At 64.5% G+C, this 57671-nt stretch carries 47 protein-coding genes, 2 tRNA genes and 1 pseudogene (1 of these 50 only partly in view); 44 read left to right on the forward strand and 6 right to left on the reverse strand.

The genetic code is table 11. The features are described from left to right. The first annotated feature begins 99 nt into the window (after positions 1–99). The 25 genes from BN3789_RS05860 to nth all read left to right on the forward strand — a co-directional run bounded on the left by BN3789_RS05860 (position 100) and on the right by nth (position 25896). Positions 100–1548, forward strand: coding sequence for an APC family permease (locus BN3789_RS05860; protein WP_066831645.1), 1449 nt, complete (start codon positions 100–102; stop codon positions 1546–1548). An 83-nt stretch (positions 1549–1631) separates the two neighbouring features. Then, positions 1632–2906: a metal-dependent hydrolase family protein gene (locus BN3789_RS05865; RefSeq protein ID WP_066831648.1), complete on the forward strand. Its 1275-nt coding sequence runs from the start codon at positions 1632–1634 to the stop codon at positions 2904–2906. Between the two features lie 259 nt (positions 2907–3165). Next, positions 3166–4500 carry a GAF domain-containing sensor histidine kinase gene (locus tag BN3789_RS05870; protein ID WP_066831655.1) on the forward strand — a complete coding sequence of 445 codons (1335 nt, stop codon included), beginning with the start codon at positions 3166–3168 and terminating at the stop codon, positions 4498–4500. 13 nt (positions 4501–4513) lie between these two features. Then, positions 4514–5251, forward strand: coding sequence for a LytR/AlgR family response regulator transcription factor (locus BN3789_RS05875; protein WP_066831657.1), 738 nt, complete (start codon positions 4514–4516; stop codon positions 5249–5251). A gap of 111 nt (positions 5252–5362) precedes the next feature. Continuing rightward, the gene (locus tag BN3789_RS05880) at positions 5363–6307 is read left to right on the forward strand and encodes a zinc dependent phospholipase C family protein (protein WP_066831661.1); all 945 of its coding nucleotides are present in this window, start codon (positions 5363–5365) and stop codon (positions 6305–6307) included. Positions 6308–6445: 138 nt separating this feature from the next. After that, positions 6446–7696, forward strand: a complete 1251-nt coding sequence (locus BN3789_RS05885) for an MFS transporter (protein ID WP_066831662.1) — start codon at positions 6446–6448, stop codon at positions 7694–7696. 93 nt (positions 7697–7789) lie between these two features. Continuing rightward, positions 7790–8368, forward strand: a complete 579-nt coding sequence (locus BN3789_RS05890) for a QueT transporter family protein (RefSeq protein WP_187119122.1) — start codon at positions 7790–7792, stop codon at positions 8366–8368. 72 nt (positions 8369–8440) lie between these two features. Next, positions 8441–9649, forward strand: a complete 1209-nt coding sequence (locus BN3789_RS05895) for a glycosyltransferase (RefSeq protein WP_066831670.1) — start codon at positions 8441–8443, stop codon at positions 9647–9649. Then, entirely contained in the window at positions 9625–10995 is a 1371-nt protein-coding gene (locus BN3789_RS05900) for a histidine kinase (protein ID WP_229254228.1), read from the forward strand. The genes BN3789_RS05895 and BN3789_RS05900 overlap by 25 nt, the downstream gene beginning before the upstream one ends. A gap of 70 nt (positions 10996–11065) precedes the next feature. Beyond that, positions 11066–11782, forward strand: coding sequence for a LytR/AlgR family response regulator transcription factor (locus BN3789_RS05905; protein ID WP_066831677.1), 717 nt, complete (start codon positions 11066–11068; stop codon positions 11780–11782). Between the two features lie 42 nt (positions 11783–11824). Further along, complete coding sequence (locus tag BN3789_RS05910) at positions 11825–12283, forward strand: metallophosphoesterase family protein (RefSeq protein ID WP_066831805.1); 459 nt, start codon at positions 11825–11827, stop codon at positions 12281–12283. Between the two features lie 151 nt (positions 12284–12434). Further along, positions 12435–12512, forward strand: a tRNA-Asp gene (locus BN3789_RS05915). 159 nt (positions 12513–12671) lie between these two features. Continuing rightward, a tRNA-Asp gene (locus tag BN3789_RS05920) sits at positions 12672–12749 on the forward strand. A gap of 264 nt (positions 12750–13013) precedes the next feature. After that, complete coding sequence (locus BN3789_RS05925) at positions 13014–13508, forward strand: RrF2 family transcriptional regulator (RefSeq protein ID WP_066831680.1); 495 nt, start codon at positions 13014–13016, stop codon at positions 13506–13508. A 36-nt stretch (positions 13509–13544) separates the two neighbouring features. Next, complete coding sequence (locus tag BN3789_RS05930; protein ID WP_066831683.1) at positions 13545–14447, forward strand: HhH-GPD family protein; 903 nt, start codon at positions 13545–13547, stop codon at positions 14445–14447. Between the two features lie 265 nt (positions 14448–14712). After that, positions 14713–15252 carry a rubrerythrin gene (rbr, locus tag BN3789_RS05935; protein WP_066831685.1) on the forward strand — a complete coding sequence of 180 codons (540 nt, stop codon included), beginning with the start codon at positions 14713–14715 and terminating at the stop codon, positions 15250–15252. An 89-nt stretch (positions 15253–15341) separates the two neighbouring features. Then, a complete protein-coding gene (locus BN3789_RS05940; protein WP_147569580.1) occupies positions 15342–15911 on the forward strand; it encodes an ethanolamine ammonia-lyase reactivating factor EutA in 570 nt (189 codons plus the stop codon). A 262-nt stretch (positions 15912–16173) separates the two neighbouring features. Next, positions 16174–17331 (forward strand): ABC transporter substrate-binding protein, encoded by a 1158-nt coding sequence (locus tag BN3789_RS05945; RefSeq protein ID WP_229254230.1) that lies wholly within the window; start codon positions 16174–16176, stop codon positions 17329–17331. 72 nt (positions 17332–17403) lie between these two features. Next, the gene (locus BN3789_RS05950) at positions 17404–18318 is read left to right on the forward strand and encodes an ABC transporter permease (RefSeq protein WP_079989125.1); all 915 of its coding nucleotides are present in this window, start codon (positions 17404–17406) and stop codon (positions 18316–18318) included. Continuing rightward, on the forward strand, positions 18315–19133 hold the full coding sequence (locus BN3789_RS05955) for an ABC transporter permease (protein WP_066831689.1): 819 nt from the start codon (positions 18315–18317) through the stop codon (positions 19131–19133). Before BN3789_RS05950 ends, BN3789_RS05955 begins: the two co-directional genes overlap by 4 nt. Positions 19134–19148: 15 nt before the next feature. Further along, on the forward strand, positions 19149–20171 hold the full coding sequence (locus BN3789_RS05960; protein WP_066831692.1) for an ABC transporter ATP-binding protein: 1023 nt from the start codon (positions 19149–19151) through the stop codon (positions 20169–20171). Between the two features lie 208 nt (positions 20172–20379). Further along, positions 20380–21363: a CehA/McbA family metallohydrolase domain-containing protein gene (locus BN3789_RS05965; protein WP_066831694.1), complete on the forward strand. Its 984-nt coding sequence runs from the start codon at positions 20380–20382 to the stop codon at positions 21361–21363. Between the two features lie 361 nt (positions 21364–21724). After that, a complete protein-coding gene (locus BN3789_RS05970; RefSeq protein WP_066831696.1) occupies positions 21725–22564 on the forward strand; it encodes a PHP domain-containing protein in 840 nt (279 codons plus the stop codon). A gap of 1224 nt (positions 22565–23788) precedes the next feature. After that, positions 23789–25228 (forward strand): DNA recombination protein RmuC, encoded by a 1440-nt coding sequence (locus BN3789_RS05980; protein WP_079989126.1) that lies wholly within the window; start codon positions 23789–23791, stop codon positions 25226–25228. Next, positions 25228–25896 carry an endonuclease III gene (gene nth, locus BN3789_RS05985; protein WP_066831701.1) on the forward strand — a complete coding sequence of 223 codons (669 nt, stop codon included), beginning with the start codon at positions 25228–25230 and terminating at the stop codon, positions 25894–25896. Before BN3789_RS05980 ends, nth begins: the two co-directional genes overlap by 1 nt. Positions 25897–26145: 249 nt before the next feature. On the opposite strand, the gene BN3789_RS05990 is transcribed toward nth, so the two are convergent. Then, the gene (locus BN3789_RS05990; protein WP_066831704.1) at positions 26146–26871 is read right to left on the reverse strand and encodes a UTRA domain-containing protein; all 726 of its coding nucleotides are present in this window, start codon (positions 26869–26871) and stop codon (positions 26146–26148) included. Between the two features lie 344 nt (positions 26872–27215). Between BN3789_RS05990 and BN3789_RS05995 the strand changes: the two genes are divergently transcribed. From BN3789_RS05995 to BN3789_RS06025, 9 genes and pseudogenes are all read left to right on the forward strand, one after another. Further along, the gene (locus tag BN3789_RS05995) at positions 27216–28805 is read left to right on the forward strand and encodes an alpha-glucoside-specific PTS transporter subunit IIBC (RefSeq protein ID WP_066831707.1); all 1590 of its coding nucleotides are present in this window, start codon (positions 27216–27218) and stop codon (positions 28803–28805) included. A gap of 182 nt (positions 28806–28987) precedes the next feature. Beyond that, entirely contained in the window at positions 28988–30331 is a 1344-nt protein-coding gene (locus BN3789_RS06000) for a 6-phospho-alpha-glucosidase (RefSeq protein WP_066831710.1), read from the forward strand. A gap of 223 nt (positions 30332–30554) precedes the next feature. Further along, positions 30555–31148 carry a hypothetical protein gene (locus BN3789_RS06005; protein ID WP_066831720.1) on the forward strand — a complete coding sequence of 198 codons (594 nt, stop codon included), beginning with the start codon at positions 30555–30557 and terminating at the stop codon, positions 31146–31148. A 249-nt stretch (positions 31149–31397) separates the two neighbouring features. After that, complete coding sequence (locus BN3789_RS06010) at positions 31398–32573, forward strand: MFS transporter (RefSeq protein WP_066831722.1); 1176 nt, start codon at positions 31398–31400, stop codon at positions 32571–32573. Positions 32574–32630: 57 nt separating this feature from the next. Further along, the gene (locus tag BN3789_RS12345; RefSeq protein ID WP_324608429.1) at positions 32631–32816 is read left to right on the forward strand and encodes an HAD family hydrolase; all 186 of its coding nucleotides are present in this window, start codon (positions 32631–32633) and stop codon (positions 32814–32816) included. Positions 32817–33356: 540 nt separating this feature from the next. Then, positions 33357–36941, forward strand: a complete 3585-nt coding sequence (gene mfd, locus BN3789_RS06015; RefSeq protein ID WP_066831725.1) for a transcription-repair coupling factor — start codon at positions 33357–33359, stop codon at positions 36939–36941. Between the two features lie 54 nt (positions 36942–36995). Then, complete coding sequence (locus BN3789_RS06020) at positions 36996–38984, forward strand: RecQ family ATP-dependent DNA helicase (RefSeq protein ID WP_066831728.1); 1989 nt, start codon at positions 36996–36998, stop codon at positions 38982–38984. A 118-nt stretch (positions 38985–39102) separates the two neighbouring features. After that, positions 39103–39165 (forward strand): annotated as a pseudogene (locus tag BN3789_RS13485) (zinc-ribbon domain-containing protein); the annotation flags it as partial. An 81-nt stretch (positions 39166–39246) separates the two neighbouring features. Further along, the gene (locus BN3789_RS06025; RefSeq protein WP_229254231.1) at positions 39247–40257 is read left to right on the forward strand and encodes a hypothetical protein; all 1011 of its coding nucleotides are present in this window, start codon (positions 39247–39249) and stop codon (positions 40255–40257) included. A gap of 51 nt (positions 40258–40308) precedes the next feature. On the opposite strand, the gene BN3789_RS06030 is transcribed toward BN3789_RS06025, so the two are convergent. Further along, positions 40309–41265 (reverse strand): lactate/malate family dehydrogenase, encoded by a 957-nt coding sequence (locus BN3789_RS06030; RefSeq protein ID WP_066831736.1) that lies wholly within the window; start codon positions 41263–41265, stop codon positions 40309–40311. Positions 41266–41382: 117 nt separating this feature from the next. On the opposite strand from BN3789_RS06030, the gene metA reads away from it, so the two are divergent. Then, positions 41383–42306, forward strand: coding sequence for a homoserine O-acetyltransferase MetA (gene metA / locus BN3789_RS06035; RefSeq protein WP_066831738.1), 924 nt, complete (start codon positions 41383–41385; stop codon positions 42304–42306). Between the two features lie 457 nt (positions 42307–42763). Here metA and BN3789_RS12350 read toward each other — a convergent pair whose 3' ends face one another. Next, a complete protein-coding gene (locus BN3789_RS12350; protein ID WP_079989129.1) occupies positions 42764–43867 on the reverse strand; it encodes a 5-formyltetrahydrofolate cyclo-ligase in 1104 nt (367 codons plus the stop codon). 111 nt (positions 43868–43978) lie between these two features. Beyond that, positions 43979–47008 (reverse strand): insulinase family protein, encoded by a 3030-nt coding sequence (locus tag BN3789_RS06045; protein WP_324608428.1) that lies wholly within the window; start codon positions 47006–47008, stop codon positions 43979–43981. A gap of 389 nt (positions 47009–47397) precedes the next feature. On the opposite strand from BN3789_RS06045, the gene BN3789_RS06050 reads away from it, so the two are divergent. Next, a complete protein-coding gene (locus tag BN3789_RS06050) occupies positions 47398–48381 on the forward strand; it encodes a DMT family transporter (RefSeq protein WP_066831739.1) in 984 nt (327 codons plus the stop codon). Positions 48382–49066: 685 nt separating this feature from the next. Here the strand turns inward: BN3789_RS06050 and BN3789_RS06055 are convergent. Then, positions 49067–49576 carry a type II TA system antitoxin MqsA family protein gene (locus tag BN3789_RS06055; RefSeq protein ID WP_066831741.1) on the reverse strand — a complete coding sequence of 170 codons (510 nt, stop codon included), beginning with the start codon at positions 49574–49576 and terminating at the stop codon, positions 49067–49069. Beyond that, positions 49557–49922: a hypothetical protein gene (locus BN3789_RS06060; protein ID WP_066831743.1), complete on the reverse strand. Its 366-nt coding sequence runs from the start codon at positions 49920–49922 to the stop codon at positions 49557–49559. The genes BN3789_RS06055 and BN3789_RS06060 overlap by 20 nt, the downstream gene beginning before the upstream one ends. A gap of 818 nt (positions 49923–50740) precedes the next feature. Between BN3789_RS06060 and loaP the strand changes: the two genes are divergently transcribed. The 8 genes from loaP to BN3789_RS12355 all read left to right on the forward strand — a co-directional run. Then, positions 50741–51253, forward strand: coding sequence for an antiterminator LoaP (gene loaP, locus BN3789_RS06065; RefSeq protein WP_229254234.1), 513 nt, complete (start codon positions 50741–50743; stop codon positions 51251–51253). Between the two features lie 117 nt (positions 51254–51370). Beyond that, positions 51371–52372: an IS1/IS1595 family N-terminal zinc-binding domain-containing protein gene (locus BN3789_RS06070; RefSeq protein WP_066828416.1), complete on the forward strand. Its 1002-nt coding sequence runs from the start codon at positions 51371–51373 to the stop codon at positions 52370–52372. Positions 52373–52538: 166 nt separating this feature from the next. Continuing rightward, a complete protein-coding gene (locus BN3789_RS06075) occupies positions 52539–53354 on the forward strand; it encodes a sugar transferase (RefSeq protein ID WP_229254232.1) in 816 nt (271 codons plus the stop codon). Then, positions 53355–54176, forward strand: coding sequence for a sugar transferase (locus BN3789_RS06080; RefSeq protein WP_079989131.1), 822 nt, complete (start codon positions 53355–53357; stop codon positions 54174–54176). It abuts the gene before it with no gap. A 12-nt stretch (positions 54177–54188) separates the two neighbouring features. Next, on the forward strand, positions 54189–55442 hold the full coding sequence (locus BN3789_RS06085) for a nucleotide sugar dehydrogenase (protein ID WP_066831746.1): 1254 nt from the start codon (positions 54189–54191) through the stop codon (positions 55440–55442). Positions 55443–55444: 2 nt separating this feature from the next. After that, positions 55445–56494, forward strand: coding sequence for an NAD-dependent epimerase/dehydratase family protein (locus BN3789_RS06090; RefSeq protein WP_066831747.1), 1050 nt, complete (start codon positions 55445–55447; stop codon positions 56492–56494). Next, positions 56494–57612, forward strand: a complete 1119-nt coding sequence (locus tag BN3789_RS06095; protein ID WP_066831750.1) for a glycosyltransferase family 4 protein — start codon at positions 56494–56496, stop codon at positions 57610–57612. The genes BN3789_RS06090 and BN3789_RS06095 overlap by 1 nt, the downstream gene beginning before the upstream one ends. Beyond that, positions 57612–57671, forward strand: partial view of a glycosyltransferase family 4 protein gene (locus tag BN3789_RS12355; RefSeq protein WP_079989132.1) — the beginning only. 1203 nt of this gene lie beyond the right edge of the window; the window shows 60 of its 1263 coding nt (coding positions 1–60); the start codon lies at positions 57612–57614; the stop codon falls past the right edge of the window. The genes BN3789_RS06095 and BN3789_RS12355 overlap by 1 nt, the downstream gene beginning before the upstream one ends.

The following is a 57671-nucleotide window of genomic DNA, read 5'->3' on the forward strand; positions in this document are numbered from 1 at the left end:
TGTGAGGCATGGAAGGCGCCGCCTCGCGCGCAGGGCTGGTGTCTTGAGGGAAGCATCGGAGTTGCCGATGCGTGTTCTATACAAGAAAGGAGGGACGATATGGCGGATACGAAAGCTGTCGCGGCTGCCGACCAGGGCGGTATGAAGAAAACCCTTTCGCTGTGGAACTTCTTTACCATCGGATTCGGCGCCATCATCGGCACCGGCTGGGTGCTGCAGGTGGGCGACTGGATGGTCGTCGGCGGCGGTCCCGTTCCCGCGATGATCGCGTTCCTTCTGGGTGCCATATTCCTGGTTCCCATCGGAGCGGTGTTTGGCGAGCTTACGGCTGCCATCCCCATCTCGGGCGGCATCGTCGAGTACGTGGACCGCAGTTTCGGGCGCATACCGTCCTACATCACCGGTTGGTTCTTGGCGCTTGGCAACGGCATCCTGTGCCCGTGGGAGGCCATCGCCATCTCTACGCTGGTGTCCGACATGTTCGGCAGCCTGCCCGGCCTCGAGTGGCTGCGCGCGGTCAAGCTCTACACCATCCTGGGCGCCGACGTGTACCTCATCCCGACCGTCATCGCGCTCGGTTTCGCCGCGTACGTGATCTACCTCAACTTCCGCGGCGCCCAGTCTGCGGCCAAGCTGCAGGCGTTTCTCACCAAGGCGCTGCTGTGCGGCATGTTGCTCGCCATGGGCATCTCGATCTTCACCGGTTCGCCCGATAACGCCATGCCCGTGTTCTCGCAGGTCACGAATGCCGGCGGCAGCGAGTCCGCGACCTCTGCCGGCAACCTGTTCGCCGGCATCGTCTCCGTGCTCGTGCTGACCCCGTTCTTCTACGCGGGCTTCGACACGATCCCCCAGCAGGCCGAGGAGGCCGCCGAGGGTCTCAACTGGAACAAGTTCGGCAAGATCATCTCCCTTGCCCTGCTTGCCGCCGGCGGCTTCTACATCGTGTGCATCTACTCCTTCGGAACGATCCTCCCGTGGCATGAGTTCGTCGAGAGCCCCGTGCCCGCGCTGGCGTGCCTGAAGAACATCAACATGATCCTGTACGTCATCATGCTGTGCATCGCGACGCTCGGCCCCATGGGTCCCATGAACTCCTTCTACGGCGCCACGAGCCGCATCATGCTCGCCATGGGTCGCAAGGGTCAGCTGCCCGACAAGTTCGCCGAGGTCGATCCGCAGTCCGGCGCTCCCCGTCTTGCCTGCGTCGTGCTTGCGATCATCACCGTGGTCGGTCCGTTCCTGGGCAAGAACATGCTCATCCCGCTGACCAACGTGAGCGCCCTCGCCTTCATCTTCTCGTGCACCATGGTCGCCTTCGCATGCCTGCGCATGCGCTACACCGAGCCCGACCTGCCGCGCCCCTACAAGGTGCCTGGCGGCAAGTTCGGCATCGTGCTCGCCTGCCTGGCCGGCTGCATCATCATCGGCCTGCTCGTGCTGCCCTTCAGCCCCGCGTCGCTCAACCTCGTCGAGTGGTCGATCGTGCTGGGCTGGCTCGTGGTCGGCATCGTCCTCATGGTCGTCACCAGGGCCAAGAAGGCATAGGGAGCGAGACGGCTCCGGCATCATGCGCGGCCGCCCGACCTCCCATCGCATTCGTCCGTAACTTCCTATACAAGGAGGAACCAATGAGCAAGAACTACGCAATCGTACACGGCAAGCTCGTCGACGGCCTGGGCGGCGCCCCGGTCGAGGATTCGCTCGTGCTCGTCGAGGACGGCAAGATCACCTATGCCGGCTCCTACCAGGACGCGCCCGAGGGCTTTGAGGTCATCGACGCCGCCGGCAAGACCGTCATGCCCGGCCTGATCGACACCCACCTGCACTTCTCCGGCAACCTGACCGACGACGATACCGATTGGGTCATGCAGCCGCTTCTGGAGAAGCAGGCCGTGGCCGTCAAGCAGGCATATGACTGCCTGACCCACGGTCTGACCACCGTCTGCGAGATCGGCCGCTTTGGCATCCACGTGCGCGACTGCATCAACAACGGCGTCTTCAAGGGCCCGCGCGTCTATGCGACCGGCCTGGGCTTCTGCCGCACCGCCGGCCATGGCGACTCGCATCACTGCAGCCAGCTCGAGAACAAAGAGTCCCACCCCTGGGGCGACCAGGTCGACGGCCCCTGGGATCTGCGCAAGGCGGTGCGCCGTCGTCTGCGCGAGAATCCCGATGCCATCAAGATCTGGGCGACCGGCGGCGGCATCTGGCGCTGGGATTCCGGCCGCGACCAGCATTACTGCGCCGAGGAGATCAAGGCCGTGGTCGATGAGGCCAAGATGGTGGGGATCCCCGTGTGGAGCCACTGCTACAATTCTCACTCCGCCGCCTACGATTCAGTCCGCTTCGGTTGCGAGCAGCTGATCCACGGCTTCGACATCGACGAGCGCACCATGGACCTCATGGCCGAGCAGGGCACGTTCTTCACGCCCACCATCGGCTTTCTGCCCACCTGGTACTCCACCTATCCGCCGGTCTACGTGCCCGCGATTCACGACAAGTACGAGGGCACGCTCGTCGAGAAGGAGCTCCAGCGCAACTATGACTGCCTGCGCGAGGCCAAGAAGCGCGGCGTCATCTTCACCATCGGTTCGGACTCCTTCAGCTTCGTGACGCCTTACGGCTACGTCACCATCGACGAGATGTACGACTTCGTCGACAAGGTCGGCATCTCCCCGCTCGAGACCATCACCTGCGCCACCATCAACGGCGCCAAGATGGCCCATTGCGACGATGAGACCGGTTCGCTCGAGGTGGGCAAGTGCGCCGACCTGCTGATCGTGAACGGCGATCCGGCCAAGAACATCCATGACCTCACGCCCGAGAACATGGACGTCATCATGAAGGACGGCTGGATCGTCGATTCCGGCACCTTCGGCGAGCGCAACAAGTATTCCGCCTAGACGATACAACCTCTCCTTTCAGTGACCCGGCCTGCGCGTCCGTGCGGGGGACGCGCGGCCGGGCCCGCGCTTTGCGCAGGTAGCGGGGTATGCAGCTGCTCAGCCTATTAGTGAACCCCTGGTAGGGGAGGGCGCCACAAGGTAGTATGGACGACGTTTGGGGCGATGCCCCTTTTTCGCGTTGAGAGCAGAGGGGGCGATTATGGTCAGGGTTCCACATCCTATTCGATGGTCTCGCCGGTTGAATCCCACGAAGGTGATGCGGTCGAGCCAGGTGATCATGACCGTCCTGCTGGGCCTTTGCGTGCCGCTGCTGCTGATCCTGCTCGTGTGGGACCTGATGGACAATCCGCATCCCGTTCCCGCCGTGGTGTCCATCGCCGGTCTCGTGCTTCTGTGCTTCTTCTTCTCGTACGTGTTCGTGGTCCCCGATGACCTGACGTCGAGCGCGACCGACCGCACCTTGAGCATCGCCTCCAAGATCTTCACGTACACGCGCCACGGCATGACGCCGGCCGCGGCGCTCGGCGCCTGCCGGATCATCCTGCCCGAGACGCTGGCCTCGGCGATCTGCATCACCGACGGCAAGCAGGTGATCGCCTGCTGGGGCGAGGGGTCCGACCGCTGCCCTCCGGGCACGCCGGTGTCGCTCGCCACCACCAAGCAGGTGATCGAGTCGGGCGCCATGAGCGTGTTCTCGCGCGACGTTTCGGCCTCCGAGGAGCGCCGCTACTTTCCGCGCCTGCGCGCCGGCGTGGCGGCGCCGCTGGCCGTGCGCGGACGGTGCGTGGGCACGTTCGAGCTGTACTACCCGCGCTTCAGCAACATCGACATGCGCCAGACGGCGCTTGCGACCGGTTTTGCCGACCTCATCTCCACCCAACTGGCGAGCTTCGAGCTCGAGCGCCAGGATGAGGTGACGGCCCGCGTGGAGCTGCGCGCGCTGCAGTCCCAGGTCGACCCGCATTTTCTGTTCAACACCATCGGCACGATCGTGTCGCTCGTGCGCACCGAGCCCGAGAAGGCCCGCTCGCTGCTCATCGACTTCTCGAACTACTATCGCCGGACGCTGTCGGATTCGGACACGCTCACCACGCTTGAGCACGAGGTCGAGCAGGGCATTCGCTACATCAACCTCATGCAGGCCCGCTACGGGGCGGAGCGGCTGCATGTGCGCGTGGATATCGACCGGCAGACGCTCGGGTGCCGCGTGCCGCCGTTCATCTTGCAGCCGCTGCTCGAGAACTGCATCAAGCACGCCATGCGCGAGGCGGCACCGCTGTCGATTGTGGTGTCGTCGCGCGCGACGGCCCGCGGGCTTAAGGTCATGGTCGCCGACGACGGCATCGGCATGGGCGAAGAGATCCTCGCGCATCTGTTCGAGCCGCGCGAGGTGGCGGTCGACGAGCCCCGGACGCTGACGGCCGACGGATCGGTCAAGCGCGGATGCGGCCTCGCGCTGTCGAACGTGCTCATGCGCATCCGGTTCTTCTTCGGCGACGACTCGGGTATCCGAGTGGAGTCGCAGCAGGACGTGGGCACCAAGGTGACGGTCGAGCTTGTGGGCGAGCCGCGCGAGCCGAGCCATGCATAAGAGGGGAGAGGCAATGGAGCGTTGTGGATGGAGCGCGCTAGTGGTGGACGACGAGCCGCCGATTCGCGCCGAGCTGCGCTATCTATTGGAGCGCGATAGCCGCATCGGCGCGATCGACGAGGCGGCAAACGGCAGCGAGGCGGTGGAGAAGCTGCTTGCCGGCCGTCCCGACGTGCTGTTCTTGGACATCCAGATGCCCGGGACGAGTGGCATCAAGCTCGCCGAGACGCTGAGGAACCTCAAGACGCCGCCGGCAGTGGTGTTCGTGACGGCATTTTCCGAGTACGCCGCCGAGGCCTTCGAGCTCGACGCGGTCGACTACGTGCTCAAACCCGTCGAGGAGGCGCGCCTGGCGCGCGCTCTCGACAAGGTTGCGGCGCTGCTGGGCGCCCGCTGCGCGCCCGTTCCCGCCGAGCGGGTCCACCGGCTCGCTGTCGAGCGCGGAGGGCACCATGCGTTCATTCCGGTGAGCGACATCTGCTACATCGAGGCCAAGGCGGACTACTCGAGCGTGATCTGTCCGACGGGGACCTATCTTGCCAACGAATCCATCTCCTCGCTCGAGCGTCGTCTGGCCGATGACGGCTTTTTGCGCGTGCACCGCAGCTATCTGGTGAACGTGGACGAGGTGCACGACATCGAGGTGACGCGCAGCGGCCTGATGGAGTTGCGCTGCAGCCGCATCGATGCCGTGGTTCCCGTGTCGAGGCGCCGTGCGGCGGAGGCCAAATCCCGTCTCGGCCTCACCTAAGGCGTTGTGCTCCCGGTGAAATGAAGGCGGTCCCATTCCGTCAAAGTGTCCCGACATCGCCAAAGTGGGAATAATGGGCAAGAGCTTTTACGCGTTTGGAAGGAAGTCGCTATGCCCGCGCTGATCACCCACCATCTGTTTGGCGAAGAAAGCATCGATCGTTTGCCCGTAGGCGTCATCACGGCCGAAGAGGAGCGCATCGCGTTTTTGATCGGCAACCAGGGCCCCGATCCGTTCTTCTTCCATGCGAGGTCGACGAGGGCGTCCGCGTGCATGCAGCTCGGCAGCCGTATGCATGCTGCGCGCATATCGCGGCAGTTTGCCGCTCTGCGCGACGGTGTCGGCCATCTGCCCGATCGCGACGCCAGCCTGGGCAGGGCGTTCGTGCTCGGCCTGCTGTCCCACTACGTGCTCGACCGCAACGCGCATCCCTTCGTGTACGACCAGCAGTGGGGCATCCAGCGCATGGACGAAGACCTCGCCCGTTCGGGCGGAAAGGTCCATGCGGTGATCGAGGCGGACCTGGACGTCTTGATGGTGCAGATCAAGCGCAACGGGGCAACCTGCGCCGATTATCCGCCGGTCGACGAGCTGGTGACGACTGAGCGCGTCAACAAGGTCGCCGGCGCCTTGATGAGCTTTGTCGCCAAGAGCGTGTACGGGCTCGAGGTCGGCGCTGCCGACTACGGCGGAGCGGTGGCCGACATGCAGCTGGTCTATCGTCTGGTTGAGCCCGCGGGCTCGCTCGCATCGGGCATCATCGGCAGGCTCGAGGGACTCATGACCGATTACTCGCTGCTCGCCTCGCTTGCCCATCGCGTGACGGACGAGCCGCCCGCGGGCGCGGGGAACCTCGCTCACCGGGCCTGGAGCAACCCCTTCACCCATGCCGGCTCGAACGAGAGTTTCCCCGAGGTCTTCGATCGCGCGCTCGACGACTACCGCCTCGCGGTGGAGCGGTTCCTCCAGACGGGCAACATGGAGGCGGTGACCGGCCACATGAACTATTCGGGCCGCATCCTCGATGCCGACGAGGAGTACGACGGCGAGGAGTGACTCCCCGCCCCCTGCTGCTGCAGGGGTGCTCCATGGAAGGCGCCGATCGGCCGCTCCCCGAAGGGCTTAACATAATCCTGACGCAGTTCGGGCGCTTCGTGCCGTACCATAGGTCAGATGCCTATTGGAGGGGACGAAATGAAATACACAAAGCTCGAGCGCAACTGGGTCATGTACGACGTGGGCAATTCCGCCCTCGTGCTGCTCAACACCTCGGTCGTGCCCATTTATTTCGACGCCATCAACACCGGAGCCTCGTCGGCGGAGCTCGTGACCGCGTGGGCGAACGCCCAGACCATCGCGTCGCTCGTGGTCGCGCTGCTCATGCCCATCCTGGGCTCGCTTGCGGACTTTACCGGCAACAAGATCAAATTCTTCCTGGGATTTTTCCTCACCGGCCTGGTGCTGTGCCTGGCGCAGGCCATCCCCATGGGCGCCATGCCGTTTCTGATCATCTACGTGCTGTGTACCATCGGCCTCAACTCGTCCATGACGTTCTACGACGCCATGCTGCCCGATGTCACGACCGACGAGCGCATGGACAGCGTGTCGAGCTCGGGGTACGCATGGGGCTACATCGGCTCCTGCGTCCCGTTCATCGTGTGCATCGCCCTCATCATGCTGGGGCCGAGCGTGCTGGGCCTCGATATGATGGTGGCCACGCGCCTGTCGTTCGTCATCACCGGCGCTTGGTGGCTCATCTTCACCCTGCCGCTGCTGCGCACCTACAGGCAGCGGTTCGGCAAAGAGCTCGCTTCCGGCGAGACGCCCGCCTCCGAGATCGCCAAGACGTTCCGCGGTCTGGCGGCCACGCTCAAGCGCATTGCCTCCGACCGTGCGCTGCTCATCTACATGGTCGCGTTCTTCTTCTACATCGACGGCGTGCACACGGTCATCTCCATGTCCACCACGTACGGGACCTCGCTGGGCATCGATTCCACCCAGCTGATCTTGGCACTGCTCGTCACCCAGTTCGTGGCGTTTCCCTCCGCCATCGCCTACGGCAAGCTCGCCGGCACGTTCGGCACGCTGCGCATGATCATGATCGCGGTGTTCGCCTACGTGTGCATCGTGCTGTTCGCCGCGTTCTTCCTCAGGACGGCGACGGAGTTTTGGATCCTCGCCATCGCCGTCGGCATGTTCCAGGGCGGCATCCAGGCGCTTTCGCGCAGCTTCTTCGGCAAGCTCATCCCCAAGGAGCGCGCCAACGAGTACTACGGCTTTTTTGACATTTTCGGGCGGTACGCCTCTGTCATGGGAACTCTGCTAGTATCGGTCGTGACATCGCTCACGGGGAATCCTTCTTTAGGAGTGCTTTCCATCGGGATCCTCTTGGTTGTGGGCTTTGTCCTGCTAGTAAAGCTCTCCAGTATGCGAGGCGTCTCGTAGACGGTACCGCGCCGCCCCATACCCGCACCTTCGTCGGAGGGCTTTGCTGCAAACCAGTAAAGCCCTCCGATTCTGTAGAAGGTGACCTTGAACATGAAAACGAACTACATCGCCCGCGCCGGCGTCATCGCGGCCGTCTATGCGGCCTGCACGCTGGTGACCATGCTCTTTTTGGGCAACCTGGCCTGGGGCCCCATCCAGTTCCGCATCTCCGAGGCGCTCTGCGCGCTCGCGCTGCTGACGCCCGCCGCCGTGCCCGGCCTCACGCTGGGCTGCGCCATCGCCAACATCGCCAACATCGCGCTGTCGGGCACCGGTGCGCTCGGCCTGCTCGATGTGGTGTTCGGCTCGCTGGCGACGTGCGTCGGCGCGCTGTTCACGTGGAAGATGCGCAGGCATCCGGCGATCGCCCTTGCCGGCCCCGTGCTCGCCAACGCGCTGATCGTCCCCGCGTACCTGCCCATACTCCTGACGGGCGTCGGTTTCTACACCATCCCCTTCACGTCCATCTCGCTCGACGGCGCATGGCCGCTCATGTATCTGTTCGGACTCGTGACGACCGGCGCTGGTGAAGCGGTTATCATGTATGTTCTGGGGTACCCGATCTACCGTTCGCTGGCCAAAACGCACATGATGCAGCGTGAGGTGTCCGAGGTGGGTACAAGCAGATAAGGGCGGAAAGAGGATTTGTCTGCCTCCTCTTTCTGCGTGGCAAAACCGCGTGGCGTGGGGAAAGGGGAGCAGATGAATCCTACGATCGTTATCCCCTCCTATTGGGCCGAGGGCTCAGCGGATGTCCATGCTCCGGGAGCTTATGATCACAGCACGGATCTCAGGAGCGCCGCGCCCGAGCTCAACACCTGTCTCGCCTCGCTCGAGCAGGTGCGTGGACTGTGCCGCGTCATCATCTTGGTGGTGTGCCCGCCGGCGACCACCGACGCCGCGCGCACGCGTGTGGAACAGATCGCCCGCGCGCACCCCAAGATCGTCTGCACGATCCTCACCAACCGTGAGGCCTCGCGCATCCAGGAGCGCGTCAACCAGATCGCTCCCAAGGCGCCGGGCGAGCCGGTGTCGCTGCGCGGTTACGGCGCCATCCGCAACATGGGCCTCGCCGCGGCGAGCATTCTCGGCCATGACAGCGTGATCTTCCTCGACGACGACGAGCTCGTTCTCGATCCCGACTTCATGCAGAAGGCGCTGTACGGGCTGGGCCAGCAGACGCGCCAGGGGCTGCCCATTCTGGCCAAGAGCGGCTACTTCTTCAATCGCGAGGGGTCCCCTCTCGCCGACACCTCGAAGGCCGACCTCGCGCATCGCTGGTGGACCAAGCGGATTGAGTTCAACCGCTGGATGCGCAAGGCGCTGGCCGGCACGCGCATCTCGCGTTCCAACTACGTATGCGGCGGCTGCTTCGCGCTGCACGCGCGCGCCTACACGCGCGTGGCGTTCGACCCGTGGATCACACGCGGCGAGGACCTCGACTACCTGTTCAACATGCGCATGCAGGGGCTCGACGTGTGGTTCGACAACCAATGGGCGGTCAAGCACCTGCCGCCGGCGAGCGAGCATCGCGCCCCGCGCTTCATGCAGAACGTCTACCGTTGGTACTACGAGCGCGCCAAGCTCTCGTATGCCGCCCGCCAGCACGACCTGGTGCCCGTGACCCCCGCCTCGCTCATGCCGTACCCCGGCCCGTGGTTTTCCAGCGAGCTGGACGAGCGCGTGCGCAAGACCGCGTTCGCCCGCGCACTGCTCACGCGCGAGCGCGAGGGCTATCTGCATATCTGGCGCTATGGTCGAGGGCAGGCGGAGCGCTACGCCAACGAGAACAAATCGAAATATATCCGGTTCCAAAGCTTCTGGCCCAGCATCATGGATGGCCTGTGGAATGACGAGGGACTGTCCAAGATGTTGGAGGATTGCACATGCCGAATACCATCAAACGCCTGAACGAGCGGATGATATCGCGCCCGGGCGTGCTGCCCGGGTTTCGCGTCTTCTCGACCATATGCATCTTGGGGCTCGCGGCGCTGTGCGTCTACACGCTCGTGGAGGGGCTCGATTCCGCCTCGGCGGTCGTGGCGAGCGTCATCTTGTGCCTGACGCTGATCGCCTTCATCTACCTGTGTCTGAATCCCGATTCGCTGCGTTCGCAGTACACCGAGCAGGCGCTGTCCACCGCCTCCGAGATGCTCGAGATCACCAAGTCGGGCCTGAACGCGCAGAGCGCAGAGGAGATCTGCCGGCGCCTGCTGCCCGAGACGCGCGCCATGGCCATCGCCGTGACCGACGACGAGTGCGTGCTGGCCTGCGTCGGCGACCTCGCGACCGACTTTCCGCCGGGATCGCCCATCCACACGCCCGCCACGCGCTACGTGCTCGAGCACGGCGTGGCCCAGTCGTTCACCCATATGGTCGACGTGAAAAGCGAACGCTCCGAGCACCGCGCCATCCCCGCGGGCATCATCGTGCCGCTCAAGGTGCGCGGCAAGGCCGTCGGCACGCTCAAGTTCTATTTCCGCCGCAGCCATGATGTGAACCGCACCCAGTATGCGTTGGCCTCGGGCTTTGCCGAGCTTCTGTCCACGCAGCTGGCCATCCACGAGCTCGAGCTGCAAGACGAGCTCACGGCGCGCGCGGAGCTGCGGGCCCTGCAGGCGCAGATCAATCCGCACTTCCTGTTCAACACGCTGAACACCATCGCCGCGCTCACGCGCACGGAGCCGTTGCGCGCACGTGGGCTGCTGCGCGAGTTCTCGTCGTTCTACCGCGCGACGCTCGAGAACTCCGGATCGGTCATTCCCCTTGCGCGCGAGGTCGAGCAGACGAGCCGCTACCTGCTGTTCGAGAAGGCGCGGTTCGGCGAGGACCGCATCCAGGAGACGGTCGACATCTCCGGCGAGGCGGGCAGCACGCCGGTGCCGGCGTTCATCATCCAACCGCTGGTGGAAAACGCCGTCCGCCACGGCATGCGCGACGAGGGGACGCTGCACATCTCGGTGCGCGCCTCGATTCCCGAGGAGGACATCGTGTGCATCGAGGTGTCCGACGACGGCGTGGGCATGGACGAGCAGACCGCGTCGCGCCTGTTCGGGGGCGATGAACGCCCCGATATGCGCGACGCGCCGCAGGGCGGCGGCGCCGGGGTGGCCATGCGCAACATCTTTGAGCGTATTGAGCACTTTTACGGACCGCGTTCGAGTGCTAAGGTCGATTCTGTGCAGGGTCGCGGTACAACGGTTTCGTTCAGGCTCGACTTGCAGAACAGCATTCTGTTTGAGAGAGATGTAAAATAAACCACGCATCGTGGATGTTTTGGCCGCCGCGATGTCACATGGAGAGCAACCGGGAAGGATTTACACGCCTATGCTACGTGCGATGATCGTCGATGATGAGGCGCCTGCACGATCTGAGCTGCGCTTTTTGCTGGAGCAGACCGGCAAGATGGGGGCTATCACCGAGGCCGCGAGCGTTCGCACGGCCATCGAGATGCTCATGGAGAATCGGGTCGACGTGGTGTTCTTGGATATCTCCATGCCGGGTGCATCGGGAATCCAACTGGCTGAGGCGCTCCATAAGCTGAAGAATCCGCCCGCGATCGTGTTCGTGACGGCCTACAGCGACCACGCGGTCGAGGCCTTTGACGTCGATGCGGTCGACTATCTGCTGAAGCCGGTGGAGGAGGCGAGGCTCGACCAGGCCATCAACAAGGTGCTGGCCCGCGTCAAGCCGGTGGCGGAAAGCAAGGCCCCGATCGAGCGCATCCCCGTCGAGAAGGGTGGGCGCAAGGTCCTGATCCCGGTCGATCAGATCCGCTACATCATGGCCAAAGACGATTACTCCTGCATCTTCACGGAGGACGACCGCTACCTGTCGACCACGTCGCTCGCGCAGTTCGAGTCCAAGCTCGGCGACTTCGGCTTCTTCCGCGTGCACCGTCGCTATATCGTGAACCTTGCGTGCGTGGAGGACGTGGAGACCGCCGCCTCCGGCGCCATCCAGCTGGGCGTGACGAGTGTGGACGATCGCATCCCGGTGTCGCGCCGCCGCGTGGTGCCGCTCAAGAAGGCGCTCAATCTGTAGGAACGACGGCAGACGGCAAGACATGGGGGCATCTGCGTGAACATGCGGGACGCCAAGCGAATCGACATCATCTCCGATACCCATGGACATCTGTCCTCGCGATTGCTCCAGGAGCTTGAGGGCGCCGACCTTATCGTCCATGCCGGAGACATGACGTCGGAGTCGGATTACTTCGAGCTCGCGACCATCGCGCCGATCAAGGCGGTGCTCGGCAACAACGATTATTTCTACGATTACGGTCCCGGTGTCGAGCGCACGATCCGCTTTGAGTACGAGGGGCTGAGGTTTACGGTCAACCACTACCAGGAGCGCCTGCAGCTCATGGGAGTCGACGTGGCGGTGTGCGGGCACACGCACCGCTCGAAGATCATGCGCCTGGGCGCATGCACGCTCGTCAACCCCGGGTCGCCCACCTATCCTCGCGACGACCGGGGCCCCACGATGGCGCGCATGTTCGTCATGGACGGGACGATCGTCTCGACGAAGATCATCAGCCTGTAGGGGAGCGTCGGACGGTTCGCGCCGCACCCGGTCGGACGAGCGCTGGCCGCGCCGGTTGGACGCGCAAAAGTTTTTGAAAAAAGCCCTTGCGCAACCGATTGGGTTCTGTGTATACTAGCTCTCGCAGCACGCGGGGTACCGCGAACTGTATGGGGGGTTAGCTCAGTTTGGTTAGAGCGCCGGCCTGTCACGTCGGAGGTCGCGGGTTCGAGCCCCGTACCTCCCGCCATTGCAATCAAAGCCCTGCCTTCGAGCAGGGCTTTTTGCTATCGATAGAGCACAGCCGCTGCAGCGCGCAGACGTTGTGGTTTGCTTGTGAAGCGCATCTGCGCTCTGGTCATATCGTGCGAACCCGATATACTTATCACTCGCAGCGACGAGCTGTGATGGGGAGTTAGCTCAGTTTGGTTAGAGCGCCGGCCTGTCACGTCGGAGGTCGCGGGTTCGAGCCCCGTACTTCCCGCCATCGCAAAGATGCAGCCCATCCGGGTAATCCGGGTGGGCTGTTTGCGTTGAAGCCCCTGGTTTCTCCGTCGTCCTCTTCGTCCTGTTGTCGGCCCGCAGCCAGCGCGTCTTCCGAAATGACTGACATACCGCCTGAAGAGTGGGTGTATAGTAGTGAACACCGTTTTGGCGCTCTGGCCGTCTGGACGGATGCCGCGTTGTACATTCTTCTTGAACGCGATCGCCGCGCACGAGGCGACCGCGCGTAAACGTCCAAGGAGGAGAAATGGACATCTCCAGGAAGACCGACTACGCCCTCCGCATGTTGTCCATGTTGGTGAAGGACGAGGAAAATCTCTTGTCGGTGAGGACCGCCGCCGAGCAGGTCGGTGTTCCGTATTCGTTCGCCCGCTCCATTCAGCACGGCTTGGTGCAGGCGGGCATCGTGGAGAGTCTGCGCGGCGTGCACGGCGGCATGCGTCTTAAAATCGACCCGGCGGACATAACGATTCGCCAGGTCGTCGAGGCCGTTCAGGGCCCGCTCATCATGAACGACTGCACGGGCGAGGAGGGGATATGCTCCCGCCAGGCCACATGCTGCTATCATCCCATCTGGGTCGGTACGCAGGCGCTGGTCTTCAGCTATCTTGATTCCGTCACACTCGACGACGTGGTCAACGGCAAGAATACGCCGGCGGTCGATCCCAAGTTTGCCGATCGCAACGCGTTTTACACGTACGTATCGTGCGGCGAGAGCTGTCCGCGGTTCAATCAGCAGTAGCCCGGGCGCTCCGTCTTCACGTCCCAAGGAGCGCCTGTGCCTGATATCGAAACGTTTCGCACGCTTGTACGAGCCGAAGGGGCGCGCCTGTATCGCGACCTTCCCTGGCGTCGCACGCGCGACCCCTACGAGATCTGGCTTTCGGAGGTCATGCTCCAGCAGACGCAGGTGGCGCGCGTCATGACGCGGTGGGGCGAGTGGCTGGAGCGGTTCCCGACCGTCGAGGCGCTGGCGCAGGCGAGCGTGAGCGACGTGCTGGCCGCATGGCAGGGGATGGGGTACAACCGTCGCGCTCTGGCCCTCAAATCGGCGGCGGAGGCTGTGGTTTCCGATTGCGACGGCGTGTTTCCCCGCGAGACCGCGCAGCTCAAGGCGTTGCCGGGTATCGGTCCGGCGACCGCCCAGGGAATCCGCGCGTTCGCGTTCGACCTGCCGGGCGTCTATCTCGAGACGAATGTGCGCACCGTGTTGCTGCACCACTTCTTTCCCGATGTGCCCGGCGTGCCCGACCGGGAGCTCACGCCGCTTGCCGAGGCGTCCTGCCCTGCACGTGCGGGGGAGACGGACAAAGGTCCCTACGCTATGCCGCAAGACGCCGATGACACTCCGCGCTCCTGGTATTACGCCATGCTCGACTACGGCGCATATCTCAAAAAGACGATTCCCAATCCGTCGCGGCGCTCAAGCTCCTATACGCGGCAGTCGCGATTCGAGGGGTCGCGCCGTCAGAAACGGGCCCACATCGTGCGCATGCTGCTCGACGCGCAGGCGTCGGGACGCCCCGGGCTCGTCCTCGAAGAGGTTCGCGCGGGCGTGAACGACATGGAGATCGGTGCCGGCCGCGATACCGTTTCCAGCGATGAGGTCGCCTCCATCCTCGCCGATCTGGTACGCGAGGGCTTTGCAAGGGCAGAGGAGGACGCCTGGAGCATTGCGTAACCCTGTGCAAATCGGGGGCGACCGCGGCGCAACTCTGGGGACAGTCCCTCAAATTTCACGGAGGAGGCATGTGCCTCCTCCGTGAAATTTGAGGGACTGTCCCCAGAGTTGCGCCGCGGTCGCCCCCGATTTGCACGCCATGTGTAGCCGTCGTGAAGTTGGGTATAGTGACAATAAGGTAAATGGTTCCTTATTAGGAATCATTTACAATAAGGATGTCCGAAAGCCTGTATCGGACATCTTGCTACACAAAGGAGGAACACCAATGGACTTCGAGAACTCCCAGACCAAGAAGAACCTTGAGACCGCGTTTGCAGGTGAGTCTCAGGCCCATACCAAGTATCGCTACTACGCCTCCAGGGCCAAGAAGGACGGTTACGTCCAGATCTCCAACATCTTCATGGAGACCGCTCTCAACGAGTCCGAGCACGCCAAGCTGTGGTTCAAGTACCTGCACGACGGCGCTGTGCCCGACACCCTGACCAACCTCAAGGATGCGGCAGCCGGCGAGAACTACGAGTGGACCACCATGTACGACGAGTTCGCCAAGACCGCTGACGAGGAGGGCTTCAAGGAGATCGCCGCCAAGTTCCGCGGCGTCGGCGCCGTCGAGAAGGCTCACGAGGAGCGTTATCTCAAGCTGGCCGAGCGCGTGGAGAAGGGCGAGGTCTTTACCCGCGAGGGCGTCAAGGTGTGGAAGTGCGGCAACTGCGGTCACCTGCATGTCGGCCCCACCGCTCCGCAGCTCTGCCCGGTCTGCAACCACCCGCAGAGCTACTTCGAGGAGCAGGTCGTCAACTACTAAGCTGTCCGGCCCACTTGCCGCCCAGCGCAAAACGCAAGCTGTCGCGTCGCGTTCGCCCCGACGGGTTTCACCGCCCGTCGGGGCTTTTCATGTATGTGGAGAGATGGCCGATCGGGGATCGGCGCGGATCGGCCGCACTGCCCGCCGCGGATCGGACGTTCTGCGCGCGGGCAATGGTGCCGTTCTGCTACAAGACGGCTCCGGTTACCGTGCCGAAACAGCCGCTTCCGATAAGCATGACGCTGTCGGGCAGCACGGTATTCGCGGCGGACGGGATGCTGCCGCAGCGCAACCTGCCGATCGTCGACGTGTTCTCCGGCGGGACGGAAGTCCACGGGACCCTCGCCGACTGCATCGCTCGCGGGCGCCGGCTGCACGATGGCGGGCGCGCCGCGGTGTCCTTCCGCGGTCCGGAGCATGCGAGCAGGCAGCAGGTGGTGCAGATCGCCCGGGAGCTCCGGCAGGCGCTCGCGCCCGGCGCGGTCGTGCTCGTGGAGGGCGATTTCGCGAAGGCACTGGGGCAGCAGCTCGCCGTGCTGGGGCTGCGCCAGGTGGTGGTGCTCGACGGCGTCTCGGTCGGGCGCGGGGATTACATCGACATCGGTCGGCCGGTGGGAGACGCCGTGCCCGTGGTGGTGAAGACCATCGCCTTTCGCTGAGGGCCGACACGGCCCGTCGTCTCGGCGGCGTGCCCGCACCGTTTGTCTTGAAGCTGTAAAGAGCGTGTTTCACGTTTGAAAACGGGGACTACAGGGCAGTTAGGGGCCTGTAAAGAAAGGCCGTTGCCACCATGTTCCAAGGTTTTATGCACCTATAGTGCAACGTGTTGTGTGCGAGGCGTCACGTTCAGGCCGACGCGGTGCGTATCCGCGGCCCGGAGCCTCCACCGTGAATCGAATGCAATGAATGAGGGAGGCATTGATGAACAGGGAAACGGTCGTTCGCGCCGCCATCGAGCGCGGCATGTCGCGCAGGCAGTTCTTTGGGATTCTCGCCGGCATGGCGGGTATGGCCACGGTTGCCAGCATGGGTCTGACGGGTTGCGATGATGGCGGTTCTGCCGCTTCCGATGTCGATTACAACTCGATGTCGCTCGAGGATCTCATCTCCCAGGCTCAGGAGGAGGGCGAGATCCAGTCCGTAGGCATGCCCGATACGTGGGCCAACTGGGTTGAGACCTGGGAGGACATCGAGTCTGAGTACGGCATCACCCATGCCGACCAGGATATGTCCAGCGCCGAGGAGCTCTCCATGTTCCGCGAGGAGGGCACCGACGGCACCAAGGACATCGGCGATGTGGGCCAGTCCTGGGGCCCGGTGGCCGAGGAGCAGGAGTTGACCCTCAAGTACAAGACCAGCTACTGGGATGAGATCCCCGACTGGGCCAAGGACGACGATGGCGACTGGATCGTCGGCTACTACGGAACCATTTCCATCATGTCCAACGACGCCAACGTGCCCGAGGCCCCCACGAGCTTCCAGGATCTGCTCGATGGTGACTACAACGTCTGCATCGGCGACGTGACCGCTGCCGCCGTGGCCCAGTACGCCGTGCTCGCCGCTGCCAATGCGCTTGGCGGCAGCATCGACGACATGCAGCCCGGCTATGACTTCCTGCAGCAGCTCGCCGAGGCGGGCCGTCTGGACGTCTCCGACGCCTCGCTCGCCCGTATCGAGTCCGGCGAGATCGACGTCTGCGTCAACTGGGACTACAACGCGCTGAACTACCGCGCCCAGATTCTCGAGAACAACCCCAACGCGTCCTTTTCGGTGAACATCCCGACCGATGCTTCCATCCGCTCGGGTTACTGCACCATCATCAACAAGAATGCCCCGCATCCGGCGGCGGCCTGCCTCGCTCGCGAGTTCATCCTGTCCGATGAGGGCCAGATCAACCTTGCCCGCGGCTATGCGACTCCCATCCGCGACGTCGAGCTGCCCGAGGATGTCCAGGCCATGCGCCTTGACGATTCCCAGTACGGCGACCAGGTCCAGAGTGTCGACGAGACTGTCTGGAGCGAGGTCAGCCAGAACATGATCACCTGGTATCAGGAGAACATCATCCCGATTCTCGGATAATCCGAGTGATGCGAAATCGATTGGGGGCGGGCCGTATGCGGCCCGCCCCCGCATTAAGGTAAGGAGTGCGCAATGCAGCAAACCGCAGTGGCGGGACGGCAGGAGGTGAGCAGGGCCGAGGCGACCACCAAGGTCGCCAAGCGTCGCCCGTGGCTCGGATATCTCGCGATCGTTCCGTTCTTTGTGGTCGTGGCGCTGTTCGAGATCATGCCGCTTCTGCAGCTGGCATTGAACAGCGTGATCGGCCGCGAGTCCGGCTCGCTCGGTCTCGAGAACTTCATCCGCGTCTTCACCACCCCGCTCTACCAGCAGTCCATCTGGAACAGCGTGTGGATCAGTCTCCTTTCGGCCGTGGTGGGCATCATCGTGGCGTTTTTGGCCGCGCGCTTCTGCTCCGAGGCGAGCCCGCGCGTGCAGAACGCGTTCACGATGGTCCTCAACATGATGTCGAACTTCTCCGGCGTGCCGCTGGCCTTCGCCTTCATGATTCTCATGGGCAACTCCGGCGTGCTGACGCTCATCGGCCAGAACTTCGGTATCCCGTTCCTCGCTGACTTCAACCTGTACGGTTCCGAGGGCCTGGTGCTGATGTACATCTACTTCCAGATCCCGCTGGCGACCCTGTTGATGATCCCGGCGTTCGCCGGCATCCGCAAGGAGTGGCGTGAGGCCGCGACCATCCTCAAGGCCACGACCTTCGACTACTGGTTCCGCATCGTCATCCCCAACCTCATGCCGTCGATCCTGGGCACCTTGTCGGTGCTGTTCTCCAACGCGCTTGCCGCCTATGCGACCGCTTACGCGCTCGTGATGAACAACTACGCGCTGCTCGCCCTGCAGATCACTTCGCGCTTCAAGGGCGACGTGCAGACCGACGCCGCCACCGGTGGTGCCCTCGCCATGGTCCTCATCGCGCTGATGGTCATCTGCACCCTCGTCAACAACTACTTCACGCGACGTGCCGCTAAGGGGAGGGAGCTCGTATGAGTAAGGTCGCAGCTGTCCAGGCGGGCGGCAAGAAGACCTCGCTTGCGGGCAAGATCTTTTTGGCCGTCGTCGCCATCTACCTGCTGGTCCCGTTCGTGACCACCTTCATCTACTCGCTGTTCGTCGAGTGGACCGACATCCTTCCCTCCGGCTTCACGCTGCGCAACTACATCGAGCTGTTCAGCAACATGACGTTCTGGAGCTCTATCGGCCGCACGCTCGTCCTGTGCATCGTGAGCGTCTTGATCACCATCGTTTTGATCCTCATGGCGATGTACGTGGTGGTTGCCGTGAACCGCAAGTTCGCGGGCGCCATGCAGTTCCTCTGCATGATCCCCTACGCGCTGCAGGGCGTCATCCTGTCCATCGGCATCATCTCGCTGTACACCGGCACGGGCACCATCCTGTCCAACCGCATGTTCATGCTGTTCGGCGCCTATGCCATCTTGGTGCTGCCCTACATCTACCAGGGCATCCGCAACGCGCTGAACTCCATCGACGCCGAGATGCTCATCCAGGCCGCCGAGATGCTGGGCTGCGGTCGCTTCCGCGCCTACGTCCAGGTCGTGCTGCCCAACATCTTCTCGGGCATCCTCGTGTCGAGCCTGCTCGCCGAGAGCATCATCTTCGGCGACTTCGTGCTTGCCAACAACATTGCCGGCACCAACTACCAGAACATCCAGGTGTTCCTGCAGGCCAACATGGACGTCTCCAGCGGCCTTTCGAGTGCCATCGTCGTCGTTATCTTCGTGGTGGTGGCCCTGGTCACCGGTATCGTGCTTAAGCTCCAGGGTGCGTCCCAGAAGCGAGCGTAAAGGAGTAGTTAACCCATGGCTTATATTGAGTTCCACGATGTCGTCAAGCGTTTCGGCGACAACACCGTGCTCGACCACATCAACTTCGGGATCGAGAAGGGCGACCTCGTGACGCTGCTCGGCCCGTCGGGCTGCGGCAAGTCCACCCTGCTGCGCTGCCTGTCCGGTCTGGAGCAGGTCTCCGAGGGCAAGATCATCCTCGACGGCGTCGACGTGACCAACGTGCCCGCCTCCAAGCGCAACATCGGCATGGTGTTCCAGCAGTACAGTCTGTTCCCCAACATGAACGTGGCGCAGAACATCGCCTTCGGTCTCAAGATGCAGAAGGTCCCGGCCGACCAGATCGACGAGAAAGTTGCCCGCGCCGTGGAGATGGTCGAGCTCAAGGGCAAGGAGAAGACTTACCCCGCGAACCTGTCCGGCGGTCAGCAGCAGCGCGTGGCGCTTGCCCGCTCCATCGTGACCGAGCCCAAGGTCCTGCTGCTCGACGAGCCGCTGTCGGCCATCGACGCCAAGCTGCGCCGCGCCCTGCAGTCCCGCATCCGCGAGATCCAGCAGGAGCTGGGCCTGACCTCGATCTTCGTGACGCACGACCAGGACGAGGCTATGGTCATGTCCGACGTGATCCAGCTGTTCCATGCCGGCCGCATCGAGCAGGCGGGCAGCCCGGTCGACGTCTACACCAAGCCGGTCTCCGAGTTCGCCGCGAGCTTCATCGGCAGCTACAACCAGCTCACGGCCGCCGAGTTCGCCGATCTGACCGGTGAGCGCGTCGCTGCCGACCAGGTGGTCGCCGTGCGCCCCGAGACCATCGGCATCTCCGTCGAGGAGCCCGAGGCCGATGACGTCTATGTGCTCAAGGGCATGGTCGCCGGCAGCATGCCGCGCGGCAACGTCCTGCGCTACACCGTGCGCGTGGGCGCCTCGACCCTGCGCGTGGACGTGCTGTTCCGCAGCTTCCACATGTTCGGCACGGGCGAGACGGTCTATCTGTCCCTTCCCAAGCACGACTGCCTGATCATCCCGGCGGCCGCGTAGCGCTGTCGGGCGAGGACGCGCGTGTCTTTTCGCCCGCCGTCCAGCACCCCTTCCTGTGCACCCGGCCTCGCTTCGCTCTCGCGGGGCCGGGTGTTTTGGCGATGCAGCGGGTGGAGCTTGCGCGCGAGGGGAGAATCGGGCCGGCTGCGCCGCGCCGCCGGTTCGCCGGATACGAAGGTGAGAGCACAAGGGGATGTAAGGAGCCGCCATGATTGCCGACCAGCAGGGTCTTCCGTCGCTGCAGGACATGCCTCGCTACAAGGGCAACCTGCACAGCCATACCACCAACTCCGACGGGTGCCTGACGCCCGCGGAGGCGGTGACCGCGTTCCGTGAGCGCGGGTACCAGTTCCTCTGCCTGTCCGAGCACGACCTGTTCACGGACTACTCGGGGGAGTTCGACCGCGAGGATTTCATCATCCTGCCCGGTATCGAGGCGTCGGCCTACCTGTATGCCGACGAGTCGCATACCGCGCGCCTGCGCTGCCACCACATGCACGGCATCCTGGGCACCGACGAGATGGTCGCGGCGGCGCCCGAGCGCTTCGCGCACATGGAGCGGTTGGAGCCGCCGGCGTATGTGGGCACGTGGGACGGCCTGGCGGTGGCGCGCGAGCTCGGTGCCGAGCTCGCTGCGCACGGGTGCGCCGTGACGTACAACCATCCCATCTGGAGCCGCATCGAGCCGGAGGACCTGATGGGTCTCGACTGCGCCTTCGGCATCGAGGTGTGGAACTACGACACGGTGAACGAGTGCGCGCTGGGTGCCGATACGGTCTATTGGGACATGCTGCTGCGTCGCGGGATTCACGTGGGCGCGATCGCCGCCGACGACAACCACAACCCCGGGACGTTCGACGATGCGTTCGGCGGCTGGGTCGTCGTGTGCGCGCCCGAGCTGACACGCGACGCCGTGGTGCGGGCGCTGCTCGACGGGCGCTACTATTCGAGCTCCGGTCCCGAAGTGCACGGGTTCGGCGTGAACGACGGGCGCGCCTGGATCGAGTGCAGCCCCTGCGAGCGCGTGAACCTGATCTGCGGCGGCCCGATCGGCGTGGGCGAGACCCGTATCGCCCCTGAGGGCGAGCTGCTGGAGCGCGCCGAGTTCACGCTGCGCGGCACCGAGACCTACCTGCGCTTCGAGTGCGTCGGCGCGAACGGCCGCACCGCCTGGACCAACGCCCTGCGCTAGCGCGGGACCTATGCGGGCGCGGTTTTCGCTGTCGGCCGGGGGCGCTTGACGACCGGTGCGCGGCGGGGTCCGGGGTGGCGCGGTATCCGCTCTGCCCCATCGTGCGCGGCCGCACCGGACGCCGAGCCTTCCGCATGGTTGCGCGACAGGGACCGTGCGGAGGGCTCGGCGTTTTCGGAAGGACGATGAGATTCCTTGGGAGGCGTCGGGGTCTTTGTAAGGTCCCGGAGACCGGGCGATGCGGAGGCCTCGAAGCTCGAACGGGTTTCGGGATCGATCGGAGACGGCGTTCCGTTTCGTGCGAAAATACCGCTATCGAGGGGCCGCATCGTCGGCTGTTCAAGAGAGAAAGGGAGTTCCCATGGCTACCCCGTTGCCCGCCCGCTCCATCGTGGACACCCATACCCATACGCATTTCTCCGACGGCGTGGGCACGTTCGAGGAGAACGCCTGCACTGCGGCGGCGGCCGGCTGCCGCGTGATCGTGTCGACCGACCACCTCACGCTGCCGCGCATCATGGATCCGGCGGGGGCCGTCCAGGTCGTGGAGCATGAGCTGGCAGCGCACCGGGCGGCCTTCGAGGCCGCGCGCGACGCGCACCCCGAGATCGAGTATATCTACGGGTTCGAGTGCGACTGGTACGAGGGCTGCGAGGAGGACATCCGCCGCTGGTCGGCGGATGCGATTGTGCGCCTGGGCTCGGTGCACTGGCTGGGCAGCCAAGAGGACGGCGCCTGGATCGATGACGCGACCGACCAGCATATCTGGACCGAGCTCGGTCCCGACGAGGTGTGGCGGCGCTACGAGGAGACTTGGTGCCGCGCCTGCGCATGCGACCTGTTCGACACCATGGCGCACCCCGATCTCGCGATGCGTTTCGTAAACGAGGGGTTCGCGCCCACGATCGACCTGGCCCCGCTGTGGGATGAGATGGCCGCGTGCGCGCACGACACGGGCAAGCGCGTGGAGCTGTCCACAGCGGGTTGGCGCAAGGGCGTGGGCGACTACTATCCCGCCCGCGGCCTGCTCGAGCGCTTCTTCCGCGCCGGCGTGCCCATCACGGTGGGTTCTGACGGGCACTATCCGAAAGATATCTGCGACGGCATCGCGAGGGCGTACGACCACGCGGCGGCCGTGGGCTACCGAACGGTCGAGGTACCGCGCGCCGACGGCTCATGGGAGCAGATGCCCATCGCGTAGCGCGCGATAGCAGGCTGCCCGCCGCGGCTGGCTGGCAAGTCCGCCGATCCCGACCGGTACGCTGGCCGCTGCCGGATGGTTGCCAGGTCCTCTACCTAGTTTTCCGCTGACCCCTCCGGTGCCGACCTCCAGCACGCGCGTCCGCAGGTTCTCAAGCGCCCCTCGGTGCATGTGCTGGAGGGTCGTGGTGGGGGGACTATCGGGGGATGGGCGTAAGGCCCGTAGCCGAGGGCGCGGCCGGCCAAGAGACGGGCGGGTGTTCCCCTTCAGGGCATGGCCCGGCTTTCCCGCGAAGGGGCATCCCGGCTTGACCCGCGCCCCGAAGCCAGATGGCGCCGCCCTGCGCTTCCGGTGCGGCCGTCGAGGATGCGCGGGGGCGCTCTTTCATCTTGACGATGCGGTCCCGGGCACTCACAATGGAGAGACCCTCTCCCGTGCACGCCTCGATTTGGAGGCCTGCACATGAACCTATTTCTCGAAACACCCCAGCGGGCTGCGGAGCGGCTGCTGAGAGAGCAACGCCGGCAATACACTGCACCGCCGGCGGCTTCAGGTTGGAACGGGGGCGCAGCGTCCCCACCGCAATCCTCCGCTTCCCCGATGACGCCCCGGGCAGACGCCCCGGCCTACGACCAGCCGCGCACCGCGCACGGTGGGGGACAGGCTCCTGCCGCGGCGGCCTCGGCCTATGCGGCGCCGCCTGCTCCCCAGGTATCGATGCCGCAAGGTGGTGCGCCCGCTGTTCCCGGGGCGCCGCAGACAGCGTATCCGGCAGCAGGCCCGACGGGCCCGGGCCCGCAGGCGACTCCCGCTGCGTACGGGGCCTCGGCCCAGTCCGCACCCGTCTATCCCGAGCGGGGACCGTCTCAGCAGCCGTGGAACCAGTACTCGCTCGCGCAGGAGACGTATCGCGAGGAGCGCGCATACGATCGCCGGCGCGCCCGACGGCGCAAGCGGCACGGCGCGCTTCGGATTGTGGGGATGTTCATCCTGGTTCCGCTGATGCTCGTGGCAGCATTTCTGGTTTCATACATTCTGACCTGCATCATCAACGGCGCTTCGCCTGACGATGTGGCCGGCCTCCTTGCGAATCTTTGGGAGCGCGTCCGAGGATGGTTCCTCGGAATCGCGCTATTCGGGTAGCGGGGCGCCGATGCATGTGCCGCCGCGCGCACCTCGATATAATGACGGCAGATGGATGAACGGATACGAGACGGGCGGTTCATGGAAACTGAGCTCTTGATGATTGCGGTGCTTGCCGCCGCCGCAGCTGTCGTGCTGTCTGCCGTGGCGGCGGTCGGCGTCATGCAGATGAGGCGAACCCAGGCGCAAGCCCTCGATCTCGCGCAGCGGGCGGCGGAGTCGGCGGAGCGCTGCGCGATGGCGGTCGAGTCGATGGGTCCCGTGGTGGCGCAGACGCACGCCGTGGCCTCGGGGCTGAGCCAGCATGCCGCATCGGTTGCGGCGGTCGACCAGCAGCGCTTCGACACCACGGCGCGCGAGTTCAGCCGCATGGACGCCAAGGTCGATGACCTGCGTCGCGAGGTCCAGGCGCAGCTGGGCCAGAGCCGCGAGACCGTCGACACCCGCCTGGGCGAGATGCGCGTGTCGGTCGATCGCCAGCTGCGCGCCATCCGCGTCGACAACGAGCGCCAGCTCGAGCGCATGCGCGAGACGGTGGATGAAAAACTGCAAGCCACGCTCGAAAACCGTCTGACGCGGTCCTTCAAGCAGGTGAGCGACCAGCTCGAGGCGGTCTACAAGGGCCTGGGCGACATGCAGGGCATCGCGCAGGGCGTGGGCGACCTCAAGCGCGTGCTCGGCAACGTGAAGACGCGCGGCATCTTGGGCGAGGTGCAGCTGGGGGCGATCCTGGCCGATATCCTGGCGCCCGAGCAGTATGTGCAAAACGTCGCGACCAAGCCCGGCAGCGCCGAGCGCGTGGAGTTCGCCGTGCGCATCCCGGTCGAGGGGTCCGAGCCGGTGCTGCTGCCCATCGATGCGAAATTCCCCGGCGATGCGTACGAGCACCTGCGCGATGCGATCGATGCAGGCGATACCGAGGGCATCGCGTCGGCGCGCAAGCAGCTGGAGCTGCGCATCCGCACCGAGGCGCGCGACATCTCGACCAAGTACCTGTCTGTGCCGGAGACCACGAACTTCGCCATCATGTTCCTGCCGTTCGAGGGCCTGTACGCCGAGGTGGTCGACATGCCCGGGCTGGTCGAGACGATCCAGCGCGATTACCAGGTGAGCGTCGCGGGCCCCTCGACCATGGCGGCCATCCTCAACAGCCTGCAGATGAGCTATCAGAGCTTTGCGTTTCAGCGGCAGGCGGACGAGATCCAGCGCGTGCTCTCCGCGGTCAAGGCGGAGCTTCCGCGATACCAGGCCGCCCTGCAGAAGGCCTACGAGCAGATCAATCGCGCCGGCTCGACCGTCGAGACCCTCATGACCACGCGCACGCGCGCCATAGAGCGCAAGCTCAGGGGCGTCACCGCGCTCGAGAGCGAGGCCGAGGCGCTGCGCGTGCTGGGGTTTGACGAAGGCGACCGCTCGCAGGAAGCGGACGAGGTCATCTTCGAGACGCCGGAAGACGAGGGGTCCGCCTCGGCCGCGCACGGAGAGCGGGAAACCGATACGACGGAAAGGGACGATGCCTGATGCCACGCGAGACGAATGCGGCGAAGCGCGAGCGCGCTATCGAGGTGTGCCGGCGCCTGAACGAACGCTACGGTCCGGTCGAGTGCTTTTTGGACCACGAGAACCCGTTCAGGCTGGTCATCTCGGTCCTGCTGTCCGCGCAGACCACGGACGCCCAGGTGAACAAGGTGACGCCGGAGCTCTTCCGCCGCTGGCCGACGCCGGAGGCCATGGCGGGGGCAACGCCTGCCGAGATCTCCGAGGTGATCAAGTCGCTCGGCTTCTACAAGACCAAGGCGAAGCACTGCGTCGAATGCGCGCAGATGATCGTGGCCGACTACGGCGGCCAGGTCCCGGCCGATATGAAGGAGCTGGTCAAGCTTCCGGGCGTGGGGCGCAAGACGGCGAACATCGTGCTGAACGTCGGGTACGGCATCGTCGAGGGCATCGCGGTCGACACGCATGTGAACCGCATCGCGCATCGGCTCAAGCTGTCTCCGAAGACCCATGAGAAAGAGCCGCTTAAAACGGAGCAGGACTTGCTCAAGATCTTGCCGCGCGAGTACTGGAACGATGTCAACCATCAGTGGATCATGCTCGGCCGCGAGATCTGCGATGCGCGCAAGCCTCTGTGCGGAGAGTGCCCGCTCGCAGACATCTGCCCCAGCGTGCGCGTGACCGCGGAGTAGCCGCGCCGGAATGCAAATCCGGGGACGTACCTTCAGCGTGCACTTTTGCAAATCGGGGACGTACCTGCTGCGTGCATCATTTTGGTGCAGCGGGTGCGCTCCCGATATGCGATATGCATAAAAAATTACGCAACAGGTACGTTCCCGATTTGCATGTGAGCCCCAGAATGCACGCCGAAGGTACGTCCCCGATTTGCAAAAGTGCACGCCGAAGGTACGTCCCCGGATTTGCGTCCCCGAATTTGCACGCTAGCGCTGGGAGCGGACGGCGGTCTCGTGGTAGGCGAAGAATCCCGGGCGCTGGCGGGATTCGGTGTACTCGATCATGACGCCGTCGGCATCGAAGGTGTGCGAGCGCATGACGCCCACCGCGTTGAATTCGCCGAGGTCGATGTAGCGCCGGTCGGTCTCGGTCGCCGCTTCCACGGTGATGGTGCGCTTGCTCGTGCCGATCTTCATGCCGAGCTCGCCCTCGAGGTAGGCGTAGACCGAGTTCGCGATGATCTCGAGCGTCAATCCGGGCACCTCGTCGGCAAGATAGAAGCTCTCGTCGGTCGAGATGCGTATGCCATCGGCGCGGCGCGCGCGCATGATGTGGGTGAGGCGGCTTCCCGTGGCGAACCCCGTCGTTTCCGCGAGCCCGTCATCGGCAACGATCTCCTCGAGCAGCACGGCGTCGGTGTGCGGCGTGAAGTCGAGCCGCGCGGCGAGCTCGTTGAACGTCTCCAGCCCGTTATAGCCGCTGATGTCAAGAAGCGCGGGGTTGCGTATGACGCGCACGCCCTTGCCCTGCTGCGACTGGACGTAGCCGTCTTCCGCGAGCATGCGCAGCGCGCGGCGGACGGAGCTGCGCGAGCAGTCGAATCGCGCGGTGAGTTCCGCCTCGGAGGGAAGAAACGATTGGTATGCGAAGATCCCGTCCTCGATGTTCTGCTTGAGGGCGCGGTAGATATCCTGGAACACTGCTTTGGGCATTGCATCACCTATTCGAACAACTTGCTATACAGAGTATAGACCGATGTAATCCGCATGACCACGGCATCTTGCACGACCAGGTCGTTGCGCCCGTTTCGGCTCTCGCTAACTTGTACGAACAACAATAACGTTTACCGGTGAATTCCGACCGTTCGCCGCGCCGCCTGCGGTATGGATAGACTTGTACGAACAAGAATCGCATAATTAAGCCATAACTTGTACGAACATGTTGGGTAGCAAACGCCGGCAAGCTTCTGAGCAGGGGAAATGCAGGTTATACGAAAGAATTGACGTCCGGGTATCGCCTGTCCGGACGACGTAAGCAAGAAAGGAGGAAGCCTCCCATGATGCAAAAGATCCAGAAGTTCGGCGGTGCCATGTTCACCCCGGTGCTTCTCTTTGCGTTCGCCGGTGTGGTGATCGGTCTCGGCACGCTGTTCACCACCGAGGTCATCTTCGGTTCGCTGGCGGCTCCCGATACGTTGTGGTACGGCGTGTGGAACGTGATCCTGCAGGGCGGTTGGACGGTCTTCAACCAGCTGCCGCTGCTGTTCGCGGTCTCGCTGCCCATCGGCCTGGCCAACAAGCAGAACGCGCGCTGCTGCATGGAAGTGCTCGTCGCCTACCTCACCTTCAACTATTTCGTGTCCACGATGCTGTCCCAGTGGGGCCCGACCTTCGGCGTCGATTTCTCCGCTGAGGTCGGCGGCTCCTCGGGTCTCGCCATGGTCGCGAGCATCAAGACGCTCGACATGGGCATGATCGGCGCCCTCGCTATCTCCGGCATCGTCATCGCGCTGCACAACAAGTTCTTCGAGACCGAGCTTCCCGAGTGGCTCGGCGTGTTCTCCGGCTCCACGTTCGTCTACATGATCGCGTTCTTCGTGATGCTGCCCACCGCGCTCGTCGCCTGCCTGGTGTGGCCGCACGTGCAGGACGGCATCCGCGCCTTCCAGGGCTTCGTGGCCGCAGTCGGCCTGCCCGGCGTGTGGATCTTCGCCTTCCTGGAGCGCGCGCTCATCCCCTTCGGCCTGCATCACCTGCTGTACAGCCCGTTCTACTATGACAACGCCGTGGTGAACGGCGGCATCTACGCTGCCTTCGCCAAGCAGCTCCCCGAGATCGCGGCCTCTTCCGCCCCGCTTACCGAGCTTGCGCCCTACGCGGCCTTCACCTGCTCCACCTGGTCCAAGATGTTCGGCTGCCCCGGCATCGCGCTGGCCTTCTACGCCACCGCCAAGCCCGAGAAGCGCCAGGAGCTTCTGGGTCTTTTGATCCCCATCACCCTCACCGCCATCTTCTGCGGCGTGACGGAGCCCATCGAGTTCACGTTCCTGTTCATCGCCCCTGCGCTGTTCATCGTCCACTGCGCGCTTGCCGCGTGCCTCGCCACGGCCATGAACGCGGTCGGTGTCGTGGGCGTCTTCGCCGGCGGCCTCATCGAGATCAGCTCGCTGAACCTCATCCCGCTGTGGGCCAACCACTGGATGACCTACCTCACCGGTCTGGTCGTGGGTCTTGTCTTCACCGGCATCTGGTTCGTCGTCTTCCGCTTCCTCATCCTCAAGTTCGACTTCAAGACCCCCGGTCGCGAGGACGACGAGGAGGAGATCAAGTTCCGCAGCAAGGCCGAGTACCGTGCGGCCAAGCAGGGCGGCGGCGCTGCGGCCATCGAGGCCGGCGCCGAGGAGAACCCCTACGCTGTCACCGCCGCGGCGTGCATGGAGCTCGTGGGTGGTCCCGACAACATCGTCGACGTGACCAACTGCGTCACCCGCCTGCGCCTGAACGTCAAGGACGAGACCCTCGTCGCCGACGATAAGGACTTCAAGGCCGTCGGCACGAGCGGATGCATGAAGAAGGGCAAGTCGGTCCAGATCATCATCGGACTCAAGGTCGCCAAGGTCCGCGATGAGTTCGAGAAGCTGATGTAGCGGATCGAGCCCGCCTACCCCGCGCATCGATGCGCGAAACCCCTTCGAACGGGGCGGCTTGACTTACTGCACCGCTAGTCGCCCCGCACCCCAGGAGGTCCCGAGGTGAACAAAGGCCCCGCGTCGTGGTCGCAACGCGAGGCTCACCAAACCCATTGCGACCGGGAAAGGAACGATCAGCCATGTCCAAGAAGTCCTATGCGGTGACTATCGCCGGCGGCGGCTCCACCTTCACGCCGGGCATCGCCCTCATGCTTCTCGAGGAGCACGACCGCTTCCCGGTGAACAAGATCACCTTCTACGACAACGACGCCGAGCGCCAGGAGATCGTGGCCAAGGCCTGCGAGATCTACTTCCGCGAGAACGCCCCCGAGATCGAGTTCAACTACACGACCGATCCCGAGACCGCCTTCACCGGCATCGACTTCGTGCTCGCCCACATCCGCGTCGGCAAGTACGCCATGCGCGAGAAGGACGAGAAGATCCCGCTGAAGTACGGCGTCCTCGGCCAGGAGACCTGCGGACCTGGCGGCATCGCCTACGGCATGCGCTCCATCGGCGGCGTCATCGAGATCCTCGACTACATGGAGAAGTGGAGCCCCGACGCGTGGATGCTCAACTACTCCAACCCGGCGGCCATCGTCGCCGAGGCCTGCCGTGTGCTTCGTCCCAACAGCAAGATCATCAACATCTGCGACATGCCGATCGACCTGATGGACAAGATGGCCGTCATGTGCGGCATCAAGGACCGTCGCGAGCTGCAGTACAGCTACTACGGCCTGAACCACTACGGTTGGTTCACCAGGATCTACGACAAGGACGGCAACGACCTCATGCCGGAGATCAAGAAGCACATGGCCAAGAACGGCTACCTCGACGGCATCAGCCATGAGCCGGGCCAGGAGCAGCACATCGACGAGTCCTGGGTCCACACCTTCGGCAAGGCCAAGGACGTGTACGCGCTCGATCCCGAGACCATCCCGAACACGTACCTCAAGTACTACATCTTCCCGGATTACGTGGTGGAGACCTCCGATCCCAACTACACGCGCGCCAACGAGGTCATGGACGGCCGCGAGAAGCGCGTGTTCGGCGCCTGCCGCGAGGTGATCGAGAAGGGCACCGCCGAGGGCTGCGGCTTCGAGGCCGACGCGCACGCCACCTACATCGTGGACCTTGCCTGCGCACTGGCCGAGAACACCATGGAGCGCTTCCTGCTGATCGTTCCCAACGACGGCGCGGTGTCCAATTTCGACCCGACCGCCATGGTCGAGGTCCCCTGCATCGTGGGCAAGAACGGCTACGAGAAGATCTGCCAGGGCCAGGTGCCCCAGTGGCAGAAGGGCATGCTCGAGCAGCAGGTCTCCGTTGAGAAGCTCGTCGTCCAGGCCTGGGTCGAGCACAGCTACCAGAAGCTGTGGCAGGCGCTGTCGCTGTCTGCGACCGTGCCGTCCGCCAAGGTCGCCAAGCTCATCCTCGACGACCTGATCGAGGCCAACAAGGGATACTGGCCCGAGCTGCACTAGGTGCATCTGCGGAAAGGCGTTTGAGGGGCGGCCTGACCGGCATTCCCCGGCGCCTTTCCGACCCTCTTTACGCGCCCGCGGCGCTTGCCTGCTGCGGGCGCGTGCTGAACGAGGGGCGAGTCCTGCTCACCCTGCCAGATGGGCGTTATGTTCGGTGCGCATCTGGCAGAATGAACGGGAATCTTCCCAAGACGACGAAGGATCGCCCGCGAAAGGGGATACCATGGCAAAGACGACTCGTGCTCAGGCGGCGGCGCGCGGAACGAAGCTCGACGACGAGCGCTCGATCAGGCCCACCGATGCCGTCGAAAAGCCCGGGCAGGCGGCCCGTCCCCAGTCCAAGTACGAGGCGCGCACCGCCAAGATCTTCACGACGGTGCAGGTCATCATGGTCGTGGTCCCGCTCGCGATGATAGGGTACGTGTGGATGGTCGGAGGCGGGTCCATCTCGGCGCTGCAGGACGCCATGGAGCAGAACCCGACGCTGACGGTGTCGTTCATCTCGGCCATGTGCCAGCCGCTCGTCGCCTGGCTGCTCAAGTTCGTGAAGCAGCACTACCAGGCGGGAGACGGCGGTTACGCCGCGGCGAACCTCATCGGCCTTATCTGCGGCGAGCTCATGCTCCAGAATGCCGTGGGTGTGATCGGGTGCGCGCTGCTTCTGTGGCGCATCTGGAAGAGCATCGACGGCGAGCTGACGGCGTGGAAGCAGGAGCGTCGATTGGGCGGCATGCTTGCCGACCTGTCCGGTGCGCTGGTGATTTGCGTGTTCGGCGCGCTGTGCGCGTTCGCCAGCTGGAGGGTCGGCCTGGTGTAGACCGCCGCGGGCGCCGCGTCGGTTTGCGGCGGGCGCCGGTGCTGGGATGCGCGGAAGTGCGTCGGCTTTTCGTCTCCATACGGTCGCATGATGTTCGCACATGGTTTGTAAGGAGATGGAAGAGGATCGGGGTTGTCGCTTTCCGTGCGTCCGCGTGGGTGCTACTATCCGCTGGTGCAAAAATGCCATGACGAGCCGGACCGCTCTTGTGCAGTCCGGCTCTTGCTGTGAGAAAGGGTCGGATCGACTATGAAAAAGAGCCTCATCGCCCTCGCCATGGGCGCGTTCGTGCTCGGATTCGCCGAGTTCGTCATGATGGGCATCCTGCCGGTCGTGGCGGAGGGTGTGGATGTGACCGTCGCCTGGGCGGGCAACTTCATCACGGCGTACGCGGTGGGCGTCTGCGTTGGCGCGACGATGCTCGTGGTCGGGCGCCGCGTGCCGCCCCGTCGGCTCATCATCCTGTTCATGGCGATCTGCGCTGCGGGCAACGCCCTTTCCGCGATCTCGGGGGATCCGATGATGCTGCTCGCAGGCCGTTTCATCGCGGGCCTGCCGCACGGCGCGTTCTTCGGCACCGCGACGCTTGCGTCCAAGATGCTCGCCGACCCCGGCCGTGAGGGCCAGGCGGTGGCGACCATGGTCCTTGGCCAGACGGTCGCCAACATGATCGGCGTGCCCGCCGGCACGCTGATGGCGAGCATGTTCTCCTGGCACGCGCCCTTTGTGTTCGCGGCGGCGTGGGCCGTGCTGGCGGCGGTGCTCATCCACCGCTTCGTGCCGGTGCTCGACGCCATCCCCGATGCGGGCTTAGCCGGGCAGTTTGCGTTTCTGAAGGCCCCCGGCCCGTGGTTCATCCTCGCCGCGGTCCTGCTGGGCAACACGGGCATCTTCTGCTGGTGGAGCTACGTCTCTCCCTGGCTGCAGCATATGGGCGGATTTGCGGAGAGCATGGTGCCGATGCTGCTGGTGCTGGCTGGTGCCGGCATGGTGGTCGGCTCGACGCTGGGCGGGCGTGCCGCCGATCGTCGGAGCCCGGGCATCGCCGCGGCCGCCGGCCAGTCGCTTGCCGGCGTGGCCCTGCTGCTCATCTTCCTGTTCGGCCGCGGCTCGGCGCTGTGCGCGCTGCTGATGTTCGTGGTCTCCATTGGGCTGTTCTTCGTTTCCAGCCCGCAGCAGATCCTGATGGTCGAGGTCGGTCAGGGCGGCGGTGAGCTTTTGGGCGGCGCCTGCGTGCAGATCGCCTTCAACGGCGGCAATGCCATCGGCGCCCAGGTGGGCCAGATGGTGTTGAACACGGGTGCGACCTACAACTGGATCGGCCTGGCGGGCGTGCCGTTCTCCATCGTGGCGGTGCTGTTGCTGCTGGCCTTTGCCCGTCGCTACGAGCGCCAGTACCACCTCAAGGCGACCGGTCGCGCCTAAAGGCGCCTGGCCGCCGCGCTGTCGGGGGCGGGTACATTCGGCGATTCGCATCTCGGCATCGAGCCCGAGGAGTGCGTCGCGTTTGGCGACGGCGGCAACGATATCTCGATGTTTCGATGCGTGGGCACGAGCGTGGCCATGGGTAACGCGTCGGACGAGGTGAAGGCGGCGGCGAGCCACGTTACACCGCACGTCGACGAGGACGGCATCGCGCGGGCCTGCAGGGACCTCGGGCTGATATAGGAGGGCGTCGAGAGGCTCCTTTTGCTCGCCGCAACCTGTAACCACAACGGTATCACCCGGCCGGGATGCACGGGATAAGGCCTTATCCCGTGCATCCCGGCCGGGTGATATCGTTTTCTTTCCGGACCGGGTAACGACCGATGAAGATCGGTCGGCGCTCCCTCGGGTGATGCCGTTGGGTGAACATGTCGCCTTTCGAGAAGAGGGGCGAGCAGGGGGTCAATGACACAGAATGGGCAATTTGGCACGCTAAAGAGAGCTAATAGAGGCCTCTAGCGTGCCAAATTGCCCATTCTGTGTCATTGACCCCCTGCTCGCCCTGATCGTAAGGCGCAACATGCCGTCGCTGCGCGAACCGAGTCGACCAACGTTCCCATGAGGCGCCTCAGGTGTTCCCTGTGAACTTCTCGGCCGTTCGCCCAATTGCGATACGATACACATGACAACCTGTTTTCGCATCACCCGTTCGACCCGCTCGGACGGGCTTTTGGCATGAGGGGGCAGTCCGGGAGCGACCCGGTTGCCATAGGGAGACGACACATGCTCATCCATCGCATAGCCGCCCAGCTCTACACGGCCGAGGCGCTGCAGACCGTCGAGGCGGCGCTCGCGGAGGGCCAAGACGCCACGCTCGCCGTGTCGCAATCCGGCCGCACGCTCATGCTCGCGGCGCAGTTCGCGCGCAATCCGCGCTCGACGGTCTATATCGTGTCGGGCGAGGACGCGGCCGACCGCGCGGCCCGGTCGCTGGCCGCGTACCTGGGGCTGGAGCACGTGGTGCGCTTTCCCGAGCGGACCGACTACCCGTGGAAAGACACGCAGCCCGACGACGCGGTCGTGGCGGCCCGCTGCGCGGCGCTCGGCCGCGTGGCGCAAGGGGAGCCGGTCGTCATGGTCGCCTCCGCCCGTGCGCTGCTGCGCTGCGTGCCGCCGCGCGAGAGCCGGTACTGGGCGTCGACCACCTTCACGGTGGGGGAGGAGATTCCCTACGACGAGGTGCCGGCGCGCCTGGTGGGCATGGGGTACACCAGCTCGGATGCGGCAGATGCGCCGGGCCTGTTCCGCGTGCACGGCGACACCGTCGACGTCTTCCCCGCGCAGGCGACCTCCCCGGTGCGCATCGAGTTTTTCGGCGACGAGATCGATCGCATCCGCCGCATGGTGAGCTCGACGGGTCAGACCATCGGCGACGAACAGTCCGTCGAGATCTTCCCGGTCCGCGAGCTCGCGCTGACCGACGACGCGGTGCGCCGCATCTCCGCCGCGCTGTACGCGCCCGCCAAAAACGATACGGAGCTCGCCGCCATGCTCGAGATGGTGAAGGCGCGCATCGTGACCCCGGGGCTCGACCGTTTCATGCCGCTCATGTACGAATCGACCGTAAGCCCGCTCGCGCACGTGAGCGACGACACGCTCGTGGTGCTCTCGGAGCCGCGCAGCCTGTTCGACGACTGCACGCGCGCCTATGAGGACCTCGAGCGGCGTGCGGGCGAGGCGAAGGTCTCGCATCTCGACGGCCTGTACGTGCGCCCCCAGCAGCTCGACTTCGGCCGTCAGCAGCGCCTGCAGTACGTGTCGATTATCCGGGCGGGCGGCGCGGTGACCGCTGAGCTCAAGATCGAGCAGCCGGCGCTCGCGGGTTCGGACAACCGGTTCATCTCGCGCATCCAGGAGGTGGTCAACAACCGCTTTGCCGTGACGTTCGCCATCCCCGACCGCGGTGCACGCGAATCGATGGAGCTGTCGTTTACCGACGAGTCGATCCCCTTTGAGGAGTCGCTGCAGGTCGCGCCCGAGAACAGCGGTTCCGTTGCCGGCGATGTGCACGTGAACGTGACGCTTCTCAAGCGCGATGCGGACAAGCTGAACGCGGCCGACCTCTCGGGCGCGCCCGCCATCACGGTGCCGACCATCACGCGCGGCCGCGTGACCTTCGTGGATGCGCCGATTCCCTCCGGCGTGGTCGTGCCCGATGCGCATCTGGCCGTGTTCTCGCTCAACGACCTGAACGCGCGCATGGACGCCAAGCGCGGCCGCCGGGCGCGCCGTCGGGTGGACGTGACCGAGGTCACGTTCCCCTTCAAGCCGGGCGATTACGTCGTGCACGCCACGCACGGTATCGCCCTGTTCTCCGAGATCGTGCGCCAGGAGGTCGCCGGCCGCGAGCGCGACTACTTCCTGCTGGAGTATGCGGGCGGTGACAAGCTGTACGTGCCACTCGAGCAGGTCGATCGCATCACGCGCTACGTCGGCCCGGACGGGGCCAATCCGCGCCTGACGCGCCTCAACACGGCCGACTGGACGCGCGCCACCAACAAGGCGCGCAAAAGCGCCAAGAAGCTCGCGTTCGACCTCGTCGACCTGTACACGCGCCGCAGCTCCATCACGGGGTTCGCCTTCGGGCCCGACACGCCCGAGCAGAACGAGATGGAGGAGAGCTTCCCGTACGAGCCCACGCGCGACCAGCTCGAGGCCATCGCCGACATCAAGGCCGACATGGAGAGCGCCAAGCCCATGGATCGCCTGCTGTGCGGCGACGTCGGTTTCGGCAAGACGGAGGTCGCCCTGCGCGCCGCGTTCAAATGCGTGGACGGCGGGCGCCAGGTCATGGTGCTGTGTCCCACGACGATCCTGGCGCAGCAGCACTTCGAGACGTTCTTCAACCGCTTTGCGCCCTTCGGCGTGGAGGTGGAGGTGCTGTCGCGCTTCCGCACGCCCGCCCAGCAGAAGCGCGCGCTCGCCGCGTTCGCGGAAGGCAAGGTCGACGTGCTGGTGGGAACGCACCGTCTGCTGTCGGCCGATGTGAACCCGCACGACCTGGGCCTGGTCATCATCGACGAGGAGCAGCGGTTCGGCGTCCAGCACAAAGAGCAGCTCAAGAACCTGCGCGAGCAGATCGACGTGCTGACGCTGTCGGCCACTCCGATCCCGCGCACCATGCAGATGGCCATCTCCGGCGTGCGCGACATGAGCCTCATCACGACGCCGCCGACGGGCCGTCGCCCGGTCGTCGTGCACGTGGGCGAATACGATCCCGACGTGGTGAGCGCGGCCATTCGCCTCGAGCTCGATCGAGGTGGCCAGGTCTACTACGTGTCCAACCGTGTGAAGACCATCGACGACGCGGTCGACCGCGTGCATGAGGTCGTGCCCGAGGTGCGCGTCGCCGTGGCGCACGGCAAGATGAGCCCGCGCGAGGTCGAGGACGTGATGGTGCGCTTCGCGACCGGCGAGGTCGATGTGCTGGTCGCCACGACCATCATCGAGAGCGGTATCGACAATCCGCGCACGAACACGCTGATCATCGAGGACTCGCAGCGCCTGGGCCTGGCGCAGCTCTATCAGCTCAAGGGCCGCGTGGGCCGCTCCGCTACGCAGGCGTACGCGTACTTCATGTTCCCCGGCGAGATGCCGCTGACCGAGGAGGCGACCGAGCGCCTGACCGCCCTGTCCGAGTTCCAGGACCTTGGCAGCGGCATGCGCATCGCCATGCGCGACCTTGAGATTCGCGGCGCGGGCTCTCTGGTGGGCGCCGAGCAGCATGGAAACCTGTCGAGCGTCGGCTTCGACCTGTTCACGCAAATGCTCGGGCAGGCCGTCGCCGAGGCGCGCGGCGAGGACGGCGAGGACCTGGAGCAGGCTGGCGTGGCCATCAACCTGCCCGCCGACTTCTACCTGTCGGAGGAGTACCTGCCGGCGGTCGACCAGCGCGTGCTCATCTACCGCAAGCTCGCGGCTGCCACCCTGCTCGGCGAGGTGGACGAGGTCCAGCAGGATTGCGAGGAGCGCTACGGCGAGCTGCCGCTTGCGGCGATGAACCTGTTCGATCGCGCGCGCATCCGCATCCGCGCGGAGCGCCTGGGGCTGGAGAGCGTGTCGCTCACGCAGGGGCGCCTGGTGTATCAGGGTGTCGATGTGCCCAAAACGGTCGCGTTCGAGCTCAAGAACAAGCTCGGCGCCATCACCTATCCCAAGACGCGCAAGTTCACCGTTCCGGCGCGCGCGGGCGCGGGAGCCGGAACCGGCCTGGGCCGCGGTGTCGATACGGGCGAGAACGGCTCCGGTGTCGTCGCGGCGGCGCTCGCGATCCTGACCCAGCTCGGGGCCTCCGGCGACGACGACTAGCGCCGGCGCGACAGCGGGTATAATCCCCGCTATTGAGATGAGGAGGAGGACGCTATGCCGGACGCTAATCAAAATGCACGGAATGCACAGGATGCATTGCGGCGCTACTTTGGATACGATTCGTTCCGCCCCGGTCAGCAGCGTCTGGTCGATGCGATCCTGGCCGGTCGCGATGCGCTGGGCGTCATGCCCACGGGCGCCGGCAAATCCATCTGCTACCAGGTGCCGGCGCTCGTCAGGCCCGGCATCACGTTCGTCGTGAGTCCGCTCGTCTCGCTCATGGGCGACCAGGTCCGCGCCCTCAAGGCAGCCGGCGCGCGCCCGAGCTACCTCAACTCGTCGCTCACGCTCGGCCAGCAGAACACGGTGCTCAAGCGCGCGGCCGAGGGCTGGTACCAGATCATGTACGTGGCGCCCGAGCGCCTGCTCGAGCCGCGCTTTCTGGCGTTCGCGCAAGCGGCGGCGGCACCTGGCGGCATCGGCGTGCCGCTGGTCGCCGTCGACGAGGCCCACTGCGTCTCGCAGTGGGGTCAGGACTTTCGCCCCTCCTACCTCGATATCGCCGCGTTCATCCAAGCGCTTCCCGTCCGTCCCGTCGTGGCGGCGTTCACCGCGACGGCGACCGAGCGCGTGCGCGCCGACATCGTGCGCATGCTCGGCCTGCAGCGTCCGGAAACCGTGGTGACGGGTTTCGACCGCGCCAACCTCTTCTTCGGCGTCGAGGAGATGGGCGACAAGGCGAAAACCGCCTGGATCCGCGATTTCGCGCTCAACCATGCCGACGAGAGCGGCATCGTATACTGCTCCACGCGCAAGGCGGTCGACGAGCTCTACCTCAAGCTCGCCCACGCGCTCGAGCCGCGCGGCATCCACGTGGCGCGCTACCATGCCGGCATGTCCAACGGCGACCGCACGGAAAACCAGGTGGCGTTCATCAACGACACGGCGCCGGTCATCGTGGCCACCAACGCGTTCGGCATGGGCATCGACAAGCCCAACGTGCGCTATGTCATCCACAACAATGTGCCCGAGAGTATCGAGGCGTACTACCAGGAGGCGGGCCGTGCGGGGCGAGACGGCGACCCCGCGAGCTGCTATCTGCTTTGGAACGGCAACGATTTTCGCCTGCGCCGCTACCTGATTGACCGCGAGCCCGAGGACGAGCGGCTGGACGGCGAGGCGCGCGACATGGCGCGGCAGAATCGGTATCGGCTGCTGAGCGCTATGGAGGGCTACTGCCAGACGACCGGCTGCCTGCGCGGATACATCCTGCGCTACTTCGGCGATGAGGGCGCGTTGGGCGTGGAGCGGCCCGCGGACGCGGACGGGGCGGCAGAAGGGTGCGGCAACTGCTCGAACTGCACGACGCCCTACGAAACCGAGGACGTGACCGAGGTCGCGCGCAACATCGTGCTGTTCGTGAGGGACTGCAACGGGCGCTTCGGCCGCGCGCTGGTGGCGGACGCGCTTCACGGCGCCAACACGGAGCGCATCCGCAGCTGCCATCTCGACGAGGCACCCGGCTACGGCTCGCTCGCATCGGAGTCGACCGGTCGCATCAAGGATGTGATCGGGCAGCTTGTGGGGCGGGGCTATCTGGTGCAGTCGCAAGGACAGTACCCGGTGGTCGCCTTGGGCCCGCACGCCGTGGAGGTCATGGCCGATAGCCCTGAGCAGCCGTTCGTCTTCACCATGAAGCGCCGCGCGGCCAAGCGTCGCAGCAACGAGCGCGTGCGGCGCGCAGTCGATCTCATTCGGGAGGATGCGGCAGAGCCGTCCGCGCCGCGTCCGCGCCGTGCGCACGTGGGCGATGACGGCGAGCTGTTCGAGCGCCTTCGCGAGCTGAGGCGGGATTTTGCCGTCGAGCGGTCATGGGCGCCGTACATGATCATGTCCGACAAGGCGCTGCGGGGCATCTGCCGCCTGCGTCCGGAAACGCGCGAGGAGCTGCTGGAAGTGCCGGGTATCGGCGAGAAGAAGGCCGACGACTTCGGCGACGCCTTCCTGGCCGCAGTCGCCTCCTTCGAAGACGAGCAGCGCTAGCCGGCGGATGGGTTGGTTGGGGACGGGTTCGTTCCAACCCATCCGTCCAAATGACCCGTCAAAACGTGCCGGCGCATGTAATAATTGACCTCACGAACTGTCTTGATCGGGGGTCGCCATGTTTTGCAGACACTGCGGGAAGAAACTGCCGGACGATTCGCAATTCTGCGTCTACTGCGGCACGAGCGTCGAGCCCACCTCGGTCTCAGATGATGAACACCCTGCCGCAAAGCAGATGAATACCGAGTCTGCGGAGGCCCCCGTGGAGTCTTCGGATTCCCGGGCGGCAAAGGTCCTTGGCGCCCTAGGTTCTCGCCGCATGCTGCTCGGTATCGCCGTCGCTGCCGTCGTCATCGTCGTTGCGGTGGGCGGTACGATGATCTTCCAGCGCGCCGAGGCCGAGCGAATGGCAGCCGAGGAATTAGCGCGCGAACAGGGGGAACGACGGGAGATGCTCGCTGCATCCCATGACGTGACCATCGGCGTGGATGCAAGCGGGTGGGATACGGAGGAAGGCGGAACCCCGATGCCGGTCCTCATCAGCGGGACGACTGCGGCGGGCGAGGATTACGAGGAGCGGCAGTTCGTCGACAGCGACGGCGAGGGCATCGAGCTGGTTCCCGGCTCGTACGCGCTCAGCGTGGAGGCGTCGCCGTTCGGCGAATACGGGCGCATGTACGATTACCCGAGCGCGGACTTCGCCATCGCGGTCGACGAGGATCTTGCCGAGGGCGAGGGCATCGATATGTCCGACGACCTCGTGATCGAGCTTTCCTATCCCGACAACCTGACGCCCGATGGAGTCGAGCGTGCGCGCGAGATCGCGCTCGATGCGGGCTACGATGAGGCCGATGACCTGGCGGATCGCGCGCACGGGCGCTATTTCGACGAGGATGAGGAGGACGAGGACGAGTCCGATGCGTCCTCTGCGAACACCACGTCGACGTCCAAATCCGGCACGAACGTACGGACCTACGAGGGCGACTTCTTCGATATCGAGCTTCCCGTCGCGTGGGACATTCGGGTCGCGAGCGGCGGCGGGGACCTGCATGCGCGTCATACCGTCAGCTTGGAGGGCGAGGACATCCTCATTATCGATGTCATGTGGGGCGATGAGGATATCTCCGGTGTGATCACAGATGCCGCCGGTGTGCAGAAGCTCGGCGTGACCAGCGACGGAGGTGCGGTCATCGCATGGCGCGGTAACGGCCCGCGGACTTCGAACAGCATGGAGCTCATCGAAGAGGCCCTGGAGACCATCGACATCAAGTAGGGATGGGTTATTTGGGGACGGCGTGACAGAAAGGCAGGGGAATTGTCACGCCTACCACCAGGTGAGGCGTGCGATGTTCTCGCGGATATGCGCGCAGCTGCCGTGGAAGCCGGCGAGCTCGTCCTCAGACAGGTCGAGCTCGAATACCTGCTCGACGCCGTTCTTCCCGATCACGCACGGCAGCGAGGCGAAGATGCCCTCTTCGCCGTACTGTCCGCGCATGAGCGTGGAGGCCGCCATGACGGCGTGCTCGTCGTGCAGGATGGCGGCGACGATGCGGGCGGCGGCCGCCGCGATGGCGTACTCGGTGCAGCGCTTGCCCGCCATGGCGACGTATCCTCCGCGTCGTGCGAGCTCCTCTACCTCGTCATGGTCGAACGCGAAGCGCTCGGGGTGATCGAGGGCCAGGCGGGACAGCGAGACGCCGCCGATCGTGGCGGGGCTCCATGCGGCGATCTGCGAGAACCCGTGCTCGCCGATCATGTGGGCGTCGATCGACTTGGGGTCCACATCACCGCATGCAAGCGAGATCTGAGCGCGAAGGCGGGCGGAATCGAGCGCCGTGCCCGTGCCGATGATCCTGTTCGGGTCGCATCCGGTAAGATGCCAGATCTCGGTCGCGATGACGTCGCATGGGTTGGAGATGTTCACCCATATGCCGGCAAAGCCGCTGCCCGCGACGCGCTCGGCAAAGATACGGCAGATGTCGGTCGTGCAGAACAGCTCGCCGTCGCGGTCGGTCGACGACGCCGCGACGTTGCCCGCGGCGTTGACGATGATGTCGCACCCGCTGAGCTCCTCGTACGCATCGCCGCAGTTCACGATTTTGGTGTTGTACGGGTGGAACAGCAGGGCATCGTGGAGATCCTGGACTTCTGCCGCGAGCTTCTTCTCGTCGATGTCGCACAGACGCAGCTCGTCGGCCAGTCCCTGCGAAAGCAGCGCGCTGGCGACGTGCGCTCCCACGTGTCCCATACCGATAATGCCGACAGATCTCGTGGTAAGCATACGGGCACCTTTCTCGCTGACTGGCTGGGAGCCCATTGTAGCGCGTTACAATGAACGCACGATTTCTTGTTGCCGGTTTTCACCGCGCAGCCGAATCCTGCACAGAGGAGACGCTCCATGCCTATTCGCATTCCCGACGCCCTGCCCGCCACCGAGACCCTCGAGGGCGAAAACATCTTCGTCATGACGGAGTATCGCGCGATCCATCAGGATATCCGTCCGCTGCATGTGCTGATCCTCAACCTCATGCCCACCAAGATCGCCACCGAGACCCAGATCATGCGCAAGCTGTCCAACACGCCGCTGCAGATCGAGGTCGAGCTCATGCGCACCAAGAGCCATGAGGCGACGCACGTGGCGGCGAGCCACCTGGAGACGTTCTATCGGACCTTCGACGAGGTGCGCGACCGCCATTACGACGGCCTGATCATCACCGGCGCGCCGGTGGAGCAGATGCCGTTCGAGGAGGTCGACTACTGGGACGAGCTGTGCGACATCATGGAATGGTCGACCACGCACGTGCATTCCACGCTGCATATCTGCTGGGGAGCGCAGGCGGCGCTGTATTACCACTACGGCATCGACAAGTACGACCTGCCGGCGAAGGCGTCCGGCGTGTTTCAGCATCGACTGATCAAACCGTCGAGTCCGCTCGTGCGCGGCCTGGACGACCGCTTCTGGGCGGTGCATTCGCGCAACACGGGCGTGCGTCGCGAGGATGTCGAGGCCGTCTCGGAGCTGGAGGTCATCGCCGTGTCCGACGAGGTGGGGCTGTATATCGCGAAGTCGACGGACAGCAGGCGCTTCTTCGTGTTCGGCCATCCCGAGTACGATTCCGACACGCTCAAGCTCGAGTACGAGCGCGACATCAAGCGCGGCATCGACCCGCAGATACCGGTCAACTACTTTCCCGATGACGACCCGACGAAAGAGCCGCTCAACGTATGGCGCGCGCAGGCGCAGCTGCTCTACACCAACTGGCTGAACTACTACGTGTACCAGACGACGCCCTACGACATCCGCAAGGCAGGCGGGCAGTAGACTGCCAGGGTAAGACCGCCGTGGACACGGCGTGCCGATAGGTTGGTTGGGGACGGGTTCGTTTCAACCCATGCCTGACGTCGCGACGGTTTTTGCGGGAAGCTCGGACGAAATATGCATGTCAATTCGAGCAAGACGCAGAACTCCGAGGTGAATGGTCATGCCGTATTGGCCGTTATGCAGAACATCACCGCCGTTCCCGCAAAATCCGTCGCGACGGTTTCTGCGGGAAGGTGCCGCGGCGACCGCAGGGCCCCAGGGGAGTGCATATCGGGGACGTACCTTCCGCATGCACTTCTGCACGCTGGGGACACCCCTTCGACGCGCATGTTTGCACAAGCCCCGTGTCTACGGCGGCATAACAGAGGCTCTCAAACAATACCAGTCCGTTTCGCTAGGGAAACACTGATCAATTCATTCCGCGCCGGTCGGCCCCGTCCCAAAAAGGCCCGTCTCGCTATGCGCAGCAGATGCGGGCGAGTGTCCGGTCGTGCTCCTCGACGGGAACGCGGTCAACGCGCTGTGTCTCGAACGCGGCGCCTATGACGGTGCAATCTGAACTCAGGTGCGGCAGGTACGTATCGTAGTTGCCGCCGCCATACCCTAGGCGATGCCCGTTGTCGTCGAAGGCCACGAGGGGAACGACCATGAGGCGTATTGTCTGCGGGTTGACGAGCGGAAAACGCTGCTCATCTACGGATGAGGGCTCGAATGATGCAACGGGGCGATTGATGAACGGCACGTCGTGCGCAAGGTAGTCCGTCTGAGAGACTGCGCGCATGACCATGGTCTGCCGTCCGCTCGTCGCGCGCTGCATGCAGGGAAACGCCACGGTAAGGTCGCGCTCATAAGCGGCGCGGATGTATGCATCGAGGTCGGCCTCGGTGCGCATGGCGGCGTATGCGGATACGACGGAACGTGCAGGCAGGCGGTCGAGCGCATCAACAAGCTCACGGCACAGCTCGCGTGAGCGGGTGGCGCGGTCCTCGGCATCCATGGCATCGCGGCGTGCGAGTATCACGCGGCGTACGGCGCGCTTGGCCAGGTGCATATCGATCTGCTCCGCAAGAGGGCTGTAGGCAAGCACCAGATCGTCCAGGCGCATGCGCGCGTTGGCGCCGCTTGTGGAGGGCAGTGCGATATGCGTCACGCCTCGCTCGCGCAGTAGGCTTCCGTCAAAGCGACGGCACAGCTTGGCCGCGGCGCCGCCCGTGGTGAACACGTGCGAGATGGGGGCGGCGTCAAGGATGTGCGTCAGGTCGTTGGGTACGGGATCGGCGATGCTTGAATCCGAAGCCCCTTCAATCGAGCAAGAGGCGAGCACATCCCACAGGGCGATGCGGTGTTCGAGCAAAAACGATATGCGGGCGTCGTTGTCCACGAGCGCATGGTCTGGCAGAGCGAACAGCCGCTCCATGACTCGCCAGAATCGGTTCTGCGGGTGCCCGTAGAAAAAGCCGACGTTGCGAGAGGTGGGCGATGGCATCGTACCCAAGACGAGCACGCGCGAGCGATCGTCGTAGACCGGTTCGATGGTATGCGTCACGCGCTCGTGCTCCATTCATTCTCCTCTCGCAATGGGTTGATTGGGGACGGGTTCGTTTTTGCTCGACACCGTGTCGAGCAAAAACGAACCCGTCCCCATTTGTTAGCGGGGTTCTGTGGTGCTCGATCAGCCAAGCAGGTCCACGGCATTCAGGCCGGCATGGCTGCGCTCGATGACCTCGCGCCCGCCGAACACACACAGCGGCGCCTCCTCAGCGACGCGCGAGATGGTCTCGCCAAGCGCACGCAGCTTGTCGGGCGTGGTTGCGAGCATGCCGTCACGCAGCTCATCTCGCCAGTTGACCGGGCGCTTGGTGAAGAACTCGATGTTCTGGCGACGCGTGAGCGCGTAGGGCTTGAGCGGCGCGTCGTGGCTGGCCACGCTGGACACAATGAAGCCCTCGAAGCTCAGCGGGTCGGGCTCAAAGGTCGAAAGCCAGGTGCCGGCGCCCGCGATGCGCTCGATCGAGGGATCGATCGCCGGGTCGCGATAGGTATAGAAGCACAGCTGGCGGTCTGCGACCGCGCGGAAGCCGCAGCCGTAGGCGCCGCCCTTCACGCGGATCTCGTTCCACAGGTAATCGTAGGACAGCACGGTCGCCGCGACGCTCCAGCTGCCGTCCATGGCGAGCCCCATCGCGCGCGGGTCGGCGGCTTTCGCCACGTAGCAGATGTCGCTCGGGATGATGAACGCCTCGCGCTTGGGCTGCGGCATGGGCACGTAGAGCTCCTTGGCGGCGGCAAGGCGGGGCTCCAGGCCCAGCGAGCCGGCGGCGTTCCAGAAGCGCTCGTAGTCCTCATCGGTTCCCGTGAAGCTCACGACCGTGTCCGTCGACGTGAAGATGCGCGCCTGAAGGTCGCGCAGCTTCTCGACGAGATCGTCGGCGCGCTCGTCGAAGTGGTCGAGCAGGTCGCGCAGGAACTGATAGAAGTCCACCCCGGAGATGTTCTCGGCTACCATGCCTGCGGGCGACACGTAGGACCAGGCGCGGGCGAGCGCGGCCTGGTGGCCTGCGGTAATAAAGCTCTGCTCCATGCCGATGCGCATCTGCGTCAAGACCTCGCGGATGCGGGCGGTGTCGTCGAACACCGTTTTGCCCCACACCTCGGCAGGAATCGATGCGAGCTGCTCGATCTTCTCGGTAAGGGCACCGGCGGCGACCGTCATCACGGGGCGGGCGAGCTTCCAGTTGGGCTGCGCCATGACCTCGGGCGCAAATGCGAGGAAGCCCAGGTTGGAGCCGATATAGCTGTCCAGCTCGGAAGCGCTGCGGCAGGTGGTGCCGAGCTGCTTCATCAGACGGGCGAGAATCGACACGTAGGGCAGCTCCGCGTAACTGACGTGCGTGAGGTCGAAGTACGCCATGAAGTAGGCGAGGCGATGCGTCGGGATGTCGTGCTTGAGACAGGGAAGGGGCGAGGTGGTGTCGAGCGTGAGCGCGGGCTCGGGACGCGCCGGGCCGATGTCGGAGACGTGCAGGCGCGGCAGGGTCGCGCGGGCCTCGGGCGTGTCATCGGCCTCCTGGACCGCGCGGAGGGCGGCGACGTTGTCGGCCACGGACTTGAGGTCCGCGTCGCTCATGCTCGCGCAAAGCGCTGCGAGCTCGGTTGCCTCGGGATCTTCGGCCTGGTCGTCAGCATCGTGCGGAATCAGGTCGACGAGCGCGCTGTGCTGGGATTCGAGCACGAGCTCGCGCAGCAGGTTCTCAAAGTAGGGGCCGTCGAGCTCGCGGCGCAGCTCGGCGTAGATGGGGCCGTAGGTGAGCGCCGACGTGGCGGCATCGTCATCGTACAGCCAGGTCGACAGCAAATCGCAGGTGATGGCCACGCCGTCGGCCACGCCGTAGTCGCGCTGGCGCAGCGCGTACTCCTCGCTGGAGAGCACGGCCTCGAGGCGGTCGCGGGGGATGCCACCTTCGACGAGCTTGCGGCACTCGTCCTCGATTACATGGCGGAACTCGCGCGCCACGCCCGGCTTTGCTCCCTGCAGCACGATGAGCTCGTAGGGCTGCAGACACGCGGCGTCGGTGTAGCTCATGACGTTGCCGCCGAGGCCCGCTGCGAGGATGGCCTTCTTGACCGGGGCCTCGTTGGAGCCGAGCAGCGCGTCGAAGAGCACGTCGGCCGCGATCACGCGCTTGCGGTCGAGCGCATGGCCCAGCACGTAGGCCATGCCGACCTGCGCGTTCTCGGGCGTGGTGTTCATCGTGATGGAGTCGTACTCGCACACGACGGGCGCCTGTAGCTCGAGTGGGTTGGGATCTCCGGGGTTCTCGACCAGCGTGCCGGCCTCGCGCTTGAATGCGCGTGCGGCGGCAAGCGCGTTGTCGGACAGATAGCGGTCGTCCAGAAACGCGAGCACGCGGTCGGCGTCCATGTCGCCGTAGAGCACGATGTAGCTGTTGGCAAGGTTGTAGTGGCGCGCGTGCGTGTTGAGGAAGTTCTCGTAGGTGAGCGTGGGGATGGCGCGCGGGTTGCCGCCTGACTCGAACCGGTAGGCGGTGTCGGGATACAGCTGGCGCATGATCTCGTTGTCGAGCACGTCGGTGGGGTCGGACAGCGCGCCCTTCATCTCGTTGAACACGACGCCGTTGTAGCGCAGGCCGGGGGTGTCATCGGCGGTGTCCGAGGCCTGCTCCGCAGCGTCCGCCTCGTCCAGCTCCAGGTGCCAGCCCTCCTGCTCGAAGATGGCGCGCTTGGAGTAGATGGCCGGGTTCAGCACGGCGTCCATGTAGACGTCCATGAGGTTCAGCAGGTCCTGCTCGTTGGTCGACGCCACCGGGTAGATCGTCTTGTCAGGGTAGGTCATGGCGTTCAGAAACGTCTGCATCGACGTCTTGATGAGGTCGACGAACGGCTCTTTGACCGGGAACTTGGCCGACCCGTTCAGCACGGAATGCTCGAGGATGTGGAACACGCCGGTGTCGTCGGCGGGAGGGGTCTTGAAGCCGATGGCAAAGGACTTGTTCTCGTCCTCGCATGCAAGATAGAGCAGCCGGGCGCCCGACGACGTGTGGCGCATGACGTAGGCGTCGGCATCGAGCTCGTCGATCGTCTCGTCGCGCACGACGGTGAAGCCGTGCAGCTGGGTGCCGGGGGCCAGCAGCTGGTGCGCGCGCTCGCGCGCCGGGGTGGCAGATGAGGTCATATCGGTCATAGGGATGGTCTCCTCAAGGTTGAACGTACATGGCTATTATGCAACCTGATCGCGAAGGATGCTGCCCTCACGGGGAGGTTCCGGCGGAGCGCCTCGTCGGACCAGGCTTTTCCGTTGCCCATGGTTATACCCGGTATCGCGCGCGCATGCGTCCGGATCGGCGGCGGCTTTGCATCGTGCTCGCATGAACCCACATCCGTGGTGAGTTTATCGAGGGGCGCTCGGTGGGTTCGGCGGTCTGCGCCGTTTGCCGAGGGCGCGCTACAGCGAGCTGAAGTGAGTTTCACACGTGGCCGGAATTGTCGTAAAACACCCTATCAACCTGCGGAATCTTACGTTATGGTAGTCGGGCTGGAATCATGCTGAACACAACGTGTCGAGGGGGATCTATGGGCGTCAAGACGGGTGCGATCAAGCAGGAAGCGGTGCCTTCGGGCGTCGACGCCGGCTCGCGTGCCGCTCGTCGCGCGTGGCGCGAGCGCTTGAACAACGAGGCGTCGCGCAAGCTGCTGATCGGTGCCCTCGCGGCCTTTCTGGGCGGCTCGTTTTGGGGCTTTTCCGGCACGGCGGCGAGCGCCCTGTTCGACGTGTACCATGTCGACACCATGTGGCTCATGAGCGTTCGCCAGCTGCTTGCGGGCGCTTTGTTCATGATCATCATCCTGCTGTTCGACCGCAAGCGCTTCGTTCAGCTGTGGACCACGCCCGAGCATCGTCGCCAGCAGATCATCTTCACGATCTTCGGCCTGCTCGCCAACCAGTTTTTCTATCTGAGCGCGGTGCGCCTCACCAACGCCGGCACCGCGACGGTGCTGCAGTGCCTGCAGCTCGTGGTCATCATGGGCTACACCTGCGTCAAGGGCCGTCGCCGTCCCCGCAAGCGCGAGATCGTGGGCCTCATGCTGGCATTCGCGGGTACCGTGCTGATTTCCACAGGCGGTGATCTCACGCGCCTGTCTATTCCGCCGCTGGGCCTTGCCATGGGTCTGCTCACCGCGCTGGGCGCGGCGCTCATCACCATCTTGCCGGTCAAGATCCTGCCGGTGTACGGCTCGACGATTGTGACGGGGTCGGCCATGTTCATGTCGGGTATCCTGACCAGCATTTTCGTGCAGCCGTGGAGCAACCCGCCCGCGCTCGACGCCGGCGGTCTCGAGATGCTCGCCGTGTTCGTGCTCATCGGCTCGTTTTTGGCGTACCTGCTCTACATGCAGGGCGTGAAGAACGTGGGCAGCATGCGCGCCGGCCTCATCGGTACCGTGGAGCCCGTCTCGGCCACCGTGACGAGCGCGATCCTGCTGGGCACGGCGTTCGCCCCCACCGATATCGTGGGCTTCGTCCTCATCATCGCGATGATGTTCTTAACGGTGTAGGGGCCGGCCCGCGCAAGTGCAAATCGGGGACGTACCTTCTGCGTGCACTTTTGCAAGCCCCTGTTGGGCCACCGTGGATATGCGCCCCACCCAAAAACCGTGTATACGAGTTTGTCATTGTTTTTGGGTGCCGATTCCCCATACGCGCCGTAGCCCCCAGCGTTTTCGCAGGAAACAACTGGGAAAATGTCGAGGGGTATGCCGCATGTGGGGAAAGGGCACCGAAAAACAGTGACAAACTCAGCCTATATCTCAGGTGGGTTTTACTTCGGGCGGATTATTATGCACGGAGATTCTCACCACCTGCTGGTTTGTTGGGGCTTTATACATGGATAATCCCGCCGATGTACGGTGTCCCCTTTATGTGGTTCTGTATACGTACTTTCGGTTTGGACGACACCCCTGCATGCCGCGATGAGCGCAAAAAGCGTCGGTCCGGGAGGGCTGCCCTCCCCGTGTCGGTTCTCCGGGGCCTCCGCACCCACGGTGGTCCAACAGAGGTCTGGTCAAAAAGCGCCTTCCCATTGCAAGCTTTTGTACAGAATGGGGATGCGCAATGGGAAGGCACTTTTTGACCATCTGAGGGATGCCGTAGGTTAGGGAAACGCCGATAAGTGCTTTCGCGTTGCGCAGCTCATCAGGCCTGCAGCGATCCCGTAGGCGGCGCCGAACCCTCTTGCAGTTCTCACTGAATCTCTTGGTGCGAGGATTCTGCATCTCCCTCGGGATACGCAAGCGCCCGTGCGAGGCGCATCGATTTCTCGCTGATGGAGCCCTCGGCCAAAGGAATGATCAGCCTCGCGCCTTCCGGGGTTGAGGCGATGCGGATCATGCGGTCGTGCAGCTCGTCGGGCAGGCTGCCGTTTTCGTAGCTTGCATAGGTCTGTTCGCCAAAGCCGAGAAAGCGGCTGAATTCGCGCAGCGACATGCCGTAACGCGCGCGGACCTCCTTGATGTCCTTGGTGAACAGCATGTTGTGACGCGTACGGTAGATGTCGAACGCGCGGTCGATTGTTGGCCCGTCGATGCGCGTGTTCCCGATGTCTTCGCCGCAGAGGGGGCATACGGCGACGGGGACGTTGTCGAGTATGATCTCCTCGCCGCGCACGCAATGACGCTCGGTCCTGATATCGAGGACGGCCTCTACCTCCTCGTCGCAGTATGGGCAGAAGGTGCTAAAGGTCTTTTGTTCCATCGTGGACCTCCCATGTGTCTCGGTATGGCTTGATAGATAGGCACTTGCAGCTTCTTGTCTTTATGTTGATGGATATCTTGAAGTAGATGCGGGTGCCGTGCCACATTGGGTTGAACTCCGCCACGGTCCAATACCGTGCGTGGGCAGGATTGTTATCCGGCTCCGGGCCGTCGAAGCAGTCGGATACGGACAGTGCGAGCAAGATGATCTCAACGTCTTGGGGCGAGAGTCCGTACATTTCCATGAAGTCGATGCTTGCCGGACGGGGTATGAGGTACAAGCCTTTCTCTTTTGTGAACTGCTTGGCGAGCCTAAGGAACAGCTCAATGGATGCTTTGGGTTTCAAGGATATCACCTTCCTCTCAATCTGTAACGATGTAATTACAGATGGACATTACGCCCTTCTGCATGAAGCGGTGGACTGAGAGGATACGGACGGGATCGTGTGACGCATCCCGTGTTTGCTTGCCATGTTCCGGGTGCGTCTTGGGTGCATCTTGTCGGATCCTAACGGGGAATGCGAGGCGTCGTGACGCGGCGCCTCGCGCTCCTGCGAGCACAGCTAGCGGGCGCGCCGTCGGCCTACCTTGCGCCTAGTCTTCGCCCATAGCGCTTTCGTTTGTATGCGTCGTGCATGGATAAAACATGGTTCGCAGAGGGTTATCAATAGATAATCTGTGTGGTCTACCAGCGTGTTGTTTGTGCACAGGAGGGCATGAATCTGTAAGCGATGACGTTGCGCAACAAGTGCGCGGCGGCAAGGTGATATAGTAGATTCGCTTATGGCGCGCGGGGCGTTCGCGCCGCGTCGTATGAGCTCTGCCGCCGGATGCGCTGCATGCGGTAGCAGATGAATATATCCGTTGGACGGGCAATCGTCGCTGAGTGCGCGTTGGTTATGCCTTCGGAGGATGAATATGCCGTGCGCTGCCTTTTTGCTCTGCAAAGGGGTCGAGTGGGGACATGTATACACGGGCGAGGCGTACCGAGCGTGCGTCTAGCCCGCTGTGTCTCGTCTCGCCGTCGCGCTTTCAGCCGTCCATGATGCCGGTTGGAAAAGCGTGACGGTTCGGCATGGATCCGCCGAAGACGGACGACAAACCATCGCATACAACGCAATAGATGCCTCCTTCTTCCAGCAGTGAGGGTCGGGCTGCCGTGGAGATGTACGTGCTGCAAGTTCCGGGCGGACACGAAAAGGTCGCGCGGAACTTGCTGGAAAAGCTGCTCGGCGATCTCGTGAGGGAATGCTTCGTGCCCCTGTACGAGTCCATGCGCCGTCGCGATGGCGCATGGAAGCGCGAGACGCGTCTGCTGTTTCCCGGGTACGTGTTCGTGACGACGGGCGACATCAACAGGGTCGCGCAGCATCTGCGCGAGCTGCCCTTCTACGCGAAGGTTATCGGAGGGCGCGACGAGGCCTACGTGCCACTGCTGCCGGAGGAAGTCGCGTGGCTTCAGGCGCTGACCAATGTCGATTCGCACACGGTCGAGCTGTCCTGCGGCGTCATCGAGGGCGACGAGGTCAAAATCTGGAAAGGCCCGCTCAAAGGACAAGAGGCCAAGATCAAGAAGATCGATCGCCACAAGCGACTGGCCTTTTTGGAGAAAATGATCTTTTGCACAGTGTGGATAGATTCGCCGTCCCGACTGCCTCGGTCGTATAATCCGAGATGACATAGCACGCCCGCGAGAGCGTCCCGCGGGGTGCCGCGCTCTCGCGACGTGGTGGTCCGGATCGCGCGGCATCCCGCGGGACGGGATCGGACCACCACCATGCGCGCAAGGAAGAAGATGCCCTCGGCGTCCGCGACGCCGTGGGACGGCGTCCCCGAATCGGACGTCACGCCCGCCCAGGCGCTCGTCGCCCGGGCCCACCGCGAGGCCTACGCCGCCAGGCACGCCCCGACCGCCGGGGACGCGGAGTTCCTCAACGGGTACGAGCGGGCATCCTGCCCGCGGTGCGCGTCGCCCGACATCGTGCGCGACGGTTTCGACTCGCGCGGCGTCAGGCGCTGGGCCTGCCGGTCCTGCGGCAGGACGTTCACGCCCGCCACGGGGACCATCTTCGAGGGGCGCAAGGTGCCGGTCTCGGATTGGTGCGAGTTCGTCATCCAGCTGCTCTCCTTCGACAGCGTCCGCGAGATAGCCCGCTCGAACCGCAGGTCGCCGACCACCCCGCCCTGGTGGCTCGCCAAGCTCTTCCTCGTGCTCGACGGGATCCAGGACGGCACCGTCCTCTCCGGGCGCGTCCAGATTGACGAGACGTACTACCCGGTCCCCGCGGCGGAGGCCGAGCGCAACGCCGACGGCTCCCTCAAGCGGGGCCTGTCGCGCAACAAGCTGTGCATCGCGGTCGCGACCGACGGCCGGGGCCGGTCCGCCTTCGAGCCGTGCGGACGGGGCAAGCCGAGCGCGCGGAGGGCGCTCGCGGCCTACTCGGGCCACGTCGCGCGGGGCTCGACGCTCCTGCACGACAAGGAGAAGTCCCACCGCGCCCTGGTCCGCGAGCTCGGGCTCGCCAGCGTCGAGTACGACTCGAGGCGGCTGAAGAGCCTGCCCGACCGGGAGAACCCGCTGGCGGACGTGAACCGGCTGCACTTCCTGCTGAAGTCGTTCCTGGACGCCCACAAGGGCTTCGACCGCGCCGACCTGAAGGGATGGCTCGACCTGTTCAGCGTCATCGCCAACCCGCCGTCAGGCGCCATGGAGAAGGCCGCGATGGTGCTCGGTCGCGCCATGGAGTGCCCCGGTACGCTGAGGTACCGGGACTTCTATGGAGGAGGCCGCAGCTAGGCGGCATATATGGAGTCAAATCTATCCACACTGTGCAAAAGAGCATTGTTTGGAGATGCATATGTTCGGCCGGACGAAGATCGTCAAGGTCGGGCTGGAGATTGTGAGTAAGCGGTAATCACCGCGAGTCGGGGCCGGGTGCCGGGAGGTGCCTGGTGTGGTGAAGATGGCTGAAGAGAATATGAGCGGCTGCGTCGTGGAAACGCGCGGCGGATCTTCGTGTGACGCGGTCTCCGCCGAGGGGGTATTCGACGGGGGTTCGTCCGCGAGTTCAGGGTCGGGGTCGACGGTCTATGCGGATCTGCACGTGCCCGTTTCGGGGACACGTGAGCGCGCTGAGCGCGAGAGCCGGCGCGGTCGCCGCTATGCCCCGCTGCGGCGCGCGGAGGATTGGGACCGGACCCGTGTGGGGTACCGCGTCGTCAAGCGCGCCTTCGACATCGTGTTCAGCTTGGCGGTAATCCTCGTCGCGCTCGTACCGTCTGCACTGCTGTGCCTGGCGATCCGTCTCGAGACCCCGGGGTGCCCGCTGTACGGCCAAAAGCGCGTGGGCAGGATCGGGCCGGACGGCAAGCCCTGCGAGTTCATCATGTGGAAGTTCCGCAGCATGGTGAAGGATGCCGACGCGACGAAGGCGGACCTCTTGGAGAAAAACGAGGTCTCCGGCCCCATGTTCAAGATGGCCGATGATCCCCGCGTCACCCGCGCGGGGCGGTTCATCCGCCGGCACTCCATGGCTCCGGTGATAATAGGGACACCGGGCGACGGGGAGCCGACCAAATCCTTATCGCATCCAGTAAATTCCTCACTTGACCTGCATAAATGCGAGCGTCTCCCGGAACCTTTCCTGGTTGCGCAAACCCATTATACCAGCATCCAATTCTTGTCTTTTGCCGTTTTTGGGGCCCCGACGGGCACCTGGGAGCGGCCTTTCTGCGCCTGCGGAGGGACCTCCCTCCAGGGCCTCAGGGCGGTGGCATAGATGGCGGACGACGTCATGAAGAAGGCCTCGACCGTTGCAGCCGGGAACGGTCGCGGAGCCCGGCTCTCGTCCGGCGGCCCGGGCGCGGCATGGCGATGCCACAGCGACGGGGGAGCGTGCGTCGCGGCGGCCGAGGGTTGCGACCCCGAGGTCGTCGCCGCGGCCGAGGGTTGCGACCCCGAGGTCGTCGCCGCGGCCGAGAGGCTCTCCAGGAACTACGCCTACTGCTTCGTCAAGCGCACCTTTGACATCGCCTTCAGCCTGTTCGTCCTGGTCTGCTTCTGCTGGCTGTTCGCCATCGTCGCGATCGCCATCAAGCTCGACGACCCGAAGGGCCCGGTCCTCTTCAGGCAGAGGAGGGTGACCAAGGACGGGCGTGAGTTCACCATGTACAAGTTCCGCAGCATGTGCGCGGACGCGGAGGAGCGCCTCGCCGAGCTCAGGGCACTCAACGAGAAGACCGGTCCGGTGTTCAAGATGCGCGACGATCCCCGCATCACGCGCGTCGGCCGCCTGCTGCGCCGCGTCTCGCTCGATGAGCTGCCTCAGTTCGCCAACGTCCTCAAGGGCGACCTCTCCGTGGTCGGCCCGCGCCCTGCGCTGCCCAGCGAGGTCGCGGAGTACACACCGTACCAGCGTCAGCGCCTATTGGTGAAGGCGGGCATCACCTGCTACTGGCAGACGCGCAGGAACCGTGACTCCATCACCTTCGACGAGTGGGTCGACCTCGACCTTCTGTATATCAAAAAGTGCAGCCTCTGGACCGACGTCAAGCTGATCGTCCAGACCGTGGGCTGCGTGCTCACATTCCAAGGGGAGTAGGAAGGAATCCTGATGAGAATTGCCGTCGCCGGAACAGGCTACGTGGGCCTCTCTGTCGCTTTGTTGCTGAGCCAGCATAACGACATTAGGGCGCTGGACATAGTGCCCGAGAAGGTCGAGATGCTGCAGAGGGGCGTCTCGCCCATCCGGGACGCGGAGATCGAGAGGTTCCTTGAGCATCGGGATGAGATGGGCCTCTCCTTCGAGGCGACCGCGGACGCCGCCGAGGCCTACGGCGAGGCGGAGTACGTGGTGGTGGCGTGTCCCACGAACTACGACACGGACACCAACTCCTTTGACACCTCGGCCGTCGAGGCAGCGATGGACGCGGCGAGGGAGGTCAACCCCGACGCTTGGATCGTCGTGAAGTCGACCATCCCGGTGGGCTACACGGAGAGGATCCGCGAGGAGCGGGGAGATAACAAGATCATCTTCTCCCCGGAGTTCCTGCGCGAGGGGCACGCCCTCTACGACAACCTGCACCCGAGCCGCATCGTGGTGGGCGCGCCGAGGGACGACGCCGATGCCGTCGCGGCGGCCGAGCGCTTCGCCGCGCTCCTCGAGGAGGGGGCGGCGCCCGAGGAGCGCTCGCGGCGGAACGCCGACGGCACGGCCGGGATCCCGAGGCTCGTGCTCGGCTGCACCGAGGCCGAGGCGGTGAAGCTCTTCGCCAACACCTACCTGGCGCTGCGCGTCTCCTACTTCAACGAGCTCGATACCTACTGCGCCACCAAGGGGCTCTCGACCAAGGACGTCATCCGCGGCGTCTCCCTCGACCCGCGCATCGGTGACTTCTACGACAACCCGAGCTTCGGCTACGGCGGCTACTGCCTGCCCAAGGACACCCGCCAGCTGCTCGCCAACTACCGGGACGTCCCCCAGAACCTCATCCAGGCCATCGTGGACTCCAACTCCACCCGCAAGGACTTCATCGCCGACGAGGTGCTCAAGCGGGTGAACGGGCTGGTCTACGAGAGCGTCCCCAAGCCCCTGGTGGGCGTGTACCGACTGACCATGAAGAGCGGCTCGGACAACTTCCGCGCTAGCTCCATCCAGGGGATCATGAAGCGCGTCAAGGCCAAGGGCGTGCCCGTGCTGGTCTACGAGCCCACCTACAGAGGTGATGAGTTCTTCGGGTCCGAGGTGACCGCCGACCTCGCCTCCTTCAAGTCCCGCGCCGACGTCATCGTCGCCAACCGCTGGTCGGACGATCTCGCTGACGTCGAGGGCAAGGTGTACACGCGCGACCTGTTCGGGAGGGACTAGCCATGGCAGACTCTCGGAAGGTCCTCGTCACCGGCGCCGCCGGCTTCATCGGCTCGTTCCTGTGCAGGCGGCTCATAGAGGACGGCGGCGGGGAGGTCACCGGGCTCGACAACGTGAACAGCTACTACGACCCCGGCATCAAGGAGGACAGGCTCCGGATGCTGCGCGAGGCGGACGCTGAGGGCCGCTTCACCTTCGTGCGGGGCGACCTCGCGGATGCGGCGCTGATTGAGCGGCTCTTCGCCGAGAACGGCTTCGACGTCGTGGTGAACCTCGCCGCGCAGGCGGGCGTGCGCTACTCCATCGAGAATCCCAAGGCCTATGTGGACTCCAACCTCGTCGGCTTCTTCAACGTGCTCGAGGCGTGCCGCCACCATCCCGTGAAGCATTTGGTGTACGCGAGCTCGAGCTCGGTTTACGGCGGCAACAAGAAGGTACCGTTCTCCGAGTCCGACCGAGTCGACTCGCCGGTGTCTCTCTACGCCGCCACCAAGAAGGCCAACGAGCTCATGGCGGCCGCCTACAGCAAGCTCTACTCCATCCCGGCGACGGGCCTCAGGTTCTTCACGGTCTACGGCCCCATGGGCAGGCCGGACATGGCCTACTTCAAGTTCGCCGACACCCTGCGCGCGGACGGCACCATCAAGATCTACAACATGGGCGACTGCCAGCGCGACTTCACCTATGTGGACGACATCGTGGAGGGTGTGGTCCGCGTGATGGCTGCCCCGCCCGAGGTGAGGCCGGGCGCGGACGGCCTGCCCATGGCGGCGCACCGCGTCTACAACGTCGGCAACTCCAAGCCCGTGCAGCTCCTGGAGTTCGTTAACGTCCTGCAGCGGGTGCTGGTCGAGGAGGGCGTGCTCCCCGCCGATTACGACTTCGCGGCGCACCGCGAGCTCGTCCCCATGCAGCCGGGTGACGTGCCCGTCACCTATGCGGACACATCTGCGCTCGAGCGCGACTTTGGTTACAAGCCGTCGACATCCCTGGAGGACGGCCTACGTGCGTTTGCTAAATGGTATGCGTCTTACTATCCTCAGGGGCGGTAATGCGCATCGCGATGATCGGCCAGAAGCGCACGGGCTCCCGCGAGGGCGGCGTGGAGGTGGTGGTGACCGAGCTCGCCCGCCGCATGGCGGCGCTCGGCCACAAGGTCACCTGCTATGACCGCTCCGGCACTGATGTCAACGGCGAGCCCACTGCGACCGAGCCTTACGAGCTCGACGGCGTCCGCGTGGTGCCTGTGCGCACGATTGATGCCAAGGGCATGGCGGCCCTTAGCTCCAGCTTCTTTGCCACGCTTGCCGCAATCAAAGACCACCCGGATGTAATCCACTACCACGCAGAGGGGCCGTGCGTGCCCCTGCCGCTTGCGCGCCGCGCGGGCGTCCGCACTGTGGCGACCATCCACGGCCTCGACTGGCAGCGCGCCAAGTGGGGGAAGCTCGCCAGCACTTATATCAAACTGGGTGAGAAGAACGCGGCGCGCCGGGCGGACGAGGTTATCGTGCTCTCGCGTCCCGCGCGGGAGTACTTCCGCGAGACCTACGGGCGGGAGACGTGCCTTGTCCCCAACGGCATCGAAGCCAAGGAGCTGCGCCCCGCGCGCGTCATCACGGAGTACTGGGGGCTCACCGCGGGCTCGTACGTGCTCTTCCTCGGGCGCATCGTGCCCGAGAAGCGCCCGGAGCTCCTGCTGGAGGCATGGCGCAGCCTAGAAACCAATAAGCGTTTGGTAATAGCCGGTGGCTCATCAGACACCTCTGAGTACCTAGAGCAAGTCAAGATTCTAGCCTCGCAAGATCCGCGCGTCATCATGACCGGCTTTGTGGAGGGCGAGGCGCTCGCGGAGCTCTACAGCAACGCGTACGCCTACGTGCTGCCCTCCGACGTGGAGGGCATGCCGATGAGCCTCTTGGAGGCCATGGCGTACGGCCGCTGCTGCGTCACGAGCGACATCCCCGAGTGCGCCGACGTTGTCAATAAAACTGGCGTTACATTCCCATGCGGAAACCTTCGAGCGCTTCGGAAGGCACTTTCTGCTCTAATTTCTGATTCTAGTCGCGTTGACGCTCTGGGTGGCGCCGCTCGGACCCGCGTCGAAATCGAGTATGGCTGGGATTCTGTAGTTCAAAAGACTCTCGATATATACAGGGAGTTAGTCTAATGAAAATTATCCTTGCAAACTATCGATACTACGTCTCCGGTGGTCCGGAGATTTATATG

Origin of the sequence: Collinsella ihumii, from assembly GCF_900046475.1 — a bacterium.
Taxonomy (GTDB): Bacteria; Actinomycetota; Coriobacteriia; order Coriobacteriales; family Coriobacteriaceae; genus Collinsella; species Collinsella ihumii.

Excerpts from the sequence above, each read along its gene's own strand:
- BN3789_RS05860 (WP_066831645.1), top strand. The coding sequence starts at position 100 with ATGGCGGATACGAAAGCTGTCGCGGCTGCCGACCAGGGCGGTATGAAG.
- BN3789_RS05865 (WP_066831648.1), top strand. The coding sequence starts at position 1,632 with ATGAGCAAGAACTACGCAATCGTACACGGCAAGCTCGTCGACGGCCTG.
- BN3789_RS05870 (WP_066831655.1), top strand. The coding sequence starts at position 3,166 with ATGCGGTCGAGCCAGGTGATCATGACCGTCCTGCTGGGCCTTTGCGTG.
- BN3789_RS05875 (WP_066831657.1), top strand. The coding sequence starts at position 4,514 with ATGGAGCGTTGTGGATGGAGCGCGCTAGTGGTGGACGACGAGCCGCCG.
- BN3789_RS05880 (WP_066831661.1), top strand. The coding sequence starts at position 5,363 with ATGCCCGCGCTGATCACCCACCATCTGTTTGGCGAAGAAAGCATCGAT.
- BN3789_RS05885 (WP_066831662.1), top strand. The coding sequence starts at position 6,446 with ATGAAATACACAAAGCTCGAGCGCAACTGGGTCATGTACGACGTGGGC.
- BN3789_RS05890 (WP_187119122.1), top strand. The coding sequence starts at position 7,790 with ATGAAAACGAACTACATCGCCCGCGCCGGCGTCATCGCGGCCGTCTAT.
- BN3789_RS05895 (WP_066831670.1), top strand. The coding sequence starts at position 8,441 with ATGAATCCTACGATCGTTATCCCCTCCTATTGGGCCGAGGGCTCAGCG.
- BN3789_RS05900 (WP_229254228.1), top strand. The coding sequence starts at position 9,625 with ATGCCGAATACCATCAAACGCCTGAACGAGCGGATGATATCGCGCCCG.
- BN3789_RS05905 (WP_066831677.1), top strand. The coding sequence starts at position 11,066 with ATGCTACGTGCGATGATCGTCGATGATGAGGCGCCTGCACGATCTGAG.
- BN3789_RS05910 (WP_066831805.1), top strand. The coding sequence starts at position 11,825 with ATGCGGGACGCCAAGCGAATCGACATCATCTCCGATACCCATGGACAT.
- BN3789_RS05925 (WP_066831680.1), top strand. The coding sequence starts at position 13,014 with ATGGACATCTCCAGGAAGACCGACTACGCCCTCCGCATGTTGTCCATG.
- rbr (WP_066831685.1), top strand. The coding sequence starts at position 14,713 with ATGGACTTCGAGAACTCCCAGACCAAGAAGAACCTTGAGACCGCGTTT.
- BN3789_RS05940 (WP_147569580.1), top strand. The coding sequence starts at position 15,342 with ATGTATGTGGAGAGATGGCCGATCGGGGATCGGCGCGGATCGGCCGCA.
- BN3789_RS05945 (WP_229254230.1), top strand. The coding sequence starts at position 16,174 with ATGAACAGGGAAACGGTCGTTCGCGCCGCCATCGAGCGCGGCATGTCG.
- BN3789_RS05950 (WP_079989125.1), top strand. The coding sequence starts at position 17,404 with ATGCAGCAAACCGCAGTGGCGGGACGGCAGGAGGTGAGCAGGGCCGAG.
- BN3789_RS05955 (WP_066831689.1), top strand. The coding sequence starts at position 18,315 with ATGAGTAAGGTCGCAGCTGTCCAGGCGGGCGGCAAGAAGACCTCGCTT.
- BN3789_RS05960 (WP_066831692.1), top strand. The coding sequence starts at position 19,149 with ATGGCTTATATTGAGTTCCACGATGTCGTCAAGCGTTTCGGCGACAAC.
- BN3789_RS05965 (WP_066831694.1), top strand. The coding sequence starts at position 20,380 with ATGATTGCCGACCAGCAGGGTCTTCCGTCGCTGCAGGACATGCCTCGC.
- BN3789_RS05970 (WP_066831696.1), top strand. The coding sequence starts at position 21,725 with ATGGCTACCCCGTTGCCCGCCCGCTCCATCGTGGACACCCATACCCAT.
- BN3789_RS05980 (WP_079989126.1), top strand. The coding sequence starts at position 23,789 with ATGGAAACTGAGCTCTTGATGATTGCGGTGCTTGCCGCCGCCGCAGCT.
- nth (WP_066831701.1), top strand. The coding sequence starts at position 25,228 with ATGCCACGCGAGACGAATGCGGCGAAGCGCGAGCGCGCTATCGAGGTG.
- BN3789_RS05990 (WP_066831704.1), bottom strand. The coding sequence starts at position 26,871 with ATGCCCAAAGCAGTGTTCCAGGATATCTACCGCGCCCTCAAGCAGAAC.
- BN3789_RS05995 (WP_066831707.1), top strand. The coding sequence starts at position 27,216 with ATGATGCAAAAGATCCAGAAGTTCGGCGGTGCCATGTTCACCCCGGTG.
- BN3789_RS06000 (WP_066831710.1), top strand. The coding sequence starts at position 28,988 with ATGTCCAAGAAGTCCTATGCGGTGACTATCGCCGGCGGCGGCTCCACC.
- BN3789_RS06005 (WP_066831720.1), top strand. The coding sequence starts at position 30,555 with ATGGCAAAGACGACTCGTGCTCAGGCGGCGGCGCGCGGAACGAAGCTC.
- BN3789_RS06010 (WP_066831722.1), top strand. The coding sequence starts at position 31,398 with ATGAAAAAGAGCCTCATCGCCCTCGCCATGGGCGCGTTCGTGCTCGGA.
- mfd (WP_066831725.1), top strand. The coding sequence starts at position 33,357 with ATGCTCATCCATCGCATAGCCGCCCAGCTCTACACGGCCGAGGCGCTG.
- BN3789_RS06020 (WP_066831728.1), top strand. The coding sequence starts at position 36,996 with ATGCCGGACGCTAATCAAAATGCACGGAATGCACAGGATGCATTGCGG.
- BN3789_RS06030 (WP_066831736.1), bottom strand. The coding sequence starts at position 41,265 with ATGCTTACCACGAGATCTGTCGGCATTATCGGTATGGGACACGTGGGA.
- metA (WP_066831738.1), top strand. The coding sequence starts at position 41,383 with ATGCCTATTCGCATTCCCGACGCCCTGCCCGCCACCGAGACCCTCGAG.
- BN3789_RS12350 (WP_079989129.1), bottom strand. The coding sequence starts at position 43,867 with ATGGAGCACGAGCGCGTGACGCATACCATCGAACCGGTCTACGACGAT.
- BN3789_RS06045 (WP_324608428.1), bottom strand. The coding sequence starts at position 47,008 with ATGACCGATATGACCTCATCTGCCACCCCGGCGCGCGAGCGCGCGCAC.
- BN3789_RS06050 (WP_066831739.1), top strand. The coding sequence starts at position 47,398 with ATGGGCGTCAAGACGGGTGCGATCAAGCAGGAAGCGGTGCCTTCGGGC.
- BN3789_RS06055 (WP_066831741.1), bottom strand. The coding sequence starts at position 49,576 with ATGGAACAAAAGACCTTTAGCACCTTCTGCCCATACTGCGACGAGGAG.
- loaP (WP_229254234.1), top strand. The coding sequence starts at position 50,741 with ATGTACGTGCTGCAAGTTCCGGGCGGACACGAAAAGGTCGCGCGGAAC.
- BN3789_RS06070 (WP_066828416.1), top strand. The coding sequence starts at position 51,371 with ATGCCCTCGGCGTCCGCGACGCCGTGGGACGGCGTCCCCGAATCGGAC.
- BN3789_RS06075 (WP_229254232.1), top strand. The coding sequence starts at position 52,539 with ATGGCTGAAGAGAATATGAGCGGCTGCGTCGTGGAAACGCGCGGCGGA.
- BN3789_RS06080 (WP_079989131.1), top strand. The coding sequence starts at position 53,355 with ATGGCGGACGACGTCATGAAGAAGGCCTCGACCGTTGCAGCCGGGAAC.
- BN3789_RS06085 (WP_066831746.1), top strand. The coding sequence starts at position 54,189 with ATGAGAATTGCCGTCGCCGGAACAGGCTACGTGGGCCTCTCTGTCGCT.
- BN3789_RS06090 (WP_066831747.1), top strand. The coding sequence starts at position 55,445 with ATGGCAGACTCTCGGAAGGTCCTCGTCACCGGCGCCGCCGGCTTCATC.
- BN3789_RS06095 (WP_066831750.1), top strand. The coding sequence starts at position 56,494 with ATGCGCATCGCGATGATCGGCCAGAAGCGCACGGGCTCCCGCGAGGGC.